This is a genomic window from Plantactinospora sp. BC1, assembly GCF_003030345.1.
Taxonomy (GTDB): domain Bacteria; phylum Actinomycetota; class Actinomycetes; order Mycobacteriales; family Micromonosporaceae; genus Plantactinospora.
On record NZ_CP028158.1, the window covers coordinates 1,661,724 to 1,719,394 of the forward strand.

The window sequence follows — 57,671 nt, forward strand, 5'->3', positions numbered from 1 at the left end:
CCATGCATTCGTTCGCACCATGTCCAGTGAGGTGGCGGCGGTGATCCGGGTGCTGGTGGACGGGCGGATCGACGCTCCCGACGGCATCGGTCGCTACACCCGCTGCACCGTCGCGGCGCTGCGGTCCGCCGGTCGGATCCGGCTCGACGTCCTGGCGCCGACCGGGACACCCCGGTACGGCTCGGCGGAGGCGGACGAGCTGCTCGACGCCGCCCGACGCTTCGACGCGGACGTGATCCACCTGTTCGACTACCGGATCCCGTGGCCCGATCCCGGCATCCCGCTGGTGGTGACCGTGCACGACGTCGTCCGGCTGCTCGATCCCGGTCTCTGCTATTCGGACCAGGCGTTCGCCGCGCGGTTCGGTGCCGCCGACCTCGCGGCGCTGCGCCGGGCGGTGGCGGAACTGCGCGTACTGACCCCGCCGGCACCGGCCGCCCGGACGCGCCCCGCCTCGGCCCACGAGGAGTACTACGGCCTGATGATGGCGCACCTCGCGGCGACGGCGGCCCGGATCGTCGTACCGACCGAGACGGTCGCCGGGCAGTTCCGGGCCAGCGTACGGGCGGACGCGCCACTGCGGGTCAGCTCCTGGGGCAGCGACCATCTGCTGGCCGCACCGGCACCGCCGGACGGGGCGGTACCGCCGCTGCACGGGTTCGTCCTCTACGTCGGGCTGGCCCGGGCGCACAAGCGGATCGGTGCCGTGCTGGACGCGTACGCCCGGACGACCAGCCGGCGTCGCGGCGTACCGCTGGTCCTGGTGGGCGGCGACTTCGCGCCCGGCGGTACCGGTGCCGATCAGGTCGCCGAGCATCCGGTCGGCACCGACGCGGTGCTGCTCGGCGCAGTCCAGGACGGCGCGTTGCAGGCGCTGTACCGGCGGGCCGGTGCCGTGGTCAGTCTCTCGGCCAGCGAGGGTTTCGGGTTTCCGCCGCTGGAGGCGCTGGCTGCCGGGGCGCCGGTGGTCGCCGCCGACATCCCCACCTACCGGGAGCTGCTCGGCGCGGCGGCGCGGCTGGTCGACCCGGACGACGTGGAGGCGACGGCCCGGGCGATCGACGAGTCCCTCGCCGCCGGCCCACCCCCGGCGGCGGCCGGTGTCGCTCCCCGGTCCTGGGCGGCGCACGGGCGGACGCTGGTGGAGCTCTACCGGGAGGCGGTGCAGGAGCGGGCACGGTGAAGGGATCGGCTCGGGGCGCCGCCGGTGGTGCCGAACGGGCGTGCGCCACCCCGCTTCGCCGGTGGCAGGATCTATCGGATGGAGCAGGTTCTGCCATCCGAGGCCGCCGGGCTGCTCGCCCGGGCTCGTCGGGTCGTCGTCTTCACCGGTGCCGGGATGTCGGCCGAGAGCGGCGTACCGACCTTCCGGGACGACCTCACCGGGTTGTGGGCCCGCTTCGCTCCGGCGCGACTCGCCACCCCGGAGGCGTTCCACGCCGACCCGGACCTGGTGTGGGGCTGGTACGAGTGGCGGCGCGCCCGGGTACGCCGGGCCGAGCCGAATCCGGGGCACTTCGCCATTGCCGCCCTCCAGGCGCTGGTCCCCGACACGGTGGTGGTGACCCAGAACGTCGACGACCTGCACGAGCGGGCCGGCTCCGCTTCCCCGGTGCACCTGCACGGCAGCCTCTTCGCTCCCCGGTGCATCGCCGCGGCCGCCCACCCGGCCGCCCTGACGGAGCCGGAGGACGGCGGGACCGTCGATCCGGGCGAGGACGCCGGGGCCGTCGATCCGGGCGAGGACGCCGGGGCCGTCGATCCGGGCGAGGACGCCGGGGCCGTCGATCCGGGCGAGGACGCCGGGGCCGTCGATCCGGGCGAGGGCGGCCGGCTGCCGCCGCCGCGCTGCACCCGCTGCGGTGCGCTGGTCCGGCCCGGCGTGGTGTGGTTCGGCGAGGCGCTCCCGGAGGCGGCGTTGAGCGCGGCGATCAGGGCCGCCGCCGGCTGCGACGTACTGCTGGCGGTCGGCACCTCCGGGGTCGTCTATCCGGCCGCCGAGATCCCCGGGATCGCGGCACGCTCCGGTGCCACCGTGATCCAGGTGAACCCGGAACCGACGCCGCTCGACCCGGTCTGCGCGATCAACCTGCGCGGAACCGCGGCCGAGGTGCTCCCCGCCCTCATCGCCGCCGCCCGGCAGTACAGCGGAAGCACCTGATCCGCCGCGCGTGCTGAGCGGTGGTGTCACATGACGTAGGTGAGGCTGACCCAGAAGACCAGCGCCGAGGCGGCGAGCAGCCCGCCGAGGGTGGTACCGGTCATGATCAGCGCTGGGGCGATCCGGACCCGGTCCCGGAGCAACAGGTAGACGCCGATGGCGGCGATGAAGGCGATCACGGCGAGGTAGACCACGAAGAGGAAGCTCACGGTGACGACGGCCGCCGAGCCGGCGGCGGCCACACCGGCCCGGCGGGGACCGAGGTCGCGGCGGAAGACCGGATAGGCGACGGCGGCGGCGAAGAGGGCGACGAATCCCAGCACCGCCGGAAGCGCCACGCTGGCGAGGAGAAGCATCAGCAGGAAGCTCCCGGTGACGCCGACCGCGACGGCCACGGCGGCGTGACGCGGCCCGAGGGCGCGCGGTGGGACCAGGTAGCCGACGGCGCCGGCACAGACGGCGGTGGCGCCGATGAGGAGCGCGAGAGACGAGTCCACGGCCTGCCTTCCGATCCGGTGTCCTCGGACGATGGGAATCGTACGAAAGCCGCGCACCCCCGCAGGTCCCCGCCCGGGCGTCGCCGGCCACCCGGCACCGCACTCCCCGGCCGCGCACCGCTAGGAAACCGGTGCCGACCGGATCGCGAGTACGGCCTGCACGAGTGCGGCGTGGGTGAGGGTCTGCGGATAGTTGCCGAGGTGGGCGCCGGTCACCGGGTCCATCTCCTCGGCGTAGAGACCCAACGGGCTCGCCCGGTCGAGGAGTGCCCGGAACAGCTCGACCGCCTCGGCCCGCCGCCCGGTGCCGGCGAGCGCCTGGACCAGCCAGAAGGAGCAGGGCAGGAAGGCCGCCTCGGAGCCGGGCAGGCCGTCCCGGCCGGGCGGGTAGCGGTAGAGCAGCGGACCGCCCGCGCCCAGGTCGCTCCGGATCGCCTCGATGGTGCGCTCCACCCGGGGCGAACCGGCGTCCTCGATGCCGAGCAGTGGGAGTACCAGCAGCGCGGCGTCGACTTCCCGGGATCCGTAGCCGCGGACGTAGTTGCCCCGCTCGGGGTCGACGCCGTGCACCCGCACGTCGTCGACGATCGCCTGTCGGGCGTCGCGCCAGCGTCGCCGCTGCCGGTCCGGGATCGGATGGGTCTCGGCGATCCGCAGCGCCCGGTCCAGCGCGAGCCAGCCCATCAGCTTGGAGTGCACCTGCTGGGTGGGGTGGCGCAGCTCCCAGATGCCGGCGTCGGGTTCCGGCCAGCGCCGGGCGACCACGTCGGCGAAGCCGCGTACCGCCCGCCAGGTCTCGGCGTCGAGGCGGTGTCCGCCCCGCGCGTATACCCAGCCGGCGTCGACGATCCAGCCGTAGCCGTCGAGCTGGTGCTGGCCGGCGGCACCGTTGCCGACGCGTACCGGGATGCTGCCGGCGTAGCCGGGCCAGCCGTCGAGCTGCCGCTCCGCCGGCACCCGCAGTCCGTCCAGGGTGAACAGTGCCGGCAGGCGCGGTCGCTGCAACCGGCTGGCCCGCAACAGCCAGGCGAGGAAGCCCCGGGCCTGGTCGGGCTTGCCGACGCCGAGGAAGGCGGCGATGCCGATGCTGGCGTCCCGGGGCCAGACGTAGCGGTAGTCCCAGTTCCGTACCCCGCCGGGCTGCTCCGGCAGCGAGGTGGTCGGCGCGGCGACCGGGGCATGCGACGGCGAGTGGGTCAACAGCCGCAGGGTGAGCAGGCTACGCGCCACCGCGTCCCGGAACGGCAGTTCGGGGTCGAGGTCGGCGACCCAGGTCCGCCAGTACGTCTCGTCGGCGCGCAGCAGTTCCCAGGCCGCCTCCGGATCCACCTGGACCAGTGGTTCCCGGTGGGCCACCACCAGTACGAAGGTGACCGGCCGGCCCGGGTGGACGGTGATCGGGGCCGGCCGGCCGGCTTCGACGACCGGCCCGGGAGCGCAGCTCAGCGAGACCGCGAGTCCATTCCACTCGCAGACCGAGACCGGCCCGTGCCGTCGTGTCCGGGGCGGCCGGTGGCCGGCGCCGAGCCGGGGGTCGAACTCGACGACGGCGTCGGCGGGGCCGCCCTCGGCGTGGAGGCGCCGGACCAGCAGGGTCGTCGGCAGCAGTCGACCGGTGACCTCGGCGACCATCCCCTCGGTGAGGGTGAGGCGTCGCTCTCCGATCGCCCAGGTGGTCCGCAGGGTGGTGCTGTCCGGCCGGTACCGCCGCTCGACCAGCTCGGCGGGTCGGGCCGGGCCGATCCGGTAGGTGCCGGCCGCCGGACCGCCGACGAGCCTGCCGAACAGGGGCGCGCCGTCGAAGCGGGGTACGCACATCCAGTCGATCGCGCCGGCGCTGGAGACCAGGGCCGCCGTGCGGGTGTCGCCGAGCAGCCCGTAGTCCGCGATCGGCGGTGCCGGCCCGGCCGCGCCGACCGGGCTCATCGGGCCTGGAGGAGCAGCCCGAGGACGGCCCCGTAGAGGAGGTGCACGGCCACCGTGACCGTCGGGGTCTGCATCCCGTAGTTCAGGGCGAGCAGGCCGGGCGGCTCCAGCACCGCCGTACTGGCCGGGCCGGCCCTGGCCGAGGCCATCCGGGGATGTACGCCGGGCAGCAGCGGCAGCAGTACCGTCAGCGCGATGCCGACGTGCACCATGCCGAGCAGCGCGCCGAGCCACCAGGTGGCCCGTCCGAGCAGGGCGAACGTCGCGGCGTAGCCGAGCGCGAACCCCTGACCGGTCAGCAGGTGGATGAAGAACCCGGCCACCCGGGCCCGGTCGGGGTCCTCGGTGACCAGGGTGCCGAGGATCAGCGGCAGGTCGACCCGGGTGAGCCCGGCGAGTTGCGCGGCGATCATCGCCGCGGTGAGCGCGGCGGTGGCCACCACCCCGAAGAGTGCCCATCCCGCCCAGTCCATCTCAGCCGGCGCGGCCGACCGCCGGGACACGCCGGCCGGGCCCGGTCGCCGGGGCGCGTACCGGATCGACCATCGACCTGCCTCCTGCCTCCTGCGCGGGGATCGCGGCGCAGCGGGGCGCCCGGCGCCTCGACACGCACCCGACCCGAATTCGTCCGGATATCTACCGTATGCGGCAGCGTGCTCCCGGACGGTACGGCTCGCCGGGCGAGCACCGGGGAACGGCAGCTCGGTCCGGCGAGCGAGTTACCGGGAGGCTCCGGCGCGGCGCTTGGTCCAGACGTCGAAGGCCACCGCGGCGAGGAGTACGGCGCCCTTGACCAGCATCACCCGCTCGCTCGGCGCGCCCATCAGCGACATGCCATTGTTGATCACGCCCATGATCAGGCCACCGGTGATCGCCCCGACCACCTTGCCGACGCCACCCTGCACGGCCGCCCCGCCGATGAACGCCGCCGCGATGGCGTCGAGTTCGAAGGCGTTGCCGGCGGTCGGGCCGGCCTGGTTGAGCCGGCCGGCGAAGATGATGCCGGCGAGCGCGGAGAGCACGCCCATGTTGACGAAGATCCAGAAGATCACCGACTTGACCTTGACGCCGCTCAGGGTCGCGGCCTGGAGGTTGCCGCCGACGGCGTAGATCTGCCGGCCGAAGACGGCCCGGCTGGTCAGCAGCGAGTACGCCAGGATCAGCCCGGCGAGCAGGATCAGCACCCAGGGCAGGTTCTTGAACCGGGCCAACTGCACGATCACCGTCATCACCACGACGCCGGCCAGGGCGAGCTTGAGGACGAAGAGCGGCAGCGGCTCGACGGTCTGCTGGTAGCCGAGCCGGGCCATCCGGCCGCGCCACTGCACCAGGACGATGCCGGCCATCGCGGCGATCCCGACCAGCAGGCTGAACAGGTCGGCGCCGCCCAGCGGGCCGAGCCCGACGTTGCCGAGGTAGCCCTCGGTGAAGCCGTTGGCGAGGGTACGCACCGGGTCCGGGAACGGGCCGATGCCCTGGTTGCCGAGGACGGTCAGGGTGAGCGCCCGGAAGAGCAGCATCCCGGCCAGGGTCACGATGAAGGCCGGGATGCCGAAGTAGGCGATCCAGAAGCCCTGCCAGGCACCGATCAGGCCGCCGACGACGAGGGTGATCAGCAGGGCCAGCGGCCACGGTACGTCGTGTTCCACCATCAGCACGGCCGCGACCGCCCCGGTGACCGCCACCACCGAGCCGGCGGAGAGGTCGATGTGCCCGGCGATGATGATCAGGATCATGCCGATCGCCAGGATCAGCACGTACGAGTTCTGCACGACGATGTTGGAGATGTTCTGCGGCTGGAGCAGGGCCCCGTCGGTCAGCACCGAGAAGAGCAGCACGATCAACGCGAAGGCGACGTAGATGCCGCTCTGCCGCAGGTTGATCGACAGCCGTCGGCCGGGACCGCCGGCCGGGGCGGACGGTTCACCGAGACCGGGGCCGCTCACCGCGACATCGGCGTTGGTGGGTGCGGTGGCGCTCATCGAGGTCTACTCCTGTCCGTTCGTCGGTCCGCTCGGACGTCCGGCGGCGTCCGCCGGGTCGGGGTCGTCCGAGGTGGTGCGGGCGTCGCCGTGGTCGGCCTGGCCCTTGGTCATGTACCGCATCAGGTGTTCCTGGGTCGCCTCCGCGCGGGGCACCTCGGCGGTGACCCGGCCGGCGGAGAGGGTGTAGATGCGGTCGCAGAGGCCGAGCAGCTCGGGCAGCTCCGACGAGATGACCAGGATGGCCTTGCCCTCGTCGGCGAGCCGGTTGATGATCGAGTAGATCTCGTACTTGGCGCCGACGTCGATGCCCCGGGTCGGCTCGTCGAGGATCAGCACGTCCGGATTGGTGAAGATCCACTTCGAGAGTACGACCTTCTGCTGGTTGCCGCCGCTGAGCTTGCCGGTCACGCTCAGCACGCTCGGCGCCTTGATGTTCATGCTGGCCCGGAACTCGTCGGCGACCTGGAACTCCCGGTGGTCGTCGACCCAGCCGCGCCGGGCCAGCCGGCTCAGACCGGCGGCCGAGACGTTCCGCTTGATGTCCTCGATCAGGTTGAGGCCGTACCGCTTGCGGTCCTCGGTCGCGTACGCGATGCCGTGCCGGATCGCGTCCCGCACCGACCGTACGGTGATCTCCCGACCGTCCTTGACCAGCCGGCCGGAGATGTCCGTCCCGTACGACCGCCCGAAGACGCTCATCGCCAGCTCGGTACGGCCGGCCCCCATCAGCCCGGCCAGCCCGACGATCTCGCCGCGCCGCAGCGTGAGGTTGGCGTTCGAGACCACCACCCGGCCGTGCTGGTTGGGGCTGTGCACCGTCCAGTCCTCGATCCGCAGCACCTCGCTGCCGATCCGCGGCTCGCGCGGCGGGAACCGGTGGTCGAGGTCCCGGCCCACCATCCCGGAGATGATCCGGTCCTCGGTCACCACGTCGGTGGCGGGGTCCAGGGTCTCGATCGTCCGGCCGTCCCGCAGGATGGTGATCCGGTCGGCGATCGCGGCGATCTCGTTCAGCTTGTGCGAGATGATCACGCAGGTGATGCCCTGGTCGCGCAGGCCGCGCAGCAGGTCGAGCAGGTGCGCCGAGTCCCGGTCGTTGAGCGCGGCGGTGGGCTCGTCGAGGATGAGCAGCCGGACCCGCTTGGAAAGCGCCTTGGCGATCTCGACGAGCTGCTGCTTGCCGACGCCGATGTCGCTGACCTGGGTCACCGGGTTCTCGTGGAGTCCGACCCGGGCCAGCAGCTCGGCGGCCTCGTGGTTGGTCCGGTTCCAGTCGATCAGCCCACGGCTGGCCCGCTCGTTGCCGAGGAAGATGTTCTCGGCGATCGAGAGCTGCGGGCAGAGCGCCAGCTCCTGGTGGATGATGACGATGCCGCGCCGCTCGCTGTCCCGGATGTCGGCGAACTCGCAGGGCTCGCCGTCGAAGGAAATCTCCCCGGAGTACGAGCCGTGCGGGTAGACCCCGGAGAGCACCTTCATCAGGGTGGACTTCCCGGCGCCGTTCTCGCCGCAGATCGCGTGGATCTCACCCCGGCGCACCGAGAGGCTGACCTCGTGCAGCGCGCGTACCCCGGGAAAGGTCTTGGTGATGTCCCGCATCCGCAGAATGTCGTCGGTCATGCCAATGGATCGCCTTTTGGGTCGGTGGGTGGGCCGGGGGCGCCGGTGTCGGGGCCGGCATGGTGCGGCGGGCGCCTCGCGGGGATCGGACCCGGGGCGACCGCCGCGACCGTACTACTGGAGCTGCTCCGGCTTGTAGTAGCCGGTGTCGATCAGCGCCGCCTTGTAGTTGGCCTTGTTGACGATCACCGGGTCGAGCAGGAAGGAGGGCACGACCTTGTTGCCGTTGTCGTAGTCCTTCTCGTTGTTGACCTCGGGCTTGCTCCCCTTGAGCACCGCGTCGGCCATCTTGATCGCCACCTCGGCGAGCTGCCGGGTGTCCTTGTAGATGGTCGAGTACTGCTCACCGGCGATGATGGACTTCACCGAGGCGACCTCGGCGTCCTGCCCGGTCACGATCGGGTACGGCTGCCCGGTGGTGCCGTAGCCGTTGCTCTTCAGCGCCGACAGGATGCCGATCGACAGCCCGTCGTACGGCGAGAGCACGCCGTCGACCTTCACCCCGCTGCTGTACGTCTTGGTCAGCAGGTCCTCCATCCGGCGCTGGGCGGTGCCGGCGTCCCAGCGCAGGATCGCGACGGTCTTGAAGTCCTTCTGCCCGCTCTTGACCACCAGGGTGCCCTTGTCGATGTACGGCTGGAGCACCGACATCGCGCCGTTGAAGAAGAAGGTGGCGTTGTTGTCGTCCGGCGAGCCGGCGAAGAGTTCGATGTTGAACGGGCCCTTGGCGGTGCCGTCGCTGCCGTCCTCGTTCTTCAGCTTCAGCCCGACCAGCAGCGAGGTCGCCTGCTGCACCCCGACCTTGAAGTTGTCGAAGGTGGCGTAGTAGTCGACGTTCGGGCTGTTGCGGATCAGCCGGTCGTACGCGATGACCGGGATCTTGTTGTCCGCCGCGTTCTGCAACTGGGTGGTGATGGCGGTGCCGTCGATCGAGGCGATGATCAGCACCTTGGCGCCCTTGGTGATCTGGTTCTCGATCTGGGCCACCTGGGTGGGGATGTCGTCCTGGGCGTACTGGAGGTCGACCTTGAAGCCGAGCTTCTCCAGGCCCGCCTTGACGTTGTTGCCGTCGTGGATCCACCGCTCGGAGGACTTCGTCGGCATGGTGACCCCGACGAGCGCCCCGGCGTTGTCGCCGGAGCCGGCCTCCTGGTCCACGGTCTTGGTGCTCGATCCGCACGCGGTGAGCGCGACGGCGAGCGTGGCGGCGCTGGCCACCGCCGCGAGCCGGACGAATTTCATCTGGTCCTCCATTTCCTGGTACGGCGTGCGGGTCCCGGTCCGCCGCCGGCCCGGGTCACGGGACGGTCGGCGGGCCGGTGCGGGTGACGGTCTCACGGCCGCCCGGGCGACGTGCCCCCGGGTGCGTGCCCCGCCGGTCGGGTCAGCCCCGGCCGGGCAGACCCTGGGCGAGTCGGTGGTATGCCTGGTTCCAGCGCAGCCGGTCCCGGAAGTCGGCGGTCGTGGTCCGCTCGTCGATCAGCACCAGCTCGGTGTGCAGCATGTCGGCGAAGTCGCGCAGCGTGGCCGAACCCACCGCCTGGGTCAGCACCGTGTGGTGCGGCCCCCCGGCGGTGAGCCACGACTCGGCCGAGGTGCTCAGCGACGGCGCCGGCTTCCACACCGCCCGGGCGACCGGGAGCCGGGGCATCGGCTCGTCCGGCGGCACCACCTCGATCTCGTTGGCGACGAGGCGGAACCGCTCGCCGAGATCGGCCATCCCGATCACCACCCCGGGGCCGGGGGTGGCGTCGAAGACGAGCCGGACCGGATCCTCACGGCCGCCGATGCCGAGCGGATGGATCTCGCAGGACGGGCGGGCGCTCGCGATGCTGGGGCAGACCTCCAGCATGTGCGCGCCGAGGATCTTCGGCTCGCCCGGCCCGAAGTGATAGGTGTAGTCCTCCATGAACGAGGTGCCCCGGGGCGATCCGGCACCCATCGCCTTGACTGCGGCGAGCAGGGTCGAGGTCTTCCAGTCGCCCTCGCCGCCGAAGCCGTAGCCGTCGGCCATCAGCCGCTGTACGGCGAGTCCGGGCAGTTGCCGCAGCCCGCCGAGATCCTGGAAGTTCGTGGTGAACGCCCCGAACCCGCCGTCGACGAGGAACTCCCGCAGGCCCGCCTCGATCCGGGCCGCGTACCGCAGCGACTCGTGCCGGTCGCCGTCCTTGGCCAGCTCCGGGGCGAGCCGGTAGGTGTCGGCGTACTCGCCGACCAGGCGCTCGACCTCCTGGTCGGCGACCCGGTCCACCACCTCGACCAGGTCGTTGACCCCGTAGGTGTTCACCGAGACGCCGAAGCGCAGCTCCGCCTCCACCTTGTCGCCCTCGGTGACGGCGACGTCGCGCATGTTGTCGCCGAACCGGGCCAGCCGGAGGTTGCGCAGGTGCGCGTAGCCGAGCGCGGCGCGGGCCCACTCGTCGATCCGGGTCACCACGGTCGGGTCGGAGGCGTGTCCGGCGACGGTCTTGCGGGCCAGCCCGAGTCGGGTCTGGATGAAGCCGAACTCCCGGTCACCGTGGGCGGCCTGGTTGAGGTTCATGAAGTCCATGTCGATGGACTCCCAGGGCAGCGCCTCGTTGAGCTGGGTGTGCAGGTGCAGCAGGGGCTTGCGCAGCGCGTCCAGGCCGGTGATCCACATCTTGGCCGGCGAGAAGGTGTGCATCCAGGCGATCACGCCGAGGCAGCCGGGGTCGGCGTTCGCCTCCAGCAGGACCGCGCGGATCGCCGACGCCTCGGTGAGGACGGGTTTCCAGACGATGTCCGCGACGATCTGACCCGAGCCGGTGAGCGTACGCAGGATCTGCTGCGACTGGGACGCGACCTGGTCGAGGGTCTCCGGACCGTACAGGTGCTGGCTGCCGGTGAGGAACCAGATCTGCGGATGCGTGGCCGGCGGCATGTCCACCTCTCCTACTTGGGGCATGGCTCCTGCCAGCCCCGACGGTCTGGTCGCGATCACGTCGCGAGCCGAGTGTTACCGCTAACATTGGAGCAGTCAAACCGTACACCGTAACGCTTCAGTAACGGGAGACCGGGGAATCCGCAGGTAGTACGTCGAGGCGTCGAGCGGTCGATCCGGCACGTCGAACGGTCGACGTGAATGGCTTCGACACCCCGCCTCGATGCCTTTCGGCGCTCGGTCCCGGGTCGTTCGGCGCTCAGGCCCGGGGTGTCGCCGGGTCGGGCGGGAACGGCGCCGAGGCGTCGTACTCGTGGTGCGCCACGACCCGGAACCCGTTGCGCAGCAACAGGGCCGCCGTGACACCCTGGCCCGCCACCCGGTTGCGCCGGAACGTCCCGTCACTGATCTGCCGGCAGCCGCAGGAGGGGCTGTAGTCCTGGAGTACCGCCCCTGCCGCCCCGGTGGCCCGGGCGATCCGCAGGGTCCGCCGGGCACCCGCCAGGTACTCCTCGGTGACGTCCTCGCCCCGGTGGGTCAGCACCCGGGCACGGCCGTCCAGGACGTCGAAGCCGTCCCCGCCGACGATCTCCGCACGGTCGCGCGGGGTCGGCAGCCCACCCATCACCTCCGGGCAGACCAGTCGGACCCGGGCGTCGGCGGCGGGCGCGACCTCCTCCTTCGCGGCGCCGCCGTCGTAGGCGCACCGGGTGCCGGCCAGGCAGGCGCTCATCAGGAACGGGGCGCCGCCCTCCGGCACGGGCCCGGACGGTCGGTCGTCGTCAGCACCGGTTGCGGCGTCCATATCCGGTCCTCCGCGGTTCGCTCGACAGCTCGGCACGGAACAGCGCGATCCGGTAGCGATTCTAGGCGGCGCAACCGACATCAGGCCGGACCCGGACGCCCAGGCCGGGCAACCGACGTCACGCCGGGCAAGCAACGTCAGGCGGGGCAGCGACGCCGCGACCGGGCGACCGAGCGGGCGGCGGGAGCGGCCGGCACCGAGGGGACACCGGGGACCAGAGCACGGGTACGAAGTCGAGGGGCGCCCAAACGGGGCAGCTCGACAGTCCCAGCCGGCGAGACTGCCCGCCCGGTCGCGCCCCGAATGAACCTCGGCGGCACCGGGTATCGGCAGGTGGACGGCCCACGAACGCGGAGCCGACCGCCGACGCGAGGAGGCGCGGAGATGACTGCCGCCACCCGACCCATGCTGGCCACGTACCCAGGAGAGATCAACCTCGACCGCGACCTGCTGGCCAGGTCGATCGACGCGCTGCTCGCCTGCGCCCAGGCCTGCACCTCGTGCGCGGACGCCTGCCTGAGCGAGGCGGACGTCGCCCAGCTCGTCAAGTGCATCCGGACCGACCTGGACTGCGCCGACGTTTGCTCCGCCACCGCCCGGGTGCTGTCCCGGCACACCGGCTACGACGCGAACCTCAGCCGCAGCCTGCTCGAGGCGTGCGCGACCGCCTGCCGGTCCTGCGCCGAGGAGTGCGAGCGGCACGCCAAGATGCACGAGCACTGCCGGATCTGCGCCGAGGCGTGCCGGGTGGCCGAACGGGCCTCCCGGGAGCTGCTCGCGGCAATGGGCTGACACCCGATTCGTCCCCGGGACCCGACCGAGCGGACGGTCGTCCGGGCACTGTCCACTTCGTCCCCGTCGCGCCGAACACCCTGAGTCAGTACCCATGTACTATCACCGGACGACTGCGGCGGGCACTACCCGACCACCGGACCCCTTGGAGGGGCCTCGGGCGCACTGGTCTCGCCTCGCTAGGATCCGCACAGGGCGAAGCGGAAGTGGGTTGGGATGCAGCCAGTGGGTCCGTACCAGTTCATCGAGGCGGTCAGCCTCTGCCAGGTCGGCAGCGTCTGGTCCGCCATCGACGGGCAGGGCAACTCGTACACGGTGGCTGTGCTGGACGCCGCCGTCGCGAGTGACCAGCGCTGGCGGGACGCCTTCGTCGGCACCGCGCACGCACTGGCGCAGCCCGGTTCGAGCGGTCCCCGTTACGTGCACGCAGAATTCGCCGCCCCCGCGCCCTGGGTCGCCTACGCCGCCAGCGAGGCCAACGGCGCCGAGCGGCTGTTCGCGGCGCTGGGCATGGAGTGCCGGCCCGCCCAGGAGCAGCTCGGAGACGACGAGTCGCCGACCATGAAGACCGCCGTCGTCGCGCCGAACGCCACCGGCTCGACGGACGGCTCCGGCTCGACCGGCTCCGTGACGGCCGACGACGAGGAACTGGCCAGCCCCACCACCCGGCTCACCCCGGGCGTGCCGCCCCCGACCCCCTGGCAGGCCGGGCCACCACAGTCGACGCCGCCGGTGAACGCCACCCCGACGTCGGCGCCGCCGCACCAGACCTCGGCACCGCCGCACCAGACCTCGGCGCCGCCGCACCAGACGTCGGCACCACCGCACCAGACCTCGGCACCACCGCACCAGATCTCCACTCCGCCGTACCAGAGTTCGGCGCCGCCCTACCAGAACTCCGGGCCGCCCTACCAGGTCTCGGTACCGCCGGACTCCATCTCCGGGCCGCCGCAGCCGCTCCCCGAGATGCCGCAGGCGTACCCGGCCGACCCGTCGCCGAGCCCGTCCGGATACGACCCGCTCTATTCGCCGGTGCGGCACATCGTCCCCTCCGAACCGAAGCCGCGCCGCAACCGGCTCTGGATCGGCATCGCCGCACTCGTCGTGCTGCTCCTGGTCGGCGGTGGGACGATCTTCGCCCTGGCCGCCAACGGCGACGACCCCGAGCCGCGACCGACCGCTGCCCCCGAGTCGGTCAGCCCCACCCCGTCCGCCGTGGCGATCCCCACCGCCCCGCCGGTCGCGCCGGGCAAGGAGCCGCCGAAGGAGGTGAAGTGGCCGGCGGACTGGCCGAAGTTCAATCCGAGTTTCCCCTTCCACACCCTCGAACTCGAAGGTCTCGGCTTCCCGCTCAAGACTCCGCAGGCCTGGCAGTGCACGCCGGCCGGACAGGCCGAGGGGTACGCGAAGTACAACTGCGGGGTACCGCCGGGTTCGGGGCCGGAGATCGGCGGCGAGTTGGTGGTCCGGTCCTGCTCGCCGTGCGACGGCGACTCGCGCTACCGGATGCGCCTGGCCGAGGAGGCCTGGGGGCTGCAATGGAACCGCGCCGGAGGGTCCGCCCTCTACGCCGAGTCGTTCCATCTTGAGGGGACTCCGGAGCGACGCTACGGGCTGGTCCTGATCGGCTACTACCGCACCGGTGCCGATGTCGACCGCCAGATCGTGCTCCGGATGACCTCGCCGGTGGACGGCGCCGGCCAGATCCGTCGGGTCGCGAACTACCTCCGTGATACGTTGATCTTCTGATTGCAGATCGACAATCTTGAATCGCATGTGTGCGCAGCCGAGAACGGATCCGGGCCGGCAGTGAGCAGAGACGTCCATCGCGGCGCAGCGCCGACCTCGTCGCACCGGGACACCGACGCCGGCCGGCGTGCCTGGTCGGGTCGACGGCGAATCCCTCGGGCCAGCGTAGCCGGGCCGGCTCGGCCGGGCAGCGCGGCGATGGCGTCGGCGGCGGCGGTCGCGCTCGTCGCGGTCGCCATGGCCGGCCCACCCGCGAGCGCGGCACCGGGACTCACCCCGAACGAACCGGCAACCGCGGTCGCCGGCCGGAGCACCGTCTATCTGGAGGCGACGTTCACCGGCTACCTGCGGTACGCCGAACCGGACGGCACGAGCCGACAGGAGCGGGTGACCGTACACCGCCGGTGCAGTGGCGTGATCGTCAACCCGGACGGACACGTCGTCACCGCCGGCGGCTGCGTACGGCCCGACGAGCGGGAACTGCTGGCCGACGCCCGGTACGCGCTGGCACAGACCCTCGTCGGGGCGGCGCGACTGCCCGCCGACGGGGTGGAGGGTTTCGTCCGCAGCATCGGCGAGACGGCCACCTTCACGGGTCTGCGTCCCGGCCAGCAACCCGCGTCGACACTCTGGGGGCAGCTCGGCGTCGCCCGGCCGGGAAGCACCGCCACGCCCGCGATCCGGACCACCCTGCTCGGCGTGGAGCAGGGCCTCGCCCTGGTCAAGATGTCCCGGTCGGGCCTGTCGGCGATCGAGGTGCACGCCGGTGCCGACCCGAAACCGGGCAGCCAGGTCGTGGTCCTGGGGTACGGACCCGACGAGCCCGACACCGGCTCCGACGAGTACCGGCAGCGGGCCCGACCGGTCGAGGTCGCCGCCGCCGCACCGGATCGGCTGGCCGGCGACGGCCTGGGGCCGAGCTTCCGGGGCAGTCCGGTGCTGGACCCCGAGGGTCGGCTCCTCGCCATCGCCGACCGCGACCCGTCGGCGACCGATGGCCGGAACCGGCGACTCGTCCCCGCCACGGCCGTCGCCGCACTGCTCGCCGGTACCGGAGTCGCGAACCGGTTGAGCGAGGTCGACCGCGCCTACCGGGACGGGCTGCACGCCTACTTCGCGGGACAGTTCTCGACGGCGATCCGACGGTTCGACGACCTCCTCCGGCTGGCACCCTCGCACAGCTCCGCGCAGACGTACCGGGAGCGGGCACAGCACCGGCTCGACGTCGACGGGGACGCGGTCGAGAATTCCGCGCAGTGGCTCCGCTATCTGCTCTCGGCGGCCGTCGGAGTCCTCCTCGTCGCCGTCGCCGGCCGCGTCCAACGGTACGCCCGGGGCAGAGCGGGTTAACGACCGCGAGAGTCGCCGGTACCGGACGGAGTGGAACCGGACCGGTACCGGTGAGGCCCGTGCCGCAGTGAGCGCCTGTACTACTATCTGGCGCGGCTCGCCGCACGGCCAGGGCTACCGCCAACGCCACGTGCCGGCGCGACCGATGCCGGGTGCACTCCGGGCGGCTCACCGACGGCTGCGCGGCCGTGCCCGGGGTTCGAGGGGAGGAACGGAGATCGCCGCGTCATCTGCGGAGACATCAGGGGCCCGGACCACACCGCTGGCAGGACGCTCCGTCGCACTGGTACACGAGTGGTTCGGCGCGACGGGCGGCTCGGAGAACGTCTTCCTCTCGCTGCACGGGATAATCCCGCACGCCACCGGTTTCGTCCTCTGGCGGGACCGGGACGCCCGGCGTGGACTCGAGTTCCGGGAGTCCTGGCTGGCCCGTACGCCGCTGCGCCGGGCGAAGGCGCTGGCCCTGCCGGTGATGCCGCTCACCTGGCGTACCCTCACCCGGGAGCGGTTCGACGTCGTCATCTCCTCCAGCCACGCGTTCGCGCACACCGTGAAGCTGCGGCAGGACGAGGACACCCGCTATCTCAGCTACGTGCACTCGCCGGCCCGCTACCTGTGGAGTCCCGACTTCGACGGGCGCGGCTCCGGCGGGCTCCTCGCGCTGCCCCGTACCGCGTTGCGGCGTACCGACCGGCGACTCAGCCGCCACGTGCACAGTTACGCCGCGAACTCGGCCGAGGTGCGCTCGCGCATCCAGCGGTTCTGGGGGCGGGACGCCCGGGTGATCAACCCACCGGTCGACGTGGACTACTACCGGGACGCGCCCGCGTCGCAGCGCCGGCAGAACCGGGACTATCTGCTCGGGGTGGGGCGCTGGATTCCGTACAAGAACTTCGATCTGATGATCGAGATCGCCGACGCCGCCGGCCTGCCGCTGGTCATCGCCGGCTCCGGGCCCGCAGAGGAGTCGCTGCGGCGGGCCGCCGCCCGGGTACGGGTGCCGGTCAGCTTCGCGCACCGCCCGTCCCAGGAACGGCTCCGCGAACTGTACTGGGGTGCCAGGGCACTGCTCTTCCCCGCGCACGAGGACTTCGGCATCATCCCGGTCGAGGCGATGGCCTGCGGCACACCGGTGCTCGGGGTCCGGCGCGGCGGTCTGCTGGAGACCGTCGTCGACGGGGAGACCGGCTTCCTGCTCGACTCCTCGGACCCGCGCCGGTACGCCGACGCGCTGCACCGTCTCGACGAGCTGGACCCGTCCCGGATCACCGCCCGCGCCGCCGCCTTCTCGGCGGACGTCTTCGCGGCCAACGTGACGTCGTGGGTCAGCGATGAAGCGCGCTGACCGGAAAACCGGCTCCGGCGCGACCCTCCGCGCCGCCCGCTGGCGTACCGGTCCCGTCGTCGCGTCGGTGGCCGGGGCCGCGCTGGTCGTGTTCCTCGGCGTCACCACCGTGCTCCCCCGGCCCACCGTGGCCGGGCTGCTCGGCCTGGTCGTGGTGGCGATCTGCCTGGCCGCGCTCTACCACGCCACCGTCGCGGAGTCCTTCGCACCGGTGGCGGTGACCTTCTGGGCGTTCGTCGGGGTGTGGGTCGGCTTCGCGCCGCTGCTACAGATCCGGGACCGCCGGCTCCCCTGGCCCGACCTGCCGCTGTATCAGCACTACGTGACGGCTCAGGTGATCCTCATCCTGGCCGTCACCGCGTACTGGGCCGGTTACGCCCGCCGGCTGCCCGCACCCCGGCAGGTCTCGTCGGGCCGGCTCCGGGTCACCGTCGAGAAGGCGATCGTGCTGACCGGGCTGGCCCTGGTGATGGCGGTGGTCTGCCTGCCCCGCACCGGCGGGCTGGCGGTCCGGTTCACCAGCCGCGACGACCTGCAACGCGCCATCGAGCAGGCGGGGCTGCGCGGCGGCCAGGACCTCGCGCTCCTCGGGCTGTTCAGCACGCTGCCGGCCGCGACCAGCGTGGTCGCGCTGATCCTCTGCCTGCTCTGCTGGCGCAACCGCGGCTACGCCGACGCGCGGGCCCGACTGATCCTGACCCTCGCCACGGCCGTCGCGGTCGCGCTGAACCTCGTCTACAACAACCCGCTGACCGCGAACCGGTTCTCGTCGTTCAGTGTGATGCTCGCCGCCGGCCTGGCACTGGTCAGGCTCCGGCGGCAACGCTGGCGGACGTTGTTCTCGGTCGGGATGCTGCTCGGGCTCGCCGTCCTCTATCCCCTGGCCAACCTCTTCCGCAACGACCGGTCACGCGGCAACCTGCGACTGGGGCTGGACGCCTACTACACCTGGGACTTCGACGGGTTCCAGCAGACCGTCAACGCCGCCTTCTACGTCGACAGCCAGGGCCACACCTGGGGCCACCACCTGATCTCGGCGCTCTTCTTCTGGGTGCCGAGGTCGCTGTGGGAGGGCAAGGCGATCCCCGCCGGGAACGTCGTCGCGGACAGCCGGGGTTACGAGTTCCAGAACCTGGCCCTGCCGTTCTGGGCCGAGGTCTTCGTCGAGTTCAGCCTGGTCGGCGTGGTGGTGCTGTTCTTCTGCTACGGCAAGCTCGCCCGGCGGCTCGACCGGGCGTTGAACAGCTCGCCGGCACACCTGCCGGTCGCGCTCGCCGTCATCTTCGCCGCCTGCCAGATCGGGCTGTTGCGGGGGCCGCTCGGCGCGCAGATCCCGTTCGTCGGTGCCGCGTTCGTGGTGCTGCTGGTCGGCGTACTCGGCTGGCGCGGCCGGATCTGGGGCCTGACCAGGCCGGACGAGACCGCCGCGACAGCCGGGGCGACCGAGCCGGCCACGGAACCGAGCGAGCCGGCGGCGGAGTCGAGCGAGCCGACCGAGCCGGCCGAGGTGCCGAGATGAGCCGGCCCAGGGTCGCCGTCCTCGCCGACTGGTGGTGGCCGAACCTGGTCGGCGGGGCGGAGCGGTCCGCCCGGTCCGCCGCGCTGGAACTCGCCCGGACCGCCGAGGTCGCGGTCTTCGTACCGGCGCCGGCCGACGAGGTGTACCGGGACGGGCCGCTCGTCGTGCACGCCGTGCGGCGGCCGTACGCCCGGCGGGTGCACGCCGACTCGGCGCTCCGGCGGGCGCTGGAACTGCTGACCGCGTGGCTGCTGCCGGCGGTCGCGTCCGGGCAGATCCGCGCGCTGCGGGCGTACCGGCCCGACGTGGTGGTGGCGACGAACATCTCCCGTACCGGTCCGTGGCTGCTGCGCTGGGCCCGGGCGAACGGGGTCCGGCTGGTCCGGTCGTACCACGACCTGAGCGACACCTGCTGGCGGCGCTCCCGCCGTCGGGGCAGCGGGAACTGCGCCGACATCTGCGCCGACTGTCGGGTCAAGACGGCGGTGATGCGCCGGGCGACCCCACCCGGGACGGTCGCCGTCTGCGTCTCCGGCTTCGTCCGGGACGAACTGCAACGGGCCGGACTGACCAGCCCGGAGACCAGCCTGGTGGCCTATCCGCTGCTCGGTGCGGCGACGGTCGCGCCGGAGGGGTACCGCCCCGACCCGACGCGCCGGGTCCTCGGCTATCTCGGCCGGATCGCCCCGGTGAAGGGCGTCGAGGCGGCGATCCGCACCGCCGCCGCGTACCGGCGGAACACCGGCACGGCGGTCACCATGCTGGTCGCCGGTGAGGGGCAGCCGGACTACCTGCGACGGTTGGCGGACCTCGGCACCGCGCAGGGGATCGAGGTGGACTTCGCGGGCCGGCTGGACGTCGAGGCGTTCTGCGCCCGGATCGACGCGGCGCTGATCCCGTCCACCTGGATGGAACCGTTCGGCCGGGTGGTGGTGGAGGTGGGCAGTCACGGCCGGCCGATGCTCGTCTCGCGGGTCGGCGGGCTGCCCGAGGCCGCCGCCGTCTCGGGTGGACGGTTCGCCTTCACCGACTTCGCGGACCCGGAGGCTGCCGCCCGTACCCTCGACGAGCTGCTCGCCGGGAAGGCGGAACCGGCGAACCCGCCCGGCCGGGGCGCGGCGATCGGCCTGGAGCAGGGCGTGGTGACCGCCGTCGCGCGGGCGCTGGAGGGTCGGCCCGGTACCCGGGAGGAGCGACCCGCGTGACGGAGACGGCGACGACGACCGGCGAGCCCGCCCGCTCCGCCGGACGGTCCTGGTCCACGCCGGCCCTCACCATGGGCCAGCTCGGGCTGATGGCCACCAGCCTGGTCTTCAGCCTCTCCCTCGGCTACGCGGGCGGACTGGCGGCGATCGGCGCCGTCGCTCCGGCGATGCTGGTCTTCCAGCTCAGTTGCGGCGTCCTGCAACGTACCCTCGCCGAGGCGACGCTGCTGGCCACCGCGAGTGAGGGCCGGCCGGCCGACCGGGCGACCTGCCGGTGGTCGGTGGCTGCCGCGCTGGCCGGCGGCCTGCTCGGCGCCGTCGTCGCGTTCCTGTCCAGCCTCGCCGTCCCGGACGTGCCGGTGGAGCTGGCCCTCGGCTACGCGGCCGGCATCCCGTTCGTGATCGCGCTCGACATCGGCCGCTCTGCGGCGGTGGCCGCCGGTACGGCCCGGTCGGCGTTCCTGGAGTCGACGCTCTGGCTGGCCGCCCAGGTGGCGGCGGCGCTCTGCTTCGCGGCGTTGCGCTCGCCGCTCGGCATCTGCCTCTCCTGGGCGGTGGTGAACGCCGTCTTCCTGCTCGCCGCCGCCCGGCAGCCGGACCGCCGGCCGGCCCTGCGCGGCCTGCTGCGGTGGATCCGGTCCCGCCGGGCGGTCATCGGAGCCGCCTCGCTGGACGCCTTCGTGCTCGGCGTGACGCCGGTACTGGCGATCCAGGTGACCGCGTTCGTCAGTACGGCTGCCACGCTCGGCGTGATCCGGGTCCTGCAACAGGTACTCGCACCGCTGGCGTTCGTCTCGATAACCGTCCGGCGGGTGCTCATCTACCGCCGGCGCGACGACAGCGGCCGTACGGTCTGGCAGGATCTCCGCGACGGTCTGCTGTCACTGGCCCTGATGGCCGTCGGTGCGGTGCTGCTCGGCCTGGCGGTGCTGCTCGGTCGGCGGATCGTGCCCGCCCTGGCCTTCATCCCGGTCGGCGCCGCACTTGTCGCGGCGGGCGCGGAGAAGGCGGCGCTCGGTTTCTCCTACGGCTGCTCGTTGAGCAGGTTCGTCCGGGGCGAGTTCGACGTCCTGCTCCGGGCCCGCTACGTGATGCTCGGCCTCACCGTGGTCGCGGCGCCGCTGCTGACACTGCGCTGGGATGCGACCGGCTATCTCGTCGGCTCGGCGCTCGGCATGGTCGGCTACTCCCTGGCGCTGCTTGGCCTGCGGGACGGTCGGCGGGCCGCCGCGGCCGGCTCGCGGCCCGGGTTTTCCTGACCGGAGTCCGTCCCCTATGTTTGCTACATGACCGACGTCGTCGCGCTCCTGCTGCGTCGGGCCGGTTTCGGTCCCACCGCCAGCGAGCTGTCCGCGGCGAAGCAGGCCGGTTACCGGGCGACGATGTCCGCCCTGCTCTCCCCCGCCGGCCCGGACGTCGGCGCGACCAGTGCCCCGATTCCCGTCCTCGCCCGGGATCCGTACGCGGGACAGCGCGATCCCACGCCGGAGCAGAAGGTCACCTTCGAGCGTCGCCGGGAGATCGAGACCGAACAGATCACCCGCTGGTGGGTGGACCGGATGACGGTCGCCAGCCACCAGGCGGTGGAGAAACTGATCTTCTTCTGGCACGGCCACTGGGCCACCTCGATCAAGAAGGTCCGCAGCCCGCAGCTGATGATGGTGCAGCACCGCACCTTCCGGCAGTCGACGGACTTCGTGACGATGGCCCGGCAGATGGTGGTCGACGCGGCACTGTCGCTCTATCTGGACGGCAATCGCAACACCCGGCGGGCACCGAACGAAAACCTCGCCCGCGAGCTGTTCGAGCTGTTCATGCTCGGGATCGGCCAGTACACCGAGAAGGACGTCAAGGAGGCGGGCCGGGCGCTGACCGGCTGGCGTTACAGCCTCGCCCAGGAACGCTCCGTCTTCAACCCCGCCGAACACGACGGTGGCAGCAAGACGATCCTCGGCTCGACGCAGGACTTCACCGCCGGCACCCTGATCGACCTGCTGCTGGCGCAGGAGGCCTGCCCACGGTTCATCGCCTCCCGGCTCTGGTTCCGCTACGGGTCGTCGACCCGTCCGCTGCCGGACGCGCTGCGGGACAGGATGGTCGCCGCGTTCCCGATCCCGATGGCGATGCTCAAGGTGATGTTCTCCGACGACGCGTTCCAGGCGACCAACGGCGAGATGGTCAAGCAGCCGATCGAGTGGTTCATCGGCGCCCTGCGGCAGCTCGGGCTCCGGCCGGCGGCGCTGCCGACGGAGACCCACGACGAGCTGCTCAAAATCTTGGAAGACCTGGGCCAGCTACCGTTCGCACCGCCCAACGTCGGCGGCTGGCGGGCCGGTGGCGCCTGGCTGACCTCCGCCGCCGCCCAGGTCCGGCTCCGGCTCGCCGGCAAGATCGCCGAACGGGCCGCGGTCGACCGGCTGACCCCGGAGAACCTGGCGTACCTGCTCTGCGTCGACACCTGGTCCAACCGGACCTACGCGGTGCTGCGCGACGCGGCCGGCGATCCGCGCCGGCTGCTGACCCTCGGCCTCGTGAGCCCGGAATACCTGGTGGCCTGAGATGATGGACATTCAGACGCGGCGGCGGTTCCTCCTCACCTCGGGGGTGGTCGGTGCTGGCGCGCTGGCCGCCGGTGCCGGCACGTTGGGGCTGGTCGAACTCCTCCGCACGGCGGACAGCGCGCGGGCCGCCACCGACGGCAAGCTCGTGGTGGTCACCCTCTACGGCGGCAACGACGGCCTCAACACCGTCGTGCCGTACGCGGACCCCGCCTACCACTCGGCCCGGCCCGAGCTGGCCTACGATCCGGCCGAGGTGTTGCACCTCGACGACCGGCTGGGGCTCAATCCGAAGCTGCGGGGGCTGAAGAAGCTCTGGGACGAGAAGCGGCTCGCCATCGTCCTCGGCGTCGGATATCCCCGGCCCGACCGCAGCCACTTCCGGTCGATGGACATCTGGCAGACCGCCTCGCCGACCAGTCCGGTGCCGACCGGCTGGGTGGGACGGTGGCTGGACGGCACCTCGGCGTCGCCGGAGACGGCGGTGAGCTTCGAACCCGTACTCCCGCCGCTGCTGGCCGGGGAGAGCCGGGCCGGTGCCTGCGTCAGCCCGGCCGGACTCAAGCTGCCGAACGGGATAACGCCGGAGATGATCGCCGCGCTGGGTCGGTCCGAGTCGGGCGAGTCGGCACTGCGTGGCCGGGCCGCGTCCGCCTACGCGGACCTGCTGCACGTGGAGCACCTGATCCGGGAGGCGGAGCAGGCGCCGAGAGACCCGGCCGGCCAGGAACTCGAACTCCTCACCACCGGCACCGGCCGGACGAGTTCCCTCGGTACCCAGCTCGCGCTGGTGGCGCGCTGTGTCGAGGCCGGCGTACCGACCCGGGTCTACTCGGTGAGCCTGGACGGTTTCGACACCCACGCCGACGAGATCGGCGCCCACGAGAGCCTGCTGAAGCGGCTCGACGACGCGCTGTCGGGTTTCGTCGCCCGGATGTCCCGGACCGAGGCGGGCCGGCAGGTGACGGTGGTGGTCTACAGCGAGTTCGGCCGGCGGGTCAGGGCGAACGCCTCGGACGGTACCGACCACGGCACCGCCGGCCCGGTCTTCGTGCTCGGTCACCGGGTGGCCGGCGGATTCCACGGCGAACAGCCGAGCCTGGCCGATCTCGACGACGGCGACCTCAAGTCCGACCTGGACCTGCGTACCGTCGTCGGCACCCTGCTCGAGTCGGTGTTGGACGCCGAACCCGAGCGCTATCTCGACGGCTTCCAGGGCAGGTGGCTGCCGCTGCTCCGGGCCGCCGCCTGACGGACCGGTGCCGACGGCTCAGCGACCACCGCCGCGGAACACCTCGGCGATCGTCCGGACCAGCACCTTGGTGTCGAGCCAGAGCGACCAGTTCTCGATGTAGTAGTTGTCGAACCGGGCCCGGTCGGAGATCGGGGTGTCCCCACGCAAGCCGCTGACCTGGGCGAGGCCGGTCAGACCGACCGGTACCCGGTGCCGCATCGCATAGTCGGGGTGTTCGGCGGAGAACTTCTCCACGAAGTACGGGCGCTCGGGGCGGGGCCCGACGACGGTCATGTCGCCGCGCAGGATGTTCCAGAGCTGGGGCAGCTCGTCCAGGGACGTACGCCGCATGAACCGGCCGATCGGGCCGACCCGGCGGTCGTCCGCGATGGACCAGTTGGTCTGTGACTCGTGCTCGTCCCGGGGGCGCATCGTACGGAACTTGATCACCTTGAACGGTTTGCCGTACTGCCCGATCCGCTCCTGCCGGAAGAAGATGCCCCGGCCGCCTTCGAGGAACGTCAGCATCGCGCAGAACAGGATGACCGGGCTGAGCACGACGATCGCCACCGAGGCGAGCACGAGGTCGGAGGCGCGCTTCACCGCCCAGCGCGGCCCGGAGAGGGTGGTGTACCGGATCTGCACGACCGGGATCGCTCCGATGTGGTCGGGCATCCCACCGGGTGAACGCGACCCCCAGAGCCGCTGCACCGCCCAGAGGTCGCAGCCGGCGCTCGCGGGGCGGCTCAGCAGCTCCATCAGCGCCGGTTCCGGGCACTCCGGATCGGCGATGATCAGGACGTCGCACTCCGTCATCGCGATCCGCTCCTCAAGGTCCTCAAGGGTGCCGATCAGCGGCACCGAACCCGGGAGGTGGCGGCGGGTGGAGTCGACGCATCCGGCGAACCGGAGGCCGTACCGGGGGTTGCGCCGGAGCAGGCGGGCCAGCTCCAGCGAGAGGGGGCCGCTGCCGATGATGATGGCGTTGTGCTCCACCCAGCGGCGTTGACGTGCGAGTACCACCGCACGTCGGGTGATCGTGCGCCCCACGATGACCAGTCCGGCGGAGAGGGCGATGCCCCGCATGAAGCCGGCGACGTACTCCACCGAGCCGTGCCGCATCGCGGCGATGATCGCCACGGTGCCGGCCGAGGCGAGCAGCCGGCCGCAGAGGGTGGGCAGTTCGTCGAGGATGCTCATGTGCCGCCGGCCCCGATAGAGCCCGCCGGCCGCGAAGATGGTCACCGTGAGACCGGCGGCGAACAACGTCCCCCGCCAGTAACGGTCGCTCAGCAGCAGCGGTACCAGCAGGGCGACCAGGTCGACCGGGGCGGTCACCATCCAGGCCCGGAGGCTGCGGGTCCGCTTCGAGGTGGCCGAGACGGCGTACGGAAGCACGGCGGTGGTGTCGAGCCCGGGCTGGAGCCGCTGCCCCATCGGCTCGTCCGCCGCACGAGGGCGTGGGATCGTCCGCTGGTCGTCCTCGGCCGGTCGGGACTGCTCCACCGGCTGCGGCGCCAACAGACCGGCGTCGTGACTGAGCGCACGTTTCATCGCCGCGCCGGGCTGCACTGCCGGCCATCTCGTCATCTCCATGACCTCCCCCGGTACACGGTCGCGGGATCCCGAGGCCGTGCGAAGTCGCCAGCAGGATACGGCCCGGCCGCGCGTGTTTCCAGGGCCACCCGTGCGCCGTCCGGCGCGACCGGGCCGGTGGCGACCCGGCGGTACGCGCCGTCGCGGCCGTGTTCCGGCGGCGCGTCGAGCCGGTGGTGGTGGCCGGGGCTGGCTCCCGGTCACCGATCCGATGTGGACTGCGAGACACCGCGGCTGTGTGCCGGGCTAGTTCTTGGCGTTGCTCAGGATCTCCGGCACCGCGTCCCGGCGGACCGCTTCGTAGAACTTCTTGGCCCTGTCCCGGTCGGCGAAGACGACGCTCTCGCTGCCGACCCGGCCGGTGCCCTGGGTCGGACTCGTCACGAAGGTGAGGTTGCCGCTGCGCAGATGCCGCAGCTCCATGCCCATGTCGAGCATCGAGAGGGTCTTGTCGACCGAGACCGCGTCGGCGGAGGCCCGGACGAAGGAGTTCAGCTTGGCCGGGTTGGCCAACGTACCGCCGGAGGCGGCCTTGTCCAGGATGGCCCGGATGACCTGCTGCTGGTGCCGGATCCGGGCGAAGTCGCCGTCCTTGAACGCGTAGCGCTCCCGGGCGTAGTCCAGCGCCTGCGCGCCGTCCATCACCTGGGTGCCCTTCTTGAACTCGCGGCGTCCGCTCGGCAGCAGCGAGTGCGTCGAGGTGAACCCCTCCTCGACGGTGATCTGCACGCCGCCGAGCGCGTCGACGATCTCCTTGAAGCCGGCGAAGTCGACGAGCGCCACGTGGTCGACGCGGACCCCGGTGAACTTCTCGACCGTCTGCACCATCAGCGGGATGCCGCCCCAGGCGTAGGCCGCGTTGATTTTTGCGTCCCGGCCGCCGTGCTTGCCGTCCTTGGACTTGGGCACGTTGACCCAGGTGTCCCGGGGGATCGAGACGAGTTGGGCGCTCGACCGGTCCGCCGGCAGGTGGGCGAGGATGATGGTGTCGCTGCGCGAGCCGCCGGTGTTGGACGGGTCACGGGTGTCACTGCCGAGGATCAGGATGTTCTTGGCGTCCTTCGCCACCTTGACCGGGCGGGACTCCTCCGGCACCGCGTCGAACGCCTCGACCCGCTCGATGCCGGACTCCAGCGAATGGACATAGATGCCGGCCGCGACCGCGCCACCGCCGCCCAGCAATGCCAACACCAGCAGGGTGATCAGGACTATCCGCCTGGTGCGTCGCCGCCGTTTCGGAGCCGGTGCGCCCGGGGACCTCCCGTCGGGAGCCACCGCGATGACCTCGGTGGAGTGGGACTCCGCGAGTTGGGGTTGGTGTGGCATGGCTCGATGCTACTGACCGGTGCAACAGCGTAGTGGCCGGGATCCGGGCCGCCACGGCCCGTCCGACCGGTACTGCTGCGTCGCAGGTCAGCGCAGCCACGGTCGACGGACGGTCCCGGATCGTCCCGATGACCTCGTCGGACGAACCGCCCGCCCGGGACGGCGGCACGGAGCCCGACCACGTTCGTGTCGGGGTCGACGCGGTGGTCGGGGGCCGGCGGGAGCGACTGTCGCATAGCCGTCAAGCCCGACATCCGGTCGTGCCGGTGCCGGTGCCGGTGCCGGTGCCGGTGCCGGCCGTGCCGTACCGGGTTGTCGACGGTTCCGGCCAGCTCGGCGGCCTCGTACTTTCCGGCCGAGTATCGCCATTCCCGTGCCGTGGGCCAGCCGGATCGGTGACAGTGCGAGGCGGACGCGGGCAGGACGAGGCGGAGCATGGTGGGGCGGCAGGAGCGGAACGGGCACGGCGGCACACCGCCGGAGCACCCGACCATCACCTTCAGCCCGTCGGCCGAGTTCCCGCCGCTGAACGAGACCGAGCTGGCCGCCCTGCACGAGGTCGGCCGGCGGTGGCGGTCGGACCTGCGGGACCGTCCACCCCGGGACGCCGTACTGCCGCTGGATCCGAGCCTGGAGCAGTACCGGCATCCGCCCGCGCCGAGTCGCTTCCACCGGCTGGGCCGGATCGAGATGTTCCGGACCGAGCGACGGGGGCAGTTGACCGCGACCGGCCCGACGAGCAGCACCGACACCCGGTTCGGCCGGATCAGCGGCGCCCTCCGGCGTGCCCTGCTCGGACCGCCGCTGGCGAGCGCGGCGGTGCTCCAGGAACGGATGCGGAAGCTGATCGCGCTTCCGGTGCTCTCCTCCGACCTGCTCTCCTCGGTGGCGTACGGGCCGGAGGCGATGCTCGCGATCCTGGTACTGGCCGGCAGCGGCGCGCTCGGGCTCTCCCTGCCGATCGCCGCCGCGCTGGTGATACTGATGATCACGGTCGGCACGTCGTACCGGCAGACGGTCTACGCCTACCCGCACGGCGCCGGCTCCTATCTGGTGGCCTCCGACAGCCTCGGTCCGCGGTTCGGGCTCACCGCCGCGGCCGGGCTGATCCTCGACTACGTGCTGACCGTCTCGGTCTCGGTGGCGGCCGGGGTGCAGGCGATCACCTCGGCGCTGCCCGGACTGACCCCGTTCACGGTCCCGTTCGGGCTGCTGGTGATCGCCGGGCTGCTCGCCGGCAACCTGCGCGGGGTACGGGCGGCCGGGAAGATCTTCGCCGCGCCGACGTACCTCTTCATCGCCGCCATCGGACTGCTCTTCGTCGTCGGCGTGGCCCGGGCGGCGGGCCGGGGCTTCGAGCCGGTCCCGCCGCCGCCGGTCGGCGCGGTGGAGGGGCTCGGCCTGCTGGTGGTGCTCCGGGCCTTCGCCTCCGGCGCGTCCTCGATGACCGGGATCGAGGCGGTCGCCGACGCGGTGCCGGCGTTCCGGCCGGTCGAGTGGCGCCAGGCGCGGACCACGCTGACCTGGATGGTCGCCATCCTGGTGGTGCTCTTCGCCGGGCTGACCCTCCTGATCCACTTCAACGGGCTGGTCCCCCGGGCCGACGAGACGCTGCTCTCCCAGCTCGCCCGGGAGACCTTCCGCACCGGACCGTGGTACGCGTTGATCCAGGCCGCCACCACCCTGGTCCTGCTGCTCGCCGCGAACACCGCGTTCAACGACTTTCCCCGGCTGCTCTTCTTCATGGCCCGGGACAGCTACGCCCCCCGACGGTTCCTGCACATGGGAGACCGGCTCGCGTTCAGCAACGGGATCATCGCGCTGGCGGTGGCGGCGGCCCTGATCTTCGTGGCGTTCGGCGGCTACACCCAGTCGTTGATCCCGCTCTACGCCGTCGGCGTCTTCCTGGCCTTCACCCTCTCGCAGAGCGGCATGGTCATGCACTGGCGCCGACACCGCGCCCCGGGCTGGCGCTGGCGGGCGGCGCTGAACGCGACCGGCGCGGTGCTCTGCGCCCTGGTCCTGGTCACCGCCGCGATCACCAAGTTCGTCGAGGGCGCCTGGGTGGTGGTGGTCGCCGTACCGCTGCTGGTGCTGCTCTGCCTGCACATCCGGTGGCACTACGACGCGATGCGGCAGGCGCTGACCCTGCCGGCCACCACGCCCGGCACCGACACCGCCGCCACCCGACCCGACGGCCGCACCGGGGCCGAACGGACCGGCGCGGCGGAGCAGCGCCGCCGGCCGAACGAGGTGGCCGAGACGACCGGACCGGGCGACCTGCGGGTCGACCTGACTCCGGGCGAGGTACGACACCTGGTGGTCGTACCGGTGGCCCGGCTGAACCTGGCGGCGTTGCGGGCGCTGGCGTACGCCGCGTCGCTCGGGCAGCCGGCCTTCGCGGTGCACCTGAGTCCGGAGCAGGAGGAGGCCGACCGGTTCCGCCGACAGTGGGAGACCTGGGGCGACCACCTGCGGCTGGAGACGATCATCTCGCCGTACCGGACCGTGATCGCGCCGCTGGCCCAGTACGTCGAGGCCCTGCACTCGGTCCGTCCGGAGGTCACCCTGACCGTGGTGGTACCGGAGATCGTGGTCCGGCACCTGTGGCACCAACTGCTGCACACCCGTACCGAGCTGCGGCTGCGGCGCGCGCTGCGGGACGTACCCGGGGTGGTGGTCACCAGCGTCCCCGTCCACCTGCCCGAATAGCGCCCGGAGCCGTCGTGGTCTGACGTCCTCGGCATGCCGCTCGGATGATCGCATCCACCCCGTCGACCACCGCCCAATCCCGCCCTCGACCGTTCGGTCGAGTTGTTGCCCGATCGAGGACAATCACCGCCGGGAACCGGCGTGTGGGCCGGGTGGGCGCATCCGGCACAGAGCAGACTGTCCCCGTGGAGGCGCAGCAGGTACTCGGCGGCCGCTACCGGCTCGAAGACCAGCTCGGCCGGGGCGGCATGGCGGTCGTCTGGCGGGCCCGTGACGAGGTGCTGGGGCGCCCGGTCGCGGTCAAGCTGCTGGCCGGCCCGCACGCCCGGGACCCGGTGTCGAGACGGCGGATCCGGCACGAGGCGCGGGCGGCGGCGGCACTGTCGCACCCCAACATCGCCCAGGTGTACGACTTCGGCGAGTCGGTCACCGGCCTGACCTGTGTCCCGTACGTGGTGATGGAACTCGTCGAGGGCGGCACCCTCGAACAGCGGCTCGCGGCCGGGCCGCTGCCGCCGAAGGCCGTCTTCCGGATCTGTGCCGAGGTGGCGGCGGCACTGGCCGCCGCGCACGACCGTGGCCTGGTGCACCGGGACATCAAGCCCGGCAACGTGATGGTGACGCCGTCCGGGGCGAAGGTCGTCGACTTCGGCATCGCCGCCGCGGTCGGACCGGGTGACGCGGACGAGTGGGGTGACGAACTCCTCGGTACTCCCGGATATCTCGCCCCGGAACGGATCAGCGGCGACGCCGTCGTGCCCGCCTCGGACGTGTACGGCGTCGGGGTGCTGCTCTACCGTCTGCTGGCGGGGCGCCCGCCGTGGAGCGCCGAGACCGCGACCCAGATGCTGCGGGCGCACGTGTACGTCGAACCGGCGCCGCTGCCGCCGCTGCCCGACGTACCGGCGAAGGTCGTCGAACTGTGTGGACGCTGCCTCGACAAGGACCCGGAACGGCGTCCGGCGGCCCGCGAGGTCGCCGCCGTGCTCGCCCGGGCCGCCGGGGTGCGGATCGTCGACGACGAACTCGCCCACTCGCTGGCCCCGGCCGCGGTCGACGGCGAACCCTCGACGGTGCTGGTGCCCCGCGCCTCCGGCGGTCGGGGCGCCCAGTTCCGCGCCGGGGTGCTGGCCACCGGGGCGGCGGCGGTCGCCGTCACCGTGCTGCTGCTCTGGCTCGCCGACCCGCTCGGCTCGGGGCTCGGCGGGCCCAGCGGCGCCGCGGAGCCCGGTCCGAGCGACCGGCCGACCGTGGACACCGGCGGGCCGGGGCGCACCGGTGGCGGCTCCGGCACCCCACCGCCGGAACCGGGACCGGTGACGCCGCTCGTCGGCGGCCCGGGGACATCGCCCAGCGCCGTGCCCGGTCCGGTGACCGGGTTTCCCCCCGGCGGACAGCCGGGTGGGGGGCCGGTCACCGGTGACCCGGTCGGCGAGACACCGAGCGGGCCGGGCGAGCCCGCGCCGTCGACCCCGGAGTCGCCGCCGCCGTCGACCCCGGCACCGGACGGGCGGACCCTGACCTCGGACGGCGGATCGGTGGAGGCGACCTGCACCGACGGCGGCGCCTGGCTGCTGTCGTGGACCCCGAACCGCCCCTACCGGACCGACGAGGTCGAGCCGGGACCGGCGGCGGCCACGATGGTCAGGTTCCGGCACGGCAACCGCCAGGTGCGGATGACCATCACCTGTACCGACGGGGTGCCCTCGACCACCAACACCTCGGAATGACCGGTCGGGGCACCTCGTCGGAACGATCCCTCGGGGAGAGGGCGCCGGCCGCGCTCAGATCCGGCCGGCGACGGTACGGGCCACCTCCTCCAGCGGTTCGCGGCTCTCCTTCGGGTCGTTCAGCAGTACCAGCTTGACCGCCACCCACCGGCCACCCTTGGCGACGAAGACGGCGCCGTCCTCGGCGTACGCCTCGTCGCCCACCCCGGGCAGCGGCCAGATCTCGTGCCCCAGTTCGCGTTCGATGTCGAGGAACTTCTTCGCGCCGTCCCCGACGTAGATCTCCACCTGGGCCGTCGGGCCGGTGACCGGTCCGGTGTAGCTGCACGTCTCGCGGACCGGTACGGCGTCCTCCAGCGGCGTACCGGCCAGCTTCTCGGCCTCCGCCCTGGTGACCAGGGCGCAGGCGTCCACCGGGGCGGCCGCCGGTTCCGCCGGGGTCGGCTCGGCCGCCGGGTCGGTACCGGTCGCGGCCGGTTGGACGTCCTGCGGGGCGGCGACCGGCGGGTCACCGCCGCCGAAGCGGCCGCACCCGGTGCAGAGGGCGAGCGCGAGCACGGTCAGGGTCACCAGCACCGGGCGGCTACGGACGATCATCAGCGGTTCCTCTCAGCCCACACAGAGCGGGACGTTCGGCAGGGTCTGGGCCGCCCGGTGGATCGGCCAGAGCTTCTCGCTCTCCAGTTCGAACTTCAGCTTCGTCGGCAGCAGCTTCTGTAGCGCCTCGACCGCCACCGAGGATGCGGTGATCCCGAATCCGCCGCCGACCTTGGCGTTCAGGCTCGCCGACACGCAGCGGGCCAGTGGGGCGCCCAGCGCCGAGCCGTTGGTGACGCCGAGGTCGACCACGAGCTTGGCGTACGGGCCGGCGAAGGCGGCCGGGATGCCGATGCCGAACTGGATCTTCGTCTCCACCGCGAAGGCGAGCCCGCTGGGTCCGATCGAGATGCCGGTGATCGAGTCCATGATGCTGCGCACCACGGAGAGGGTCGGCTTCTGCAACGTACCGCCGATCACGCCGAGGGTGCCGTTGACCGCCCACTCGCCGGCCGCCGTGACCGTGGTGTTCCGGCCACTCAGCCCGGTGGTGACGATGAACTTCCAGGTGTTGCTGTAGACCAGCGGCTCACCCGCGATCGGAATATTGATCTCGACCGGCACCTCGACCCGGACCTTCCGGTTGTCGTCCGCGCCGTTCGCGGCCCCGGCCGAGACGTCGACCGAGATGCTCCGGATGCCGTCGACCGCGAAGGTGCTGCTGCCGATCCGCCCATTCGAGATCGGCACGTCGGCCCGGATCCGCAGGTCGGCGACGTTCATCGCGAAGTCGATGTAGACCTTGAGGTTCTCGTTGGCCGCGTACCCGATCTTCAGGCCGAGCTTGCCCGGCGTCCGGTACGGCTGCGCCTCCCAGTCCCCGACGCTGACCGCGAAGTTCCGCTCCCGGGCCGGCGGCAGCCGGCCACCGCCGGCCGGGGCGAGCCGGATCGGCCGCATCGCGACGACCGTGCTGCCGTCGTCGTCCCGCGGCGCCGCCGCCAGAGCCGGCACGGTCAGCCCCGGGGCTCCGCCGCCGCCGTCGAGCCCGATCGGGGTGTCGGCGGTCTCCGGCGACCGCGTCCCGGCCGGCACGCTCACCGCCCCGGGCAGGTTCGGCACCTCCTGGTACGCCAGGTCGGCCTCGTCGAACCGCCGCTCGGTCCGGAAGTGCGCGTTCCGGAACACCTCGGTCAGGGTCACCGGGGCCAGGGTGACGGCGAGTTCGTCCCCGCTGCGCCGCGCCTGCACCACCCGGCCGACCGCCCGGCTGGTGGCGTACATGATCCGGCCCGGTTCGAGGTCGTCGGCGCCCGGCGCGCCCGCGTCGAGTACCCAGGTCGTACCGTCCGCGCTGGCCGACCGGATCGCCTCCGGCCCACCCTCGACGAGCACCACGTCCGGCTGGTACCTGATCGACCGGTCGCGGCTCGGACCGTACCCGTAGGTGCGGCCCGCCTCGCTCGCGGCGGTCCCGCCGGCCGGGGCGCCACCGTCGTCACCCGGATCGAGCCCGCACCCCGCCATGCCGACCAGCAGGACGGGCACCACCAGCAGCGAGCCACACCACCGCCGCCAACCGCACATCCGCCGCCTCCGCCCTCGACCCGCCGAGTCGGGCAGGCCGCCACCGGCGACCCGCGCCGCCCGGCGCCCCGCCGTCCGGGCTCCATGATGGGCGGCGATGTTCGGAGGCGGTTCAGGAATCGTTCAGGGGGCCGGCCTCCCCGTGGTGGCTCCGGGAAAGGCCGCCGGTTCCACCTCGATCTCCCGCATCCGGTCCAGGTAGTCCTGGTAGCGGCGCGCCGCCTCGCCGTGCCGACCGGTCGCCGAGAGCGCGGCGACCAGTCCCAGGTGCGCCGATTCGTCGTAGCCGTCCTCGGCGGTCAGCCGCAGGTACCAGCCGACCGCCGCCTCCGGCCGGCCGTTGCGCAGGCACCGGCGGGCCAACCGGCGAACCAGCTCGCGGTGCAACTCGGCCAGCGCGGTACGCGGCCGGCTCACCCAGTCGCCGGTCACCTCGCCGTCGTCGCAGAAGTCCCCGGTGTACATCCCGACGACCGCCTCCAGCCGGCCCAGTAACTCCACGCCGCCGGCCTCCTCCGGCACCGGCGGCACGCCGTCGGCTCCGGTACGCCCCCGCGCCGGGCTCGCGCCCTCCGCCGCGAGCGCCGAGCGGGCCGCGTCGTGGAACCGCACCGCGTCCACCGAGACCCGGTCCGGGTCGATCCGCACCGTGGCCGGGTCGGTGTTCAGGTATCTGTCGGCCGGGTGCCGCCGGTCCGGGTCCAGCACGGCGCGGACGGTCGAGACGAGCACCGACAGCCGGCGCAGCGCCACCTCCGACGGCGTCTCCGGCCAGAGCAGGGCGGCCAGGGTCTCCCGGCCCAACGGCCGGCCGAGCTGACCGGCCAGCACCTTCACCAGTTCACGCGCCTTGCGGGACTGCCAGGCCGCCGCCGGTACCGGGACCCCGGCCAGCCGTACCACGAAGTGTCCCAGGGTCTGCACCTCGACCTCGGGCACCGGCGTCGGCCCGATCGCCGCCAGCGGACCGGCGACGTGCCAGGCACCCTCGCGTACGCCCAGCCGGTGCAGCCGCTGGCCGGCGACCTCCTCGGCCGGCCGGTCCGCACCGAGCCGCGCCCGCAGCAGCGCGTTCGTGGCCAGCGCGACCTCGTTGCCGCCGTCGGCCCAGATCTGCGCCGCCTCGGCCAGCGCCACCGCCGGACGGTTCGGGAGCCGGCCGGTGCCGGAGCCGCTGACGCCACCGGTCGGATCCGGCGGTCGGGCTGGCCGGGATCGCCGACCTGCCGCAGCAGCCGGATCCGTCCTGTCGCCCAGTGCGGTGGCGAGCGCGGCGAGTTCGATCGCCTCGGCGAGCCCGGCCGGGTCGCGCCGGGGCCCCGCCTCCGCCCGAGCCCGCTCGGCGTGCCGGTGGGCCGAGTCGACGTCCCCGGAGCAGAGCGCCACCCAGCCGGCGGCGAGTTCGGCCACGGTCGGACCGTTGGCGCTCGGCATCGCCAGGGCGCGGCGGGCGTACTCGGCCGCCAGGGCCGGATCGTCGGCGTACCGGGTACGGGCCAGCCCGGCGCACGCCTCCGTCAGCACCTGGGCGTTGCCGTCGGGTTCGGCCATCGCCAGCGCCGCCTGGTAGCCGGCCACCGCCTGGCTGGTCGAGCCGCAGACCCGGTGCACCCGGGCGGCCAGCAGCAGCCCGAACGCGGCCAGCGGCGAGCCGTCGCGCTGCCACAGGCTGAGCGCCGCGTCGGAGTCGGCCCGGGCCCGGCCGAGTTCGCCGAGCCCGAGCCACGCCTCGGCCCGGTTGTGCAGGGCCAGCGCCAGCAGCAGCCGCTGCCCGGTCCGCTCGCCGAGCCGGATCGCCGCGCCGAGTTCCTCGGTCGCCGCCCGGTACCGGCCCTCCTCCACCAGCCGGGAGCCGACGTTGCAGTGGATCCGCAACTGCTGGGCCAGGTCACCGGCGCGGACGGCGGCGGCGAGCGCCCGGGCGTACGCGTGTTCGTTGCCGGCCCGGTCCCCGGCGCTGAACGCGGCCAGCGCCCGGGCGACGTACGCCGCCGCGATCGCCGCGTCGTCCCGGCTCCGCTCGGCCAGCCGGACCGCCTCGTCGGCGAGTTCCCGGGTCCGGGTCCGGTCGCCGCGGGCCCAGCGCACCGCCGCCCGCCCCGCCACGACCTGCGCATGGTCCGCCAGCCCGCCCGCCGTCGCGGCGCCCGGTGCGGCGCGTTCGAGCAGCGCCTCCGCGTCGTCGAACTCGCCACGCCGGTGCAGCAGCGCACCGAGTTGCCAGGCCAGTGCCGCCGGCAGCGGCATGCCGGCCGGTACCGCCGCCAGGTAGCGCAACGCCTCGTCGGGCTGCCCGTCCCGTACCGCCGACTCGGCGAGCACCAGGTCGACCTCGGGGATCCCGGCCGGTCCGTCGAGGACCAACCGGGTCGCCCGGAGCGGGGCGAGGTCACCGCCGCCGAGCCGGGGCCGATCGGCCAGCCCGCGCAGCGCCCGCTCGTACGCCGCCACGTGCCGATGCTGTGGCGCCGGACCGGCCCGGCGCAGCGCCGAGAGCACCCACAGCGCGGCGAGGTCGGCCTCGTCGAGGGTCGACGACACGTCGGCCGGGTCGGTCAGGCCGGCCAGGCCGGGCGGCACCGGCGCGCTGGTGCCGCTGGGCCAGGGCATCGGGGTCGCAGTGATCGTCCGACCGCGGCCGGCGGCGGAGGTGGCGGAGGCGGCGGGGGCGGAGGCGGCGGGGGCGGCGGGAGCGGCGGGGGCGGCGGCGGAGGGCACGGCGGTGGCGGAGGAGGAGGTGGCGGAAGGTTCCGTTTCGGCGGCGAGGCCGGCGATCGCGGCGACCACTCCCGGCCAGGCGGCACAGTCCAGCGCGGCCCGCCGGATCGCGGAATGCTGCGCCGCCGCGCCCGCCGGGGCCAGCAGTCGCCGTACCTCGGCCGGGGTGAGCGCGAGGTCGGCCGGGCCGATCTCACCCAGCCGGCCGGCGGATCGCAGCGAGTCGACCGGGAAGGGCACCGGCTCACGTCCGGCGAGTACCAGCACCGTGCCGGGAGGGAGTCCGGCGGCCAGCGCCGCCAGCAGGGTGGCGGCCGGCCCGGCACCCAGCAGGTGTACGTCGTCGAGGACCAGCCGGACGGGACCATCCCCCGTACCGGGACCATCCCCCGTACCGCTGCCGGCGCTGGTCAGCGCCTCGACGAGCAGCCCGGCGAGCCCGGCCGGCCCGTCCGACGCCCGCGCCGGGTCCCGCGCTGCCGCCGGTACCTCGACACCCACCGCCCGAAGCGCCGCGCCGACGGCGTCGAAGAGCTGTCGCGGGTCGCGGTCGGCCGGCAGCACGGTGTGCCAGGCCGCCGGTCGCCGGGTCGCCCACTCCCGCAGCAGGGTCGTCTTGCCGGTCTCCGGGCCGGCGACGACGGCGACGAACCGGCGGGCGGCCAGCCGGTCGAGCCGCCGGACCAGTCTCGGTCTGGGCGCTCCGACCCGACCGGGCCCCTCGTCGCCAACCGGTGCCCGTCCCCCACCGGTGATCACGGCACGAGGTTATCCGCCGCCCGCCATACCGGCTCCTGCACCCGCGGACCGCGTCGCCCACCTGGTCCTGCCGGCATGGCCGACGGCACCGGTGGTGTGCGTGCCTGCGCCGAGCGGCGGCCGAGGCGCGGCTCGACCCCGGCCGGTGCGTCAGTTCGGCGGCAGGGTGTCCATGAAGGAGCTGACCGAGAAGACCGCGTTGCCGGCCCCGGGCGGGCCGTAGCCGGGCGGGCTGCTCAGGCCGTTCGCCTCCATCGTCGCCCGGTACGCCTCCAGCAGCCGGATGTGGTATTCCAGCGGCGCGCCCTGCGGGTTGGTCCGGCCGAGCGGGGTGGTCGGCTCGGGGCACCAGGTGGTGAACCGGGGGGTGATCCCCCGGGACATGAAGAACTGCAACCCCTCGGTGGTCGACTCGATCGCCTCGTCGACGGTGGTGAAGCCGAACGGCTCGGCCATCTCGATCCCGGCCACGAAGTTCGGGATGACGTTGCGCGGCCCGAAGATCTCGGCGGAGTCGAGGATCCGGCGGTGCCACTCCTCGCGACCGACGTACCGCTCCTTGCCGGGGCAGTAGAGCTCGAAGAGCCGCTTGTCCCAGACCTCGTAGTTCGGGTGGTAGATCCGGATCCCGTAGTCGTGGAACCGCTGCACGTCCGCCTTCGGCAGGGCCTGGGCGACGACCTTGCCGATCCACCGGCCCGGGAACCGCTCCTCGATCGCCTTGGCGTACCGACCGTAGAAGTCGGCCTCGCCGAGCCCGTCGACCTTCGAGGTGACGCTTCCCCCGGTCAGGGTGTACGCCTTCGAGGCGCCGAGGGTGTCGTGCCGGTCGATGATCTCCATCGCCTCCAGCACCTCGTCCACCGGCTTCACCCCGGTGTACGGCCGCCCGGCCGCCTTGTGCTGGCGCCAGTTGTGGTTGATGTCGCAGTACTGGCACTCCTCCTTGGCGCCGAAGTACTGGCAGACCCGGAAGACGGTCAGGTAGATCAGGTAGCCCCACTGGATGGTGGGGGCGACCTCCATCACCGACTTGCCGCCCGCGAGGGTGTGCCGGTAGTACTCCGGCATCGGCGGCAGCCCGACGTCGGCGATAGGCCGGTCGTCCAGGTAGAGCCGGAGCACCCCGTCGCCGCCGTCCTTGACCCGGTACGGCGAGTCGGGGTTGACCCGCACCGAGACCACCGTGCGGCGCAGCTCGTACGGGCCGCCGGTCAGGACGATCTCCTCCGGTGGCCGGCGCAGCGCCGCCGAGCCCAGCTCGGGCAGGGTCCGGTGGTCGAAGGAGAAGATGAAGTACGACTTCGGCTTGACCTCGCCGTTCTCGTTGTCGGTCAGCGCCGAGTCGTCGAACGCCATGCCGCCGCGGAGCAGGTCCTCCTTGAGGACCGCCTCGCGTGGGATGTGCGGGAAGCGCCCCATCAGGTCCTCGACGAGATCAGTGCGGGTCTGCACGCGCGCTCCTCCGGTCCGCTACGACGCCGTCGGATCTCCCGACGAGCCTGTCGTCACCATGGCACCCCGCACCGGCTGGCCGGTGACCGCCTCCTCGGCGGTGTGCCCCCGACCACGCTACCCGCGCCCCGACCGGGCCCGGCGAGTGGATCAAGATCGACGCGGCGGCCGGCGGGCGCGGGCCCGGGGAGACCGGATCCGGGCGGATCGGCGGACCCCGCCACCCGTCCGGGTCAGCCCAGCAGTTGCCGCTTCTGCACCTTCCCCATCGCGTTGCGCGGCAGCGCGTCCACCAGGTGCACCCGGCGGGGCCGCTTGTGCCGGGACAGCCCGGTGGCGACGAAGTCGATCAACGCCTGGGCGGTCACGCCGTCGCCGACGACGTATGCCACCACCTCCTGGCCGAGGTCCGGGTGCGGGGCGCCGACCACCGCCGCCTCCCGGACGCCGGGGTGGGCGAGCAGCATGTTCTCCACCTCGCCGGCCCCGATCCGGTACCCCCCGCTCTTGATCAGGTCGATGCTGGCCCGGCCGACGATCCGGTGCTGACCGTCCGGCCCCACCGTCGCCACGTCACCGCTGCGGAACCAGCCGCCCGGGGCGTACGAGGCAGCGGTCACCTCCGGCAGCCCGAGGTAGCCGGTGAAGAGGGTCGGGCCGCGCACCTGAAGCTCCCCGATGCTCTCCCCGTCGGCCGGCAGCACGGCACCGGCGTCGTCGACCAGCCGGGTCTGCACCCCGGGCAGTGGCAGCCCGACGTGTCCGGGCCGGCGGTCGCCGTCGACCCGGGTGCTGACCGTGATCAACGTCTCGGTCATGCCGTACCGCTCGATCGGCCGGTGCCCGGTCAACCCGGCCAGCCGGGCGAAGACCGGCTCCGGCAGCGGCGCGCTCCCGGAGACCAGCAGCCGCGCGCCGGACAGCGCCCGCGCCGACCCGGGATCGTCCGCGATCCGCGACCAGACCGTCGGTACCCCGAAGAGCAGCGTCCCGCCGGCCGCCGCGTACCGGTCGGGGTGGGGTCGGCCGGTGTGCACCAGCCGGCAGCCGACTCGCAGCGCCCCCAGCACCCCGAGAACCAGCCCGTGTACGTGGTACAGCGGCAGCCCGTGCACCAGGATGTCGTCCGGGGTCCACGCCCACGCCCGCGCCAGGGCGTCCAGGTCGTGCGCGATCGCGTCCCGGGTCAGCAGGACGCCCTTGGGTGCCCCGGTGGTGCCGCTGGTGTAGAGGATCAGGGCGGTGGCCGTACCCGGTGGTTCGGGGAGGCCGCCGGGGAGTGCGGGTCCCGCCGCGCGGACCGGCTCGACCGGCACCGGCACCGGGTACGGCGGCGGGGTGTCCGCCAGCAGCAGCGCGGCCCCGGAGTCGGTGAGGATGTGCGCCAGTTCCACCGGTCCGGCGTCGGCCGGCACCGGCACCACCGGTACGCCGGCGATCAGCCCGCCGAGCACCCCGACCACGCCGGAGAGCGAGGCGGTGGCGTACACGGCGACGGCCGGTGCCCCGACCAGCCGGCCGGCGACCCCGGCGGCGGCGCCGCGCAACTCCTCCCACGAGGTCGTCTCGCCGTCGACCCGGACCGCGTCCGGACGGTCCGGCAGCACCCCACTCAGCGCCGGCAACAGCATCTGTCCCTCCCGCCCGTCGGTTGCCGACGATCCTGCCAGCCGCTCCCGGTCGCGCCGAGGTGCGGAACCTGCCTTCCCGGCGACAGAACCTGCCTTCCCGGCGGCGGAACGTACTTTCCCGGCGGCGGAACCTACTTTCCCGGCGACGGAACCTACTTTCCCGGCGGCTCAGACCGGAGGGTTCGGCTCGATCGCGAACTGCCGCCGGTCGCGCAGCACGTCGGCGACCACGACCCCGGCCAGGACCGCGGTGGCGAGGAACGGCACGGCCAGCATCGGCAGCACGGCGGCGACGGGGGTGAGCAGGACGAAGGCGAGCAGCCCGTACCACCGGGTGACCGCGACCCGGCGCTGCACCTCGTACTCGCACCACACCCGGCCGAGCAGGAAGAGCACCGGGCCACCGAAGATGACCGCCACCCAGGCCGGGTCCGGTTCGGCGTACGGGTCGTTGATCAGCAGGCCGTAGCCGACCGCGCTGCTGACGATCCCGCAGACCATCACCAGGTGGGTGTATCCGGCTGCCCGGCTGAACCTGACCTGGTCGCGGCTCTGGTCGAACGCCTCGGCCAACGGCCTCTCCGGCTGGTAGAAGTAGATGCGCCAGAAGAGCACGGTGGTGACGAAGGTCGCCACGAAGGTCGCGGTCCGCTCGACCGCGAAGCCGACGGCACTGAGTACGAACCCGCTGACCAGGATCGCCTCGCCGAGCGCGATCAGCAGCACCTGCTGGTACCGCTCGGCCAGGTGCGCCGGGGCGATGCTCCAGCCGTTGACGTCGGTGCGGCCGAGCCCCGGTGTCGGCCAGCGCAGGGCGGCGCCGAGAAACTCCAGGACCACCGCCACGGTCCAGAAGATTCCGCGCCCGGTGCCGCCGCTGAGCGCACCGGCGATCCAGCCCACCGAGGAGATCGTCGACCAGAACAGGATCCGGATCGACGCCGGTTGCCGGGGATGCCCGCGCAGGGTCAGCACCAGGAAGAGCGGGCGGCCGATCTGGATCGCGACGAAGGTACTGGCGAAGACCAGGCCGCGCTCGCCGAAGGCCTGCGGCAGCGACACCGCCATGATCATGGCGCCGAACATGGACCCGATGACCACGAGCTGGACCTCGATCCGGCGCGGGTCGAACCGGCTGGTCGCCCAGGCGGTGAGCAGCCAGACCTGCCAGAGGGCGAGCAGGACCAGGAGGGTCTGGCCGAGTTCGGAGAGCAGGGTCCGGCGGCTGACGGTGAAGTCGTCGGTCAGCCGCTGGGAGAGCCGGGTGAGCGCGAAGACGTACACCAGGTCGAGGAAGAGTTCCAGGAAGGTGGCGCGGCCCTGGCTCCTGGAGTCGCCGAGGTGGCCGACCCGGTCATCGGCCGCCACGGGCGGTCCGCCTTGTCCCGATCTGCCCCGTCACTCGGCAGTCATACCACGGCCGCCGCCCCCCGGATGGGCATAATCCGGGCACTGGCGGACCGGTGGGCGACCGCCCGGTAAGGTGCGGTCGCCCACCTGCGGCACGGACGACCCCTGCGGCACGGACGACCCCGGCGGCCACGCGACCGGGCCGGGTCAGCCGACGGGGACGTCGGGCCGGGTCAGCGCAGCGGTCAGGCCAGGGCGGCGCGGGCCGCCACGGCGGTGTCCGGGTGGTCGCTGAAGACACCGTCCAGGCCGAGGCCGTAGAAGAGTTCGTACTCGGCGACGATGTCGCCGCGGGCGTTCGGATCCGCCCCGATCCGGAAGTCGGCCGGCAGGAACTGGTTCTCGGCCCGGAACGTCCAGGCGTGCACCACCAGGCCGGCCCGGTGCGCGTCCCGGACCACGCCGGTCGGGGCGAGCAGCCGGCCGGCCGCGTCCCGGGGCACCAGCAGGTTCTTGTGCACCCCCACCCCGTCGGCGTAACCGTCGATCCAGCGCAGGTTCGCCGGCTCGACCAGGTCGAGATAGGTGCGCGGGTCACCGGCCACGGTGAAGTCGTACGGCCGGCCCGCCGCGTCCAGCAACTGGACCAGCCGTACGTCGGTCAGCTTGTTCAGCATGCGCAGGTTGGCGGTCTCGAAGGACTGGATGATCACCGGATCCTTCTTGCCGGTCATGCCGTTCTTTCCGAGTACCCGCACCAGCGGCTCCTCCAGCGGCAGCCCGATCGACCGGAAGTAGCTGGGGTGCTTGGTCTCCGGGTAGATCCCGATGCTCCGGCCCAGCCGGCGGCTCTCGCTCCGGGCCAGGTCGATGACCTCCTGGAGGGTCGGCACCGGCAACCGGCCGTCGAACGCGGTGTTGGTCACCCGCACCTGCGGCAGCCGCTCCTTGGCCCGCAGCGTCTTCAGCTCGGCCAGGGTGAAGTCCTCGGTGAACCAGCCGGTGACCGCCGTACCGTCGATGGTCTTGGTGGTCTTGCGGGCGGCGAACTCGGGGCGGGCGGCGACGTCGGTGGTGCCGGAGATCTCGTTCTCGTGCCGGGCCACCAGCACCCCGTCCCGGGTGGAGACGAGGTCGGGCTCGATGAAGTCGGCGCCCATCCGGATCGCCAGCCGGTAGGCCTCCAGGGTGTGCTCGGGACGGTAGCCGCTGGCGCCGCGGTGTGCGATCACCAGCGGCCGGTCACCGGCCACCGGCCGCGACCGGTCGTCGTGCGCGGCGGCCTGGCTGGTTGGCAGCGCCACGACGGTCGCCAGCAGCGCGCCGGCCAGGCCGAGCGAGGAAAGGGTACGTGCCAAGGTCGTCTCCCGTCGGTCGAGGCGGGGCCGTGCCGCCGGGCGCGGCTCCGCTCGTGGATCGACCTGGAATCCAACCCCGTCCGGGCGACCAGCAGTCGGGCGACGGCTGTCCGGACGGTGAACCTCCGGGGTGTCGACACCCGGCACCCAGCCCCGTCATCGGGCCCCCTCTCCCCGGCTACGCCCGGGTCGACGGAATTATCGCCGACCGTCCACTCCGGCGGGCCGGGTACGGGTCGAGCGCACCCTTGACCACCGATGCCTAACCGTTAAGCTCTAGCCGCTAGGCATCGGAGGTCGGTGGATGAAACACCTTCTGCTCGGGCTGCTCGCCGCCGGCCCGGCCCACGGCTACGAGCTGCGTCGGCGCTACGACGAGCTCTTCGCCGACGCGGGCGGCGAGGTCAACATCGGTCAGATCTACGTGACCCTCGGCCGGCTGGAGCGGGACGGGCTGGTCGCACACACCGCCGAGTCCGGTGGCGACCGACGGGACCGCAAGGTCTACCGGCTCACCGAGCCCGGCACGGCGGTACTGCACGAGTGGCTCTCCGCCCGTTCCGATCCCCCACTGGTCAAGCCGGACGTGCTGCTCCGGCTGGTCGCCGCCCGGCTGGCCGCGCCACTGCTGCCCGACGTGGATCCCCGGACGGTCATCACCGACCACCGGCAACGCTGCCTGGAGGCGCTCCGGGCCCTCGACCAGCAGGCGGCCCGCACCGCCGCCGGGAGCGTCAGCGGCCTGCTGGTGCAGGCGTCCGCGCTGCACCTTCAGGCCGAGCTGCGCTGGCTGGAGGCGTGTCAGCAGCAACTGGCGCAGATCGAACTCAAGACCTCCTGGGAGGGGGACGGCGATGAGTGACCCGCTGCTGCACGCCCGCGGCCTGGTACGCACCTACCACGGCGGCGTACGCGACCTCGCCGCCCTGCGGGACGTCTCGATCGAGGTGGCGGCCGGCGACTGGGTGGCGGTGACCGGGCCGAGCGGCTGCGGCAAGTCGACCCTGCTGCACCTGCTCGGCGGGCTCGACCGTCCCGACCGGGGCGAGGTGTGGCTGGCCGGCCGGCGGCTCGACACCGGCTCGGAGAGCGAGCGGGCCCTGCTGCGACGCCGGCACGTCGGCTTCGTCTTCCAGTTCCTCAACCTGGTGCCGACGATGACGGTCGCCGGCAACGTGGAACTGCCGCTGGTGCTCCAGGGCGTCGGGCGGCGCGACGCCCGGCGGCGGGCGCTGGAGGTCCTCGACGAGTTGGGCGTGGCCGAGGCGGCCGACGCCGCGCCGGCCGAACTCTCCGGCGGGCAGCAGCAGCGGGTGGCCCTGGCCCGGGCCGTGGTGCACCGCCCCGACGTGCTGCTCGCCGACGAGCCGACCGGAGCACTGGACTCGGCCGCCGCCGAAACCGTGCTCGACCTGCTGCGCCGCCGTCACGAGGAGGGGCAGAGCATCGTGCTGGTCACCCACGACCACCGGGTCGCCTCGGCCGCCGACCGGGTGGTGACGATGCTCGACGGGCAGATCGTCGACGAGCGGGACCTGACCGGCCCGGCCGGGCGGCCGACCTTCGGCAACCTGATCAACCTGGAGGGCTGAGTGTCCGCCATCCTCCGGCTCGCCCGCTCGGGGCTGCGTGGCGGCAACCGGGCCACCGCGATCGCCACCGTACTCGTCGCCGCGCTGGCCACCACCGGCGTGGTCGCCGGGCTGTCGGTGCAGGGACAGGGCGGTGCGGAGGTGGACCGGATCTACCGCGACGCCGGCCGGCCGGACCTGGTCGTCTACGGCACCCCGGAAGCGCTGGAGGCGGTACGCCGGGACCCCGCGTTCGCGGCCACCTCCCCGGTGAGCCCGTACCTCGACGCGGCGGTCGCGCTCGGCCGGGACTCCGTCGACGCCCGGATCACCGCCCTCGTCGCCGGCACCTCCCCGCCGGGCCGGCCGCTGCTGCGTACCGGCGGATGGCCGGCGAGCGGCGTAGCCGGGGAGGTGGTCTTCGACCAGGCGGCCGCGACCGAGGCCGGTGTCGGGGTCGGTGACCAGATCCGGCTGACCGTCGGCGGTCGGCCGGCGACGCTGACCGTGGTCGGCACGGCGATCGACCTGACCGACTGCTTCTATCCGGACTGCGACCCGATCCGGCTCTTCGTCGATCCGGCCACCCTCGCCACCCTGGCCACGCGCGCTCCCACACCGCCGGCCGGCAACCCCACACCCCCTTCCGCCAGCCCGACACCGCCGGCCGGCAGCCCGACATCACCGGCCGTGGGTGAGCCGGTCGGGGCGTCCGGGGGCGGTCCGCCGGGGGCGGGCGCGGCGAGCGCGCTGCTGGTCGCCCGGCTGGTCGACGCCGACCGGGCCGACGCGGTGGCCGCCAGGCTCGGTGTCCGGGCCGGGGTCCAGGGAGTGCAACCCTGGCCGGACACCAGGGACGACATCCTCGTCCGAGACCGGATCTTCGGTGCCTCGCTGGCCGGCTTCGGCATCTTCGTCCTGCTCGCCGCCGCCTTCGTGGTGGCCGGCACCGCCACCGCCCGGCTGCTGGCCCGGCGGCGGGAGCTGGCGCTGCTCCAGACGGTCGGCTACACCACCCGACAGCTGATCACCGGACTGGTCACCGAGGCGCTGCTGCTCGGCGCGGTGGGCGTACTCGCCGGCTGGGTGGCCGGCACCCTGCTCGCCCCGTACCTCCAGGTCGGTCTCGGCGGCGCACTCGGCCGGCCGGGACCGCGGATCACCCCACTGTCGTTGCCCGGCTCCGCCCTGCTGGTCGGCACGGTGCTCGCCGCCGCCACCGTACTGCCGGCCTGGCGGGCGGTCCGGCAACCCGTCTCCGGCGTACTGCGTGACGCCCCACCGCGCGGCTCGGCCCCGGCCCGGACCACCCGGCTGCTCGACCGGCTCCGGCTCGGCCCCGCCTACCGGTACGGCCTCGGCGCCGTACTCAGCCGTCCCGGGCGCTCGGCGTTGACCGCCGCCGCCCTGGCGGTCGCCGTGGCGGCGGTGGTCGTCGGGGTCGGCTTCACCGCCACCGTGGACCGGATGCTCGCCGAGCCGGCCCGCAGCGGTGACCCGTACGACGCCGTCGTGGTGGCGGGCGGCACCGATCCGGCCACCCTGGCCGCCGCGCTGGCCGGTACGCCCGGCGCGGCCGGCTGGTACAGCCAGGTCGACCGGCGCAGCACTTTCCGCGACCAGACGTTCCTGTCCCGTGCGATCGGTGGGGATCCCGCCGACGCCCGCTTCCTGGTCCGGGAGGGTCGGCCGTTGCGGGCGCCCGGCGAGGCGATCGTCGGGTACGGCCTGCTGCGCCGGTTCGGCCTCCAACTCGGCGACACGATCGAGATCAGGGCCGGCGAGACGACGCTGCGGTTGACCGTCGTCGGCTGGTACAGCGAGACCGAGGACACCGGAGAACTGCTGATGTACCGGGCCGAGATGCTGCCCGGGGTGGCACCGGACGCGTACCTGGTCTCGGCCGCCCCGACCGGTACCCCGGAGGCGCTGGCCGCCGCGTTGCGGGACCGGCTCGGTCCCGGCGTCACGGTGCACGCCCGGTCCGCCGATCCCGGTGACCTCGGTACCTTCACCGTGGCGATGCGGTTGCTGGCCCTCCTCGTCCTGCTGGTCAGCCTCGCCAACCTGGCCGCCGCGCTGCTGACCGGCGCCCGGGAGCGGGCCCGGACCCTCGGCGTGCTCCGCGCGGTCGGGTTCACCGTCCGGCAGACCCTCGCCCAGTCCGCGATCGGCGGTGCCGCGCTCGGCCTCGCCGCCGCGCTCGTCGGCCTCCCGGTCGGCCTGCTGGTGTTCCGGCTGCTCACCGACCGGGTGATGGTCGGCATCGGTGCCGGCCCCGGCCTCGCCGAACTCCCCTCCGCCGGGCTGCTCGCGGCGATCGTGCCGGCGACCACCCTGGCCGGCGCGCTCGCGGGCGTCCTGGCCACTGGCCGGCTGGCCGGAACCGGGGCCGCCCACCTGGTCCGCTACGAGTGACCGCCGCCGCCCACCTGGTCCGTTACGAGTGACCGCCGCCGCCCACCTGGTCCGTTACGAGTGACCGCCGCCGCCCATCTGATCCGCTACCAGTGACCGCGCCGCTCAGAAGGTGACCGGCAGGCTGCTCAGCCCTCGGGTCCGGAACGACGGCCGCCAGGCCAGCTCGGCCGGGTCGACCGCCAGGGCGAGCTTCGGAAACCGACGCAGCACCGCCCCGATCGCGATCTGCGCCTCCAGCCGGGCCAGCGGCGCACCGACGCAGTAGTGGATGCCGTGTCCGAGCGTCAGGTGCGCGTTGTCGGGCCGCTCCAGGTCGAGTGCGTCCGGGTCGGCGAACCGTTCGGGGTCCCGGTTCGCGGCGGCGAGGCAGAGCAGCACGGTGGCCCCGGCCGGAATGGTGGTCCCGCCGATGGTGAGGTCGGTGACGGCGAATCGGCGCAGCGCGACCGTACCCGGTGGTTCGTAGCGGAGCAGTTCCTCGACGGCGGCCGGCGACGGCTCGGCAGCGTTACGGGCCAGCGCCAACTGCTCCGGGTTGCGCAGCAGGGCGAGCAGGCCGGTACCGATCACGTGCACCGAGTTCTCGTAGCCGGCGAAGAGCACCAGAAAGGCGAGCGAGGTCAGCTCGTCCTCGCTCAACCGGTCGGAACCGTCCTCACCACGGGCGGCGTCGTCGACACCGGGCGCGGCATCCTCGTCGCCGGTGTCCCGGGCCGCGATCAAGGCGGTGAGCAGGTCGTCGCCCGGGTTCCGGCGCTTGTCGGCGATGAGCCGGACCAGGAAGTCCTGAATGGACAGTATCGCCCGACCGGCTGCCCGGGGATCGTCCGCTGGCGGGGCGAGCATCGCGTCGGTCCAGCCGCGCAGCGCGGCCCGGTCCGCCTCCGGCACGCCCAGCAGGTCGCCGATGACGGTGACCGGCAGCGGACCGGCGTACTCGGCGACCAGGTCCGCCCGCCCGGCCGGGGCGATCCGGTCCAGCAGTTCCTCGGCCGCCGCCTCGATCCTCGGTCGCAGCCGGGCGATCCGCTGCGGTCCGAAGGCGTACCGGACCAGCCGGCGGATCCGGGTGTGGTCCGGTGGATCCATGTTCAGCAGGTTGGCGTCGAGGGCCGGAGGCAGCGAGAATCCCTTCCACCCGTCGGTGGAGTTCACCTTGTCCAGCGACAGTCGAGAGTCGGCGAGCCCGGCCCGGACGTCGGCGTAGCGGGTCACCAGCCAGACGTTCGCGCCGTCGGGGAGGGTGAGCCGGTGCACCGGGGCGGCCGTGCGCAGGGCCGCGAACCCGGGGTACGGGTCGGCGATGAACCGCGCGTCGAACAGGGAGGCGGCGTGCAGGGGCGCTCGGTCTCGCGTCGATGGTGTCCCGGTCACCCGGACAGGCTACCGGTGGCCGGTCGCCCGGCACGGCGGCACGCGCCCGGCACGGTGGCACGCGCCCGGCACGGCGGTACGCGCGCGGCGCCGCAGTGGCACGCCGCGCGCGTACCGGTGGGTCAGAAGTCGTCGTCGAACCGGACGGTGCCGGTCACCCCGAGCTGGTACGCCGAGACCCGCCGCTCGAAGAAGTTGGACAGCTCCTGCACGTCCTGCAACTCCATGAAGGGGAACGGGTTCGTCGACCCGTAGAGCGGGGCGATGTCGAGCTGGGCCAGCCGGCGGTCCGCGACGTACCGGAGGTACTCCCGCATGTCCGGGAGGGAGAGTCCGGAGACCCCGTGTTCGAGCAGGTCCTCGGCGAACTGCACCTCGCACTCGACCGCCTCGGCGAGCATCTCCCGGACCTGGCCGCGCAGCTCGTCGTCGAAGAGGTCGGGCTCCTCCCGGCGTACGGTGTCGACGACGTCGAAGGCGAACGCCATGTGCATCGACTCGTCCCGGAACACCCAGTTGGTGCCGGAGGCGAGCCCGTGCAGCAGCCCACGGGACCGGAGAAAGTAGACGTACGCGAACGCGCCGTAGAAGAAGAGCCCCTCGATGCAGGCGGCGAAGCAGATCAGGTTGAGCAGGAACGTTCGCCGGTCGGCCCGGGTCCTCAGCTCACGCAGTTCGAAGACGGAGTCGATCCACCGGAAGCAGAACTCGGCCTTGCGGCGGATCGACGGGATGTTCTCGATCGCGGCGAAGGCGGCGAACCGCTCCTCGTCGTCCGGCACGTACGTGTCGAGCAGGTTGAGGTAGAACTGCACGTGCACCGCCTCCTCGTAGAGTTGGCGGGAGAGGTAGAGCCGGCCCTCCGGCGAGTTGACGTGCTGGTAGAGGTTGAGCACCAGGTTGTTGGCCACGATCGTGTCGCCGGTGGCGAAGAACGCCACCAGCCGGCCGACGAGGTGCCGTTCGGCCGGGGAGAGCCGGTCCAGGTCGGCCAGGTCGGCGTGCAGGTCGACCTCCTCGACCGTCCAGGTGTTCCGGATCGCGTCCCGGAACCGGTCGAAGAAGTGCGGGTAGCGCATCGGGCGCAGGGTCAGGTCCATTCCGGGGTCGAGCAGCATGGGTCCCTCACGGTCGCTGGTGGATCGGTCGGCGGCGCGCCGGCCGTTGACGGCGGGCGCGGTGGAAGGTGCGGCGGCGGTGGTCACCGGCAGGCGTCGCAGGACTCGGGTCACTGGCAGGCGTCGCAGGACTCGGGGTTCTCCAGCGAGCAGGCCAGCGCCGCGTCCGGGGAGCCCGGGACCGCCAGCGTCGCGGCGGGCAGCGTCGCGGCGCGCAGCGCGGGTCGGGCACCCGGCGGCACCGCCACCGTCGCCTGCTGGATCCGGGTGGCGGGGCGGGACCGGAGGTAGTAGGTCGTCTTCAGTCCGGACTTCCAGGCGTACAGGTACATCGAGCTGAGCCGGCCGATGTCCGGCGCGGCCATGAAGAGGTTCAGCGACTGGGACTGGTCGACGTAGGGCGCCCGGGCGGCGGCCAGGTCGATCAGCGCCCGCTGCGGCAGCTCCCAGGCGGTACGAAACACCTCGCGCAGCCGCGCCGGCAACTCCTCGATGCCCTGCACCGAACCGTCCGCCCGCTTGATCGCGGCCCGGATCCGCTCGGTCCAGAGCCCGCGCGCCTTCAGCTCCGCCACCAGGGCCGTGTTGACCTGGAGGAACTCCCCGCTCAGCGTCTCCCGTTTGAACAGGTTCGAGACCTGCGGCTCGATGCACTCGTAGCAGCCGGCGATGGAGGCGATGGTGGCGGTCGGGGCGATCGCGACCAGCAGCGAGTTGCGCAGCCCGTACGTCGAGATCCGCTCCCGCAGCGCCGCCCAGCGCCCGGTCTGGCGGCCGGTCACGCCCCAGAGGTCGGGGTGGAGCTGCCCGGCCGCCGCCCGGGTCTGCGGGTACCCCGGATGGGCGCCGAACCGCTCGGCCAGCCCGGCCGAGGTCTCCAGCGCGGTCAGGTAGATCTCCTCGGCGAGCCGGGTGGAGAGTTCCTTCGCGGCCGGCGAGTCGAACGGCAGCCGCAGCGCGAAGAAGACGTCCTGCAACCCCATCACCCCGAGTCCGACGGGTCGCCAGCGGGGATTGCTCGCCGCCGCCTCCCGGCTCGGGTAATAGTTGATGTCGATCACCCGGTCCAGGAAGGTCACGGCGGTCCGGACGGTCTCGCGCAGCCGTACCCAGTCGATCCGGTCCTCGGCGGCGGACGCGCCCGGGTCGGCCGGGCCGGCGACCAGGTGCGCGGCCAGGTTGACCGAGCCGAGGTTGCAGACGGCGGTCTCGGTGTCGCCGGAGACCTCGATGATCTCCGTGCAGAGGTTGGAGAGGTGCACCACGTTGCCCGGCTCGGCGGTCTGGTTGCAGAGCCGGTTCGAGGTGTCCTTGAAGGTCATCCAGCCGTTGCCGGTCTGGGCCAGCGTCCGCATCATCCGGCCGTAGAGGTCCCGGGCCCGGACCTGGCGGACGTAGCGGCCCTGCTCCTCGGCGGCCCGGTACGCCGCGTCGAACTCCGCCCCCCACAGGTCGGGCAGCTCCGGCACCTCGTCCGGGTCGAAGAGCGACCAGACCTCGTCCGCCTCGACCCGCCGCATGAACTCGTCCGGGATCCAGTTGGCCAGGTTCAGGTTGTGGGTCCGCCGGGCCTCCTCGCCGGTGTTGTCCCGCAGTTGCAGGAACTCCTCGACGTCCGGGTGCCACGGTTCGAGATAGACGCAGGCCGCGCCCTTGCGCCGGCCGCCCTGGTTGACCGCCGCCACCGACGAGTCGAGGGTACGCAGGAACGGGACGATCCCGTTGGAGGCGCCGTTGGTGCCCCGGATCAACGCGCCCCGGGAGCGGACCCGGGACCAGGCGATGCCGATCCCACCGGCGAACTTGGACAGCCGCGCCACCTGGGCGTACCGGTCGTAGATCGAGTCGAGTTCGTCGCGGGGCGAGTCGACCAGATAGCAGGAGGACATCTGGGTGTGCCGGGTGCCCGAGTTGAACAGCGTCGGCGAGCTGGGCAGATAGGCGAGCGACGCCATCAGCCGGTAGAAGCCGACCGCCTCGTCCGGGGTACGGGAGAGTCCACATGCGACCCGGAGCAGCCAGTACTGCGGGGTCTCCAGCACCAGCCGGTCGACCGGGTGCCGCAGCAGGTACCGGTCGTAGACCGTACGCAGCCCGAAGTACTCGAAGCGCCGGTCGGCGGCCGGGTCGACGGCGTCGTCCAGCTCGCGGGCGTACGTCCGGACGAACTCGGCCGTCTCGTCGCCGATCAGGCCGTGCCGGTGGCCGAGCCGGATCGACTCGCTGAACGATTCGACGCCCTGTCCCCGAACCTCCTGTTCGAGGTATCCGGCGAGCAGTCGGGCGGCCAGCCGGGAGTACTGCGGCTCCTCCCCGATCAGCTCGGCGGCGGTCTGCACGCAGAGCCGGTGCAACTCGGCCGCGTTGGCCCCCTCGGGCAGGCCGTTGACCACCCGGGTCGCCAGCCGCACCGGGTCGACGTCGGGGAGGTCGTCGGCCTGGCGGCGCACCGCGCGGGCGATCGTGTCGACGTCGGCAGGTCCGGTCGCGCCGCCGCCGCTCGGACCGACCTGACCGGGCTGGCCACCGCGAACGCCTCCATGCTCGACGAGCGGCGGCGGGCCGGCGCGCCAGTCAGGCCGGTGGGCGGTTCCCCGCGTCGTCGACCGTTCGCCGTCTCCCGCCGCCGACCCGTTCGGCGTGGCCCCGGTGACCGTCACAGCTCTCTCCTCGCACTCGACTCCTCCGGTCCGTCAGGAAGTCGCGCGGGGACGCCGACGGGCACGCGTCGACGTGCGTCGGTGGCGTCGGCCGTCCCGCGCGGCCTCGGACCGCCGCGTACGGGCTCGTACGCGGCGCGCTGGCAGGTCTTCGGACTCGTGGACGGGCCACGGGCGTACCCGGGTTCGCCTACTGGCCGTCGCTTCCCAGGCGGATCCGGCTGTAGGGGCCGGACGACCCAGTGCGTGATGACGGCGATCGTTTCCACTCACCGCTGCGGGGCAGTCCCGGACTCCCACCGGGTTCCCTCTTGCCTCGACCGCCGGGCGGCGCTCGAACCAGCTGCGATCAACACCATATATAGGGTTGGCCCGAAAGTCATACCCCAAGATGTCGTGTCGGCGTGTCGGCAACCTCACGGCCGCGTCCGCTCCCGGGTCACAACGGCCGGCCCTGCCCCGTCCTTGCGATGCCACGGTGCCCCGGCCGCCGACCCGTCGGTCCGGCCTCGGCCCGGTCCGACGACACACGGAGGGGACGATGGACATCCTGATCACCGGGGCGACCGGGCGGCTCGGCCGGGTACTCACCCCGGAACTGGCCCGGGCCGGGCACACCGTGCGGGCCGCCAGCCGGACTCCGGAGCCGACCGGGAAACCCGCCCCGGACCGGCCGGCGGAGGAGGGCGGCCGGGTGCGCCGGGTCCGGCTCGACCTGGCCACCGGGGAGGGGCTACCGGCGGCGGTCGACGGCGTCGACACCGTGGTCCACCTGGCGTCCGCGCCCTACCAGGGCGGTTACACCCGTCAGGTCGACGTGACCGGCACCCGTCGGCTGGTCGAGGCCGCCGGCCGGGCCGGGGTACGGCACCTGGTGTACCTGTCGATCGTCGGCGCCGACCGGGTGCCCTGGCCGTACTTCCGGATCAAGATCGAGGCGGAGGCGGCGGTCGCGGCCGGCCCGGTGCCGTGGACGGTGCTCCGGGTCACCCAGTTCCACGAGTTCCTGGCCGAGGCGATGGGCCGGCTGGCCCGGCTGCCGGTGCTGCCCCTCGATCCGGGAATCACCGCGCAGCCGGTCGACGTCGCCGACGTCGCCGCGCACCTGCGCCGGCGGGTGACCGCCGCGCCCGGCGGGGCGACCGAGGAGTTCGGCGGGCCGGCGGTACTGGACGCCGGCACGCTCGCCCGGGACTGGCTGGCGGCGCGGCAGCTCCGGCGTCGGCTGCTTCGGCTGCCGGTGCCGGGTCGGCTCGGCCGCGCCTTCCGGGCGGGTGCGCTGGTTTCCCGGACCGGGGACCGGGGACGGATCACCTGGGCGGAATACCTCGCCGGCTCGGCGCAGCAGGCACGCTAGGGCGCCCGACCGGGCGTCCAACCACCACCGGGTCGGTCACCGCCGCTGCTGGCGGTGCGGGAGTCGGTCGCTGCCCGGGGTCCCGGGTGGAGTGACTGTCTCACATAGTGAACGGTCGGGCTGGCCTGCGGGCAGCGGCGTTCCGCACAGCGGAACGACGAGCGATGACATTTCCGGCGAAAAAGGCTCGACACCGATCCGATGCGTGGCGGGGAGACAGCGCCGCACCACCCCTGGTAACGTCGGCGACACTCGGCGTCGAATCATGGATCTCCATGTTTGCGTCCGGCGTCGCCCTCGTACCGGCAGGTGCGCGAACAGGGAGTTGTCACTGCCCAGATGAGCCTCTCAGTTCTTCTCGCGTCCCGGGTGTCCACCGCGCCGGGCCCGCTGGTCGTCCCCGGCTCTCCGGCCATGTCCACCCGACCTCAGGAGGTGACGGGATGACCAGTTCGGTCGACCTACGGGGCAGCTACCCCCTCTCGCCGGTCCAGCGCGACCTCCTCCGCCCGGTCTCGGACGAGGCGGACCCGGCCCGCGACCTCCAGCAGGTACGCCTCGTCATCCGTGGTCGGCTGCGGGTTACCGAGTTCCAGCAGGCCTGGGACCGGGTGATCAACCGCCACGAGGTGCTGCGCACCGGGTTCGTCCGGGGCGACGACGGGGACCACGTCCAGGTCGTCGCGGCGGCGGCGCCGGCCGAATGGCACCTCGACGACCTGCGGACCATCCGGGCGTGCCAGCGTCGACGCGGACTCGCCGAACTCCTCGCCGCCGACCGGCTCCGCGACTTCGCGCTGGACGTGCCGCCGCTGTGCCGGTTCGCCCTGCTCCGCGTCTCCGAGACCGAGCACCTGCTGGTCTGGACGGCCCACCACCTGGTCGTCGACGGCTGGAGCCTGCCGATCCTGCTCCGCGAGGTGCTGACCGAATACCGGGCGGCCGTCGAGGGGCGGGAGGCCGAGTTGCCGGCTCCGACGCCGTTCCGCGACCACGTCGCCTGGTCGGCCGCGCGTGACCTGGCCGAGGCGGAGGAGTTCTGGCGCGCGGAGTTGTCCGACCGACCCGTGCCGGGACCGCTGCAGAGCGATCCGCCGGACTGGCGGGGCGATCCGGCGGACGCGTTCGACGAATACCCGCTCGAACTGACCAGCGAGGACACCTGTCTGCTGCACGAGACCATCGGTCAGCAGCGGCTCGCGTTGGAAGCGGTCGTCCAGGGCTGCTGGGCCCGGCTGCTCGCCGCCCGCACCGGCACCGACGACATCGTCATCGGTTCGACGGTCGCCGGCCGGGCGACCGGGCCGGGGGCCGAGACGCTGGTCGGCCCGCTGGCCAACACGGTGCCGGTCCGGGTCCGGATCCGACCCGACCAGCCGGTCGGGGTGTGGTTGCGGGGGTTGCAGGCACGTCAGGCCCTGGCCCGCCCGTTCGACCACGTGCCGCCGGCAATGCTCCGGTCGTGGGCCGGGCCGCCCGCCGAGGTGCCGCTCTTCGAGACCGTACTCGACTTCGAGACCTACCCGATGGACAACGACCTCTTCACCGGTACGGCCGACGCGTCGACCCTCTCCGTACGCTTCGACGGCCGGTGGTCGGCGTCGCACCACCCGCTCAACCTGCTCGTCGTACCGGGTGAGCGACTCGGACTGCACGCCAGGTACGACCTGCGGCACCTCACACCGGAGACGGTCGAGAGCCTGCTCACCGATCTCGCGTTCCTGCTCAGCCTGGTCGCCACCAACCCGGAGCGTCCGGTCTCGACGCTCCGCCCGCCGGACGAGGAGCCCTTCCCCGCCGACTGACCGCGCTCAGCCGGATGCCGGGCGGAGACCCGCCCGCAGGCCGCTGGCGTGCCGCTCCCGGACCGCCCGGGACGCCTTTGCCGGTGACCCGGCGTCGAACGGCGGCTGTGGGTCGTATTCGATGGCGAGCTGGATTGCCTCGGCGGTGGTCCGGTCGGCGAGCCGTGCGGCCAGGGTGAGTGCCATGTCGATTCCGGCGGAGACCCCGGCCGCGGTGAGCAGTCTGCCGTCCTCGACCACCCGTCGCGCCGAGTAGGTCGCGCCGAAGGAGGCCAGCCGCTCCGCGCTCCGCCAGTGCGTGGTGGCGGTACGGCCGCGCAGCAGTCCGGCGGCGCCGAGCAGCAGCGAACCGGTGCAGACCGACGTCGTCCACCGGGTGCCCTCGTGCACCCGCCGGATCCACTCCGGCAGTGGCCCGCCGGCCAGGTGAGCGTCGACGCCGGGGCCGCCGGGCACCACGAGTACGTCACAGGAGTCGACGTCGTCCAGCGCGACATCGGCCGTCAGGGCGAGGCTGCCGACGTTGTTCCGGACCGGTCCGGTACTGGTCGCCGCGAAGACCACCTCGGCCCCGGGCAGCAACTTGAGTACGTCGTACGGCCCGACGGCGTCGAGGGCGGTGAACCGGTCGAAGAGCGGGATCACGATACGCATCGCGGAGGTCCTCTCAGCCGAAGTGTTGGCGGTACCGGCCGGGGGTGACCCCGACCGTGCGCCGGAAGCGACGGTGCATCGTCTCGACGGTGCCGAATCCGCAGCGCCGGGCGATCGACCCGAGCGGGGTGTCGGTGGTTTCCAGCAGGCGACGGGCGGCCTCGACCCGGGCCGCCTCCACGTACGCGGCCGGGGTCTGCCCGGTCTGCGCGCTGAACACCCGGGCGAAGTGCCGCTCGCTCATCCCGACCCGGGCGGCCAGGATGGGCACCGTGAGGTCGTCGGCGAGGTGCTCGACCACCCAGTCCTGGAGCTGGCGCAGCCCGCCACGGGCCGGCCGCTGCGCGGCGAGCTGGGTGCTGAACTGGGCCTGGCCGCCGGGACGCTGGACGAACATGACCAGTCGGCGGGCGATGGCCCGGGATGTCTCGGCTCCCCGGTCCTGTTCGACCAGGGCGAGCGCGAGGTCGATTCCGGCGGTGACCCCGGCGGAGGTCCAGACGGCACCGTCCCGGACGAAGATCGGATCCGGTCGTACGGTCACCGCCGGATACCGGCGGGCCAGTTCGGCGCAGCTCCCCCAGTGCGTGACCGCCTGCCGACCGTCGAGCAGCCCGGCCTCGGCCAGCAGGAACGCCCCGCTGCACACCCCGGCCACCCGGCGGGCCCGGCCGGCGGCCGAGCGGAGCCAGTCGGTCAACCGACGGTCGGCGCACGCCCCGACCCGGCCGGCGCCACCGACCACCACCAGTGTGTCGATTGGCCCGACGCACTCGTCGATGCCGAGGTCCGGCGTCACGGTGAGGCCGCCGCTGGCGGTGACCGGCCCGGGCAGCGGTGCGACGGTCTCCAGCCGGTAGCCCGGCGCCAGCCGTTCGGCCTGCGCGAACACCTCGTGCGGACCGGTCAGGTCGAGCACCTGGAACCTCGGGAAGATCACGAAAACGATACGGCGGTCGTCCACCCGTCCATCGTTTCCACCGGGTGGACGTGGCGGCAATGACACGGTACTGACGATTTCGGCCATCCCCGCTGGTGGGCGACGGCGCGCCACATCGCCCCCAACAACTTCCCAAATTTTGGGTCGGGGCCCGTGTCAGCGGTCGGCCGAACGGATTCGCCCGCCGGTCCGATCGGCAGTGGTCTGACCTCCGAAAGGTCGCTCTTCGACTCGCCGGCGGGCCGGTCCCGACTGGGGCCACGCTGTCGACGCCGGGCGATTCCCGCCGGGCCACGGCTTTTACCAGCAGATTTCTGACGCGTCGGTGACGAGGCGCGGCAGATAACGGTCAGGTTACGAGATCTTCCCAATGCGCAGCGAGTTCACGTACGGTCCCGGAAAGGCAGGAGGTCAGACCTCCATCCTCATCCCTCTGAGTGTTCCGAGGTGAGCTGACCAGTGCAGGAACGTGCTTCCCGCTATACGGGATACCGGTCGTTCGACTATCTGACCCCGCAGGTCGACTTCAAGGTGTTCGACCTCGCCCCACAACTCGGCCGGGTGCCCGCGCACGACCTCGGCCTGACCGACGAGCAGGCCGACCGGGTAGCCCGGCTGCTGCGCGAGCAGACCGCGATCTCGCTGCACGAGCACCCGAAGATCCTGCCGGCCGACGTGACGCAGTTGCGGGACTACAACCGCACCGGACGCAACTCCTTCGGCTTCGAGGGACTGGCCCGGTCCGGGATGACCGCCGTGTTCGACAACTTCATGAACGGCACCGGCTGCGTCACCAGCGAGCACGCCTGGAAGTGGGACGACGTCATCTACGACATCGGGCTGCGCTTCGCCGACATCGCCAAGCAGGACTACGTGGTGGTGGCGACCAGCCTGGAAGAGATCTTCACCGCCAAGCGGAACGGCCAGCTCGCCCTGGTGGCCGGGCTGGAGGCGGCCACCATGATCGAGAACGAGCTGGACCGGATCGACATCCTCTACGGCTTCGGCGTACGCCAGATGGGCATCGCGTACAGCCAGGCGAACATGCTCGGCTCGGGGCTCTCCGAGGATCGCGACGGCGGGCTGACCCACTTCGGCCGGCGCGCGGTCGACCGGATGAACAAGCTCGGCATCGCCATCGACGTCTCGCACTCCGGCGACCGGACCTCGCTGGACGTGATCGAGGCGAGCCGGGTACCGGTCTTCATCACCCACGCCGGCGCCCGCGCCGTCTGGGACACCCCCCGGATGAAGCCGGACGACGTGATCCGGGCCTGCGCGGAGCGCGGCGGTGTGATCGGCATCGAGGCCGCCCCGCACACCACGCTCTCGCAGGCGCACCCGCACCACTCCATCGAGTCGGT

General features: G+C 72.9%; 41 protein-coding genes and 1 riboswitch (1 of these 42 only partly in view). Of the genes, 19 read left to right on the plus strand and 22 right to left on the minus strand.

Annotated features, from left to right (window positions below; genetic code table 11):
* Positions 1-19 precede the first annotated feature (19 nt).
* Positions 20-1,183 carry a glycosyltransferase gene (locus C6361_RS07080; RefSeq protein WP_159079221.1) on the plus strand — a complete coding sequence of 388 codons (1,164 nt, stop codon included), beginning with the start codon at positions 20-22 and terminating at the stop codon, positions 1,181-1,183.
* Between the two features lie 78 nt (positions 1,184-1,261).
* Positions 1,262-2,161, plus strand: coding sequence for an NAD-dependent deacylase (locus C6361_RS07085; RefSeq protein ID WP_107270789.1), 900 nt, complete (start codon positions 1,262-1,264; stop codon positions 2,159-2,161).
* A gap of 26 nt (positions 2,162-2,187) precedes the next feature.
* Here the strand turns inward: C6361_RS07085 and C6361_RS07090 are convergent, their stop codons facing one another.
* From C6361_RS07090 to C6361_RS07125, 8 genes are all read right to left on the minus strand, one after another.
* The gene (locus C6361_RS07090; protein ID WP_107267190.1) at positions 2,188-2,658 is read right to left on the minus strand and encodes a hypothetical protein; all 471 of its coding nucleotides are present in this window, start codon (positions 2,656-2,658) and stop codon (positions 2,188-2,190) included.
* A gap of 120 nt (positions 2,659-2,778) precedes the next feature.
* Positions 2,779-4,584 (minus strand): glycoside hydrolase family 15 protein, encoded by a 1,806-nt coding sequence (locus tag C6361_RS07095; RefSeq protein ID WP_107267191.1) that lies wholly within the window; start codon positions 4,582-4,584, stop codon positions 2,779-2,781.
* On the minus strand, positions 4,581-5,057 hold the full coding sequence (locus tag C6361_RS07100) for a hypothetical protein (protein WP_107263627.1): 477 nt from the start codon (positions 5,055-5,057) through the stop codon (positions 4,581-4,583). Before C6361_RS07100 ends, C6361_RS07095 begins: the two co-directional genes overlap by 4 nt.
* 246 nt (positions 5,058-5,303) lie before the next feature.
* Positions 5,304-6,566 carry a multiple monosaccharide ABC transporter permease gene (mmsB, locus tag C6361_RS07105; RefSeq protein WP_107267192.1) on the minus strand — a complete coding sequence of 421 codons (1,263 nt, stop codon included), beginning with the start codon at positions 6,564-6,566 and terminating at the stop codon, positions 5,304-5,306.
* Between the two features lie 6 nt (positions 6,567-6,572).
* Positions 6,573-8,189, minus strand: a complete 1,617-nt coding sequence (mmsA, locus tag C6361_RS07110; protein ID WP_107256532.1) for a multiple monosaccharide ABC transporter ATP-binding protein — start codon at positions 8,187-8,189, stop codon at positions 6,573-6,575.
* A gap of 114 nt (positions 8,190-8,303) precedes the next feature.
* A complete protein-coding gene (gene chvE / locus C6361_RS07115) occupies positions 8,304-9,431 on the minus strand; it encodes a multiple monosaccharide ABC transporter substrate-binding protein (protein WP_107263628.1) in 1,128 nt (375 codons plus the stop codon).
* A 142-nt stretch (positions 9,432-9,573) separates the two neighbouring features.
* Positions 9,574-11,091 carry an L-arabinose isomerase gene (gene araA / locus C6361_RS07120; protein WP_107270790.1) on the minus strand — a complete coding sequence of 506 codons (1,518 nt, stop codon included), beginning with the start codon at positions 11,089-11,091 and terminating at the stop codon, positions 9,574-9,576.
* 259 nt (positions 11,092-11,350) lie between these two features.
* Positions 11,351-11,896, minus strand: coding sequence for a DUF523 domain-containing protein (locus tag C6361_RS07125; RefSeq protein WP_107267193.1), 546 nt, complete (start codon positions 11,894-11,896; stop codon positions 11,351-11,353).
* 384 nt (positions 11,897-12,280) lie between these two features.
* Between C6361_RS07125 and C6361_RS07130 the strand changes: the two genes are divergently transcribed.
* The 9 genes from C6361_RS07130 (at position 12,281) to C6361_RS07170 (ending at position 23,666) form a co-directional block, all read left to right on the plus strand.
* Complete coding sequence (locus tag C6361_RS07130) at positions 12,281-12,688, plus strand: four-helix bundle copper-binding protein (RefSeq protein WP_107267194.1); 408 nt, start codon at positions 12,281-12,283, stop codon at positions 12,686-12,688.
* A gap of 216 nt (positions 12,689-12,904) precedes the next feature.
* Positions 12,905-14,437 (plus strand): hypothetical protein, encoded by a 1,533-nt coding sequence (locus C6361_RS07135; protein ID WP_159079222.1) that lies wholly within the window; start codon positions 12,905-12,907, stop codon positions 14,435-14,437.
* Positions 14,438-14,635: 198 nt separating this feature from the next.
* Positions 14,636-15,787, plus strand: coding sequence for a trypsin-like peptidase domain-containing protein (locus tag C6361_RS07140; protein WP_107267196.1), 1,152 nt, complete (start codon positions 14,636-14,638; stop codon positions 15,785-15,787).
* Between the two features lie 145 nt (positions 15,788-15,932).
* Complete coding sequence (locus C6361_RS07145) at positions 15,933-17,132, plus strand: glycosyltransferase (RefSeq protein WP_107267197.1); 1,200 nt, start codon at positions 15,933-15,935, stop codon at positions 17,130-17,132.
* On the plus strand, positions 17,119-18,651 hold the full coding sequence (locus C6361_RS07150; RefSeq protein ID WP_107267198.1) for an oligosaccharide repeat unit polymerase: 1,533 nt from the start codon (positions 17,119-17,121) through the stop codon (positions 18,649-18,651). Before C6361_RS07145 ends, C6361_RS07150 begins: the two co-directional genes overlap by 14 nt.
* Positions 18,648-19,856, plus strand: a complete 1,209-nt coding sequence (locus C6361_RS07155) for a glycosyltransferase (protein WP_107267199.1) — start codon at positions 18,648-18,650, stop codon at positions 19,854-19,856. Before C6361_RS07150 ends, C6361_RS07155 begins: the two co-directional genes overlap by 4 nt.
* Complete coding sequence (locus C6361_RS07160) at positions 19,853-21,115, plus strand: hypothetical protein (RefSeq protein ID WP_107267200.1); 1,263 nt, start codon at positions 19,853-19,855, stop codon at positions 21,113-21,115. The genes C6361_RS07155 and C6361_RS07160 overlap by 4 nt, the downstream gene beginning before the upstream one ends.
* 27 nt (positions 21,116-21,142) lie before the next feature.
* Positions 21,143-22,414: a DUF1800 family protein gene (locus C6361_RS07165; protein WP_107256549.1), complete on the plus strand. Its 1,272-nt coding sequence runs from the start codon at positions 21,143-21,145 to the stop codon at positions 22,412-22,414.
* A 1-nt stretch (position 22,415) separates the two neighbouring features.
* Positions 22,416-23,666, plus strand: coding sequence for a DUF1501 domain-containing protein (locus tag C6361_RS07170; protein WP_369931366.1), 1,251 nt, complete (start codon positions 22,416-22,418; stop codon positions 23,664-23,666).
* Between the two features lie 18 nt (positions 23,667-23,684).
* On the opposite strand, the gene C6361_RS07175 is transcribed toward C6361_RS07170, so the two are convergent.
* Together C6361_RS07175 and C6361_RS07180 are read right to left on the minus strand one after the other, a co-directional pair.
* Positions 23,685-25,238, minus strand: a complete 1,554-nt coding sequence (locus C6361_RS07175; protein ID WP_234359379.1) for a sugar transferase — start codon at positions 25,236-25,238, stop codon at positions 23,685-23,687.
* A 252-nt stretch (positions 25,239-25,490) separates the two neighbouring features.
* A complete protein-coding gene (locus C6361_RS07180) occupies positions 25,491-26,450 on the minus strand; it encodes an LCP family protein (protein WP_234359575.1) in 960 nt (319 codons plus the stop codon).
* A gap of 555 nt (positions 26,451-27,005) precedes the next feature.
* Here C6361_RS07180 and C6361_RS07185 point away from each other — a divergent pair.
* A complete protein-coding gene (locus C6361_RS07185) occupies positions 27,006-29,282 on the plus strand; it encodes an APC family permease (protein WP_107267202.1) in 2,277 nt (758 codons plus the stop codon).
* Between the two features lie 185 nt (positions 29,283-29,467).
* Positions 29,468-31,012 (plus strand): serine/threonine-protein kinase, encoded by a 1,545-nt coding sequence (locus tag C6361_RS07190; RefSeq protein ID WP_234359380.1) that lies wholly within the window; start codon positions 29,468-29,470, stop codon positions 31,010-31,012.
* Positions 31,013-31,066: 54 nt separating this feature from the next.
* Here C6361_RS07190 and C6361_RS07195 read toward each other — a convergent pair whose 3' ends face one another.
* From C6361_RS07195 to C6361_RS07225, 7 genes are all read right to left on the minus strand, one after another.
* The gene (locus tag C6361_RS07195; RefSeq protein WP_107267204.1) at positions 31,067-31,609 is read right to left on the minus strand and encodes a DUF3558 family protein; all 543 of its coding nucleotides are present in this window, start codon (positions 31,607-31,609) and stop codon (positions 31,067-31,069) included.
* Positions 31,610-31,621: 12 nt separating this feature from the next.
* Entirely contained in the window at positions 31,622-33,136 is a 1,515-nt protein-coding gene (locus C6361_RS07200) for a hypothetical protein (protein ID WP_107267205.1), read from the minus strand.
* 123 nt (positions 33,137-33,259) lie between these two features.
* Complete coding sequence (locus C6361_RS38975; RefSeq protein ID WP_107267206.1) at positions 33,260-36,613, minus strand: BTAD domain-containing putative transcriptional regulator; 3,354 nt, start codon at positions 36,611-36,613, stop codon at positions 33,260-33,262.
* A gap of 150 nt (positions 36,614-36,763) precedes the next feature.
* Positions 36,764-38,068: a radical SAM protein gene (locus C6361_RS07210; RefSeq protein WP_107267207.1), complete on the minus strand. Its 1,305-nt coding sequence runs from the start codon at positions 38,066-38,068 to the stop codon at positions 36,764-36,766.
* 233 nt (positions 38,069-38,301) lie between these two features.
* Positions 38,302-39,699, minus strand: coding sequence for an acyl-CoA synthetase (locus C6361_RS07215; protein WP_107267208.1), 1,398 nt, complete (start codon positions 39,697-39,699; stop codon positions 38,302-38,304).
* A gap of 168 nt (positions 39,700-39,867) precedes the next feature.
* A complete protein-coding gene (locus C6361_RS07220) occupies positions 39,868-41,067 on the minus strand; it encodes a low temperature requirement protein A (protein ID WP_107267209.1) in 1,200 nt (399 codons plus the stop codon).
* A gap of 227 nt (positions 41,068-41,294) precedes the next feature.
* Positions 41,295-42,407, minus strand: a complete 1,113-nt coding sequence (locus tag C6361_RS07225) for a glycerophosphodiester phosphodiesterase (RefSeq protein WP_107267210.1) — start codon at positions 42,405-42,407, stop codon at positions 41,295-41,297.
* Between the two features lie 304 nt (positions 42,408-42,711).
* On the opposite strand from C6361_RS07225, the gene C6361_RS07230 reads away from it, so the two are divergent.
* From C6361_RS07230 to C6361_RS07240, 3 genes are read left to right on the plus strand one after another with little or no spacing between them, the layout of a single operon-like run.
* Positions 42,712-43,269: a PadR family transcriptional regulator gene (locus C6361_RS07230; RefSeq protein WP_199853279.1), complete on the plus strand. Its 558-nt coding sequence runs from the start codon at positions 42,712-42,714 to the stop codon at positions 43,267-43,269.
* A complete protein-coding gene (locus C6361_RS07235; protein ID WP_107267211.1) occupies positions 43,262-43,999 on the plus strand; it encodes an ABC transporter ATP-binding protein in 738 nt (245 codons plus the stop codon). Before C6361_RS07230 ends, C6361_RS07235 begins: the two co-directional genes overlap by 8 nt.
* Positions 44,000-46,396 (plus strand): ABC transporter permease, encoded by a 2,397-nt coding sequence (locus C6361_RS07240; RefSeq protein ID WP_107267212.1) that lies wholly within the window; start codon positions 44,000-44,002, stop codon positions 46,394-46,396.
* Between the two features lie 105 nt (positions 46,397-46,501).
* Here the strand turns inward: C6361_RS07240 and C6361_RS07245 are convergent, their stop codons facing one another.
* The 3 genes from C6361_RS07245 to C6361_RS07255 all read right to left on the minus strand — a co-directional run bounded on the left by C6361_RS07245 (position 46,502) and on the right by C6361_RS07255 (position 51,551).
* Positions 46,502-47,773 carry a cytochrome P450 gene (locus C6361_RS07245; RefSeq protein WP_234359381.1) on the minus strand — a complete coding sequence of 424 codons (1,272 nt, stop codon included), beginning with the start codon at positions 47,771-47,773 and terminating at the stop codon, positions 46,502-46,504.
* Positions 47,774-47,895: 122 nt separating this feature from the next.
* Positions 47,896-48,978, minus strand: a complete 1,083-nt coding sequence (locus C6361_RS07250; RefSeq protein WP_369931412.1) for a ribonucleotide-diphosphate reductase subunit beta — start codon at positions 48,976-48,978, stop codon at positions 47,896-47,898.
* Between the two features lie 23 nt (positions 48,979-49,001).
* Positions 49,002-51,551 carry a ribonucleoside-diphosphate reductase subunit alpha gene (locus tag C6361_RS07255; RefSeq protein WP_107267213.1) on the minus strand — a complete coding sequence of 850 codons (2,550 nt, stop codon included), beginning with the start codon at positions 51,549-51,551 and terminating at the stop codon, positions 49,002-49,004.
* Between the two features lie 124 nt (positions 51,552-51,675).
* Positions 51,676-51,910, minus strand: a riboswitch (cobalamin riboswitch).
* Positions 51,911-52,092: 182 nt separating this feature from the next.
* Between C6361_RS07255 and C6361_RS07260 the strand changes: the two genes are divergently transcribed.
* Together C6361_RS07260 and C6361_RS07265 are read left to right on the plus strand one after the other, a co-directional pair.
* Positions 52,093-52,908, plus strand: a complete 816-nt coding sequence (locus tag C6361_RS07260) for an SDR family oxidoreductase (RefSeq protein WP_107267214.1) — start codon at positions 52,093-52,095, stop codon at positions 52,906-52,908.
* Positions 52,909-53,351: 443 nt separating this feature from the next.
* Positions 53,352-54,713, plus strand: a complete 1,362-nt coding sequence (locus tag C6361_RS07265) for a condensation domain-containing protein (RefSeq protein ID WP_159079223.1) — start codon at positions 53,352-53,354, stop codon at positions 54,711-54,713.
* 6 nt (positions 54,714-54,719) lie between these two features.
* Here the strand turns inward: C6361_RS07265 and C6361_RS07270 are convergent, their stop codons facing one another.
* Together C6361_RS07270 and C6361_RS07275 are read right to left on the minus strand one after the other, a co-directional pair.
* Positions 54,720-55,367 carry a DJ-1/PfpI family protein gene (locus C6361_RS07270; RefSeq protein ID WP_107267216.1) on the minus strand — a complete coding sequence of 216 codons (648 nt, stop codon included), beginning with the start codon at positions 55,365-55,367 and terminating at the stop codon, positions 54,720-54,722.
* Between the two features lie 13 nt (positions 55,368-55,380).
* Complete coding sequence (locus C6361_RS07275; protein ID WP_234359382.1) at positions 55,381-56,331, minus strand: GlxA family transcriptional regulator; 951 nt, start codon at positions 56,329-56,331, stop codon at positions 55,381-55,383.
* Positions 56,332-56,766: 435 nt separating this feature from the next.
* Here C6361_RS07275 and C6361_RS07280 point away from each other — a divergent pair, with 435 nt between their 5' ends.
* Positions 56,767-57,671, plus strand: the 5' portion of a protein-coding gene (locus C6361_RS07280; RefSeq protein WP_107267218.1) for a dipeptidase. The gene runs 298 nt beyond the window's last position; only the first 905 of its 1,203 coding nucleotides appear in the window; it begins with the start codon at positions 56,767-56,769; its stop codon lies off the right edge, out of view.

Bases quoted from the DNA above. Each gene is read 5' to 3' on its own strand.
- C6361_RS07080 (WP_159079221.1), top strand. From the start codon at position 20: ATGTCCAGTGAGGTGGCGGCGGTGATCCGGGTGCTGGTGGACGGGCGG.
- C6361_RS07085 (WP_107270789.1), top strand. From the start codon at position 1,262: ATGGAGCAGGTTCTGCCATCCGAGGCCGCCGGGCTGCTCGCCCGGGCT.
- C6361_RS07095 (WP_107267191.1), bottom strand. From the start codon at position 4,584: ATGAGCCCGGTCGGCGCGGCCGGGCCGGCACCGCCGATCGCGGACTAC.
- C6361_RS07100 (WP_107263627.1), bottom strand. From the start codon at position 5,057: ATGGACTGGGCGGGATGGGCACTCTTCGGGGTGGTGGCCACCGCCGCG.
- mmsB (WP_107267192.1), bottom strand. From the start codon at position 6,566: ATGAGCGCCACCGCACCCACCAACGCCGATGTCGCGGTGAGCGGCCCC.
- mmsA (WP_107256532.1), bottom strand. From the start codon at position 8,189: ATGACCGACGACATTCTGCGGATGCGGGACATCACCAAGACCTTTCCC.
- chvE (WP_107263628.1), bottom strand. From the start codon at position 9,431: ATGAAATTCGTCCGGCTCGCGGCGGTGGCCAGCGCCGCCACGCTCGCC.
- araA (WP_107270790.1), bottom strand. From the start codon at position 11,091: ATGCCGCCGGCCACGCATCCGCAGATCTGGTTCCTCACCGGCAGCCAG.
- C6361_RS07125 (WP_107267193.1), bottom strand. From the start codon at position 11,896: ATGGACGCCGCAACCGGTGCTGACGACGACCGACCGTCCGGGCCCGTG.
- C6361_RS07130 (WP_107267194.1), top strand. From the start codon at position 12,281: ATGACTGCCGCCACCCGACCCATGCTGGCCACGTACCCAGGAGAGATC.
- C6361_RS07135 (WP_159079222.1), top strand. From the start codon at position 12,905: ATGCAGCCAGTGGGTCCGTACCAGTTCATCGAGGCGGTCAGCCTCTGC.
- C6361_RS07140 (WP_107267196.1), top strand. From the start codon at position 14,636: ATGGCGTCGGCGGCGGCGGTCGCGCTCGTCGCGGTCGCCATGGCCGGC.
- C6361_RS07145 (WP_107267197.1), top strand. From the start codon at position 15,933: ATGCCGGGTGCACTCCGGGCGGCTCACCGACGGCTGCGCGGCCGTGCC.
- C6361_RS07150 (WP_107267198.1), top strand. From the start codon at position 17,119: ATGAAGCGCGCTGACCGGAAAACCGGCTCCGGCGCGACCCTCCGCGCC.
- C6361_RS07155 (WP_107267199.1), top strand. From the start codon at position 18,648: ATGAGCCGGCCCAGGGTCGCCGTCCTCGCCGACTGGTGGTGGCCGAAC.
- C6361_RS07165 (WP_107256549.1), top strand. From the start codon at position 21,143: ATGACCGACGTCGTCGCGCTCCTGCTGCGTCGGGCCGGTTTCGGTCCC.
- C6361_RS07170 (WP_369931366.1), top strand. From the start codon at position 22,416: ATGATGGACATTCAGACGCGGCGGCGGTTCCTCCTCACCTCGGGGGTG.
- C6361_RS07175 (WP_234359379.1), bottom strand. From the start codon at position 25,238: ATGACGAGATGGCCGGCAGTGCAGCCCGGCGCGGCGATGAAACGTGCG.
- C6361_RS07185 (WP_107267202.1), top strand. From the start codon at position 27,006: ATGGTGGGGCGGCAGGAGCGGAACGGGCACGGCGGCACACCGCCGGAG.
- C6361_RS07195 (WP_107267204.1), bottom strand. From the start codon at position 31,609: ATGATCGTCCGTAGCCGCCCGGTGCTGGTGACCCTGACCGTGCTCGCG.
- C6361_RS07200 (WP_107267205.1), bottom strand. From the start codon at position 33,136: ATGTGCGGTTGGCGGCGGTGGTGTGGCTCGCTGCTGGTGGTGCCCGTC.
- C6361_RS07215 (WP_107267208.1), bottom strand. From the start codon at position 39,699: ATGCTGTTGCCGGCGCTGAGTGGGGTGCTGCCGGACCGTCCGGACGCG.
- C6361_RS07230 (WP_199853279.1), top strand. From the start codon at position 42,712: ATGAAACACCTTCTGCTCGGGCTGCTCGCCGCCGGCCCGGCCCACGGC.
- C6361_RS07235 (WP_107267211.1), top strand. From the start codon at position 43,262: ATGAGTGACCCGCTGCTGCACGCCCGCGGCCTGGTACGCACCTACCAC.
- C6361_RS07260 (WP_107267214.1), top strand. From the start codon at position 52,093: ATGGACATCCTGATCACCGGGGCGACCGGGCGGCTCGGCCGGGTACTC.
- C6361_RS07265 (WP_159079223.1), top strand. From the start codon at position 53,352: ATGACCAGTTCGGTCGACCTACGGGGCAGCTACCCCCTCTCGCCGGTC.
- C6361_RS07270 (WP_107267216.1), bottom strand. From the start codon at position 55,367: ATGCGTATCGTGATCCCGCTCTTCGACCGGTTCACCGCCCTCGACGCC.